Source organism: Acinetobacter modestus, from assembly GCF_014636095.1.
In the GTDB taxonomy this organism is placed as follows: domain Bacteria; phylum Pseudomonadota; class Gammaproteobacteria; order Pseudomonadales; family Moraxellaceae; genus Acinetobacter; species Acinetobacter modestus.
In genome coordinates this window covers 346029-403081 of record NZ_BMDV01000003.1, presented here as the reverse complement: position 1 = coordinate 403081, position 57053 = coordinate 346029, and the positions used below count along the sequence as shown (strand labels likewise).

Here is a 57053-nt window from a genome sequence, read left to right as displayed (position 1 = left end):
TCATTAGAACATGATATTCCGATGTTGTATCGTGTACATGAAGCGCCAGAATTCTCACGTATTCAAAAAGTCCGTGATTTCGTCAAATTACTCGGTTTGCCATTCCCAGAGCAACCAACCCAAGCTGATTACCAAGCCGTGATTGAAGCGACCAAAGATCGTTTAGATGCGCCAAGTATTCATGCAGTGTTATTACGCTCAATGATGCAAGCCTATTATGGTGCGAATAATGCAGGACATTATGGTCTTGCTTATGAAGCTTATACGCATTTCACTTCACCAATTCGTCGTTATCCTGATTTGTTGTTACATCGTGCGATTAAGGCTTATCTCGACAAGAAAGTTTATCCATTGTCTGGTGCAGCTTTAGATGATGCAGGGGAGCATTTTTCACAAACTGAACGTCGAGCCGATGAAGCTTCACGCAGCGTCACCACATGGTTGAAATGCCATTATATGCAACAGCATTTAGGTGATGAGTTTGTTGGTATCATTAGTGCGGTGACTGAGTTTGGTCTATTCGTGACGCTGAAAGACCTCTATGTCGATGGTATGATTCATGTCAGCCAACTCGGTGAAGATTTCTTCCTTTATGATCAAGCCAGCCAAAGTTTGATTGGTCAGAATCGTGGACAGTCATTCAGCCTTGGTGATGAGGTGAAGATCCAAGTGGCAGGCGTGAATCTGGAAGAACGTAAGATCGACTTCCAGTTGGTTCAACAACTGACGCATTTGGGACGTACAATTCGTCAAAAAGCGCCAAGAACCAATACTTCAAATCGTGCTTCAACCACTGAAGAAGTTTTTGGCAAATCACAATCGACAACAGCTAAAGTCAGTGAAGATGGTGAAAAGCCTGTGCGTAAGAAAAAGGATAAGAGCAAATCAAGTTCTAATTCTTATACCAAAAAAACAGGTAAAAAATCTTCTGCGAAGCCTGAAAGCAAAGAAAAGCCAAAGAAGAAAGTGAAAAAGAAAAAGTCGAATGCCAAGACCAAGAGTGAATAACATTTAATTAGAGAGCTTCGGCTCTCTAATTTTTTGGTCTTGAAATATGTGCGTTAGCAATGAATAAAATTTATAGAACAACAAAATACTCATCTAATAAATAATCAATCAGCCTTGATTTATAGAGGCTTAAGCCCTACATCTATAACTATGTTTAAAGATGAATATGGCAAAAATACAATGACACTCCAACAAGCGACACTTCCCGTTCCTCAATTTGATCAAATTCAACTTGCCGATTTAAAACAACAGATTGAACAAACGATACAAAACGGTCAAAACTTCTTAAATCAACTCAATGAAGTTCCGCAAGGCTCTGAAGTCCAACTGGCAACTTTGGCAGAAGTCGATCAACTTGAAAATAACATGAGTGAATCGTGGGGCATTTTGTCACATCTCAATGCAGTCATGAACAATGCCGAAACCCGTGAGGTTTACCAAGCCCTGTTACCAAGTTTAAGTGAATACTATACGCAGCTTGGACAACACACGGCGCTGTATCAAACTTATCAGCAGATTCACGATAGCGCTGCATTTAAGACACTTAGTGAAGCACAACAAAGCGCCATTAAACTGGCTTTACGTGACTTTAAACTGTCTGGCGTTGCACTCGAAGGTGAAGCCAAAAAACGTTATGCGGAAATTTCAGCACGATTATCCCAATTGTCTTCAGATTTCTCGAACCATGTGCTAGATGCAACCCAAGCGTATTTCAAACCGTTGGCAGAAGCCCAACTCAAAGGTTTACCACAAAGCAGTGTTGAACTGTTAAAACAATACGGACAACAACGTGAGCTTGAGCAAGCCGTTGCCACACTCGACTTCCCTGCTTATTTTGCGATTATGACCTATGCCGATGATCGCGAATTAAGAGAAGAACTCTACAAAGCTTATGTGACCCGTGCATCTGAGCAGTCCGACCAAACTGAATTTGATAATACCCCTGTAATGGAAGAAATCATGAGCTTACGTCAAGAAATGGCGCAACTGCTTGGCTTCAATAATTTCGCTGAACATTCACTTGCTAGCAAAATGGCGCCTGATGTTGAAACTGTTCATGAATTCTTAGTGGATTTGGCAGAGCATGCGCGTACGCCTGCACTTGCTGAAATTGCTGAACTCAAAACCATTGCACAACAAGATGGAATTGAAGAACTTAAACCTTGGGATGCGACTTACTATTCTGAAAAATTGAAACAACAACAGTTCAACCTTTCTCAAGAAGCGCTTAAACCGTATTTCCCTGCGCCAAAAGTGGTGGATGGTTTATTCCAGATCGTACAACGTCTTTATGGTATTCAAATCATCGAACGCCAAGCCCCTGTTTGGCAAAATGATGTACGCTATTTTGAAATTGAAGATCAAGGTCAAGTGGTCGGCGGTTTCTACTTTGATTTATATGCTCGTAACGGCAAACGCGGTGGCGCGTGGATGAGTGGTTTCCGTTCTCGTGTGCAAACGGACAATGGTCTACAGAAACCAATTTGCTATATGGTATGTAACTTTACCCCACCGATTGGCGATCAACCTGCACTATTGACTCACGATGAAGTCATTACCTTGTTCCATGAATTTGGACATGGCTTACATCATATGCTCACCGAAGTGGATAACATCTCGGTTGCAGGGACTCACGGCGTAGCATGGGATGCTGTAGAGTTACCAAGCCAGTTTATGGAATTCTGGGCATGGGACAATGAAAGTTTAGATGTACTCAGTGAACACACCGAAACTAAGCAAACTTTGCCACAAGAATTGCTGTCTGCGTTACTCAATGCGCGTTTCTTCCAATCAGGAATGCAAACATTACGTCAGATTGAATTTGCATTGTTTGACCTAAGCATTCACCGTCAGGCACCTGCCTTAAACAGTCAGCAAATCCAAGCGACATTGGACGATATTCGCGATAAATTTGCCGTGGTTCCTGCGGTACCTTATAACCGTTTTCAACATAGTTTCAGCCATATTTTTGCAGGCGGTTATGCTGCAGGTTATTACTCTTATAAATGGGCAGAAGTTTTAGCCAGTGATGCCTTCGATCGCTTCGAAAGTGAAGGTATTTTTAACACTGAGACAGGCAAAGAGTTTAGAAAGTTTATTCTAGCAGTTGGCGGAAAAGATACTGCACTTGATGCATTTCGCAATTTCCGAAAAAGAGAACCAAAAATAGATGCATTATTACGCCATCAAGGTTGGACGAACACCAATAAAACCGCTTAAACTACGTCATTATTGTTCACAGGGTGTAATTAACTGACATGAAAAGACAGTTCATCGCGGGTGCAAAATGCCCTAAATGTGGCGCGTTAGATCGTGTGGTTAAGATCATCACTGTGGATGACGAGTGGATTGAATGTATCGAATGTGCTTATAGCGAAAAACGCCCGACCCACGTGGAAGAGCAACAACCCGCTGAGCCAGATGAAATTGGGGTGATACAATTCAAACCTCGTCATTTTGACTAGAAGGTTAAAAATGATGTCCACATACCAAACTCAAAATTCCAAATTATTATGGATGATAATTGGTGGAATTAGCGTTGTTGTGGTTTTGTTTCTTGCAATTCAATGGTTTTTATCACAAAAAGATCAGCAATCGACAACCACAGCTACACAACCAATTGCCGAAAAAACAATTATATCCAAGGCAGAAACAACTGTTAGTCCAGATATAAATACGGCGAGCAGTGAAGTCGCTGCACCAATACAATTAGTTGAAGAGTCAATTGTCAAATCACCACTTCCGAGCAATGACAGTTTAGCCAAAGAAGAGATTGCAAAACTAGATGATATTCATCAGCAACTGCAAGACCAACAGCGTGACTTGAAACAACAAAATAACGATGTTGATACTTTACTTAAGCTCAAAGAAGATCAAATTAAACTTTTGGAGGCTCAAATCTCCGCACAACATAAATCTTAAAACAACAAAAGCTTTAATCCGATTTAAAGCTTTTTACTCATTTAAATATCAATCTCATATTTCTAATTGCGATTTTTTATACAGATCCTCATAAGTTTGTATTCACACTGATTGCGGTATGATGGATATAAGTCACTCAACAAATCTTAAATCCAGTTTAAAAGCACATTTCTTTCATCGTTTGACAAGCATAGAATAACTTTAGTCTCAAAGTTTCGTGTCTAATATGAATTCACTTCAAACTAATCGCAATCTTTTACTTGCGATTGGTTGCTTGACAACCTCTGCCCTTCTTTTTTCGATCATGGGTATCTGTATTCGTTATGCATCACATACGGTTGATAACTATACAATTGTTTTTTTCCGCAACGTGGTTGGGCTCATTCTATTTCTGCCATTTATTTTTAAACAAGGCATTGGCTTTGTAAAAACAGAAAAACTATGGATGCATACATGGCGCAGTATTGTTGGACTTGCAGCCATGTATGGTTTCTTTTACGCAATTGCGCATTTAAAGTTATCAAATGCAATGGTATTTACCTACTCTTCCCCAATTTTTATTCCAGTTATTGCATGGTTATTTCTAAAAGAAAAAATCACCATTGCTATGCTTTGTGCAGCAGTTTTAGGATTTATTGGCGTATTTTGCGTTGCTAAACCCGATCAAGGTCTACTGAACTGGATTTCGGTGATTGGTATCGCCTCTAGCTTACTTGCATCAATGGCTTTTGTAACCGTTCGAGCATTAACTCAAACTGAACCACCTGAACGCATCGTATTTTATTTCTGCTTGATAGGATCAGCACTTTCTGTGATTCCAATGTTTTGGATGTGGCGAACCTACCATGTAAAAGAATTATTATTTTTGATTGGCGCAGGGATACTTGCTAATGTCAGCCAAATTTTTATGTCTCATGCTTATCGACTTGCGCCAGCAGGACAAATTGCACCTGTGAATTATATGGCAATTATTTTTGCAGGTGTATGGGGCTTCTTACTTTGGGATGAAGTACCTGATTTATACAGCGTGATTGGATTTTGTATTATTTTGCTGGCAATTTTATTATGTAGTCCATTGACTCAACGTCAAAAGAAAATGATTCAACGCTAAAATATTTGATCTTTAAAAATAACTTATCAACATTGATGATGTCCAAAGTATTTTAAATCTTAAAAAATAAAAAAAGCACCCGAAGGCGCTTTTTTTATTTCAACACTTAGTGTTTATACCAACCAAACATTTGGAAGATATATGGTGCATAGGTCACCAATACTAAAGATGAGAACAATACGATAATCGGTAACAACCAACGCTCATAACGATAATAGAAACTTGTGTATTTCTCTTTCGCTTCCTTATCAGCAGCCGATACTTCTTCATCGCCGACAGAGAGTCGCGTCAACAAATGGTTTAATGCAACAGGTGGTGTTACATAACCAAATTCGAATGCAACCAATACGATCATCCAGAAGTGAATCGGATGAATACCGTTCTCATAAGCGACTGGCGCTACTGTCGCAGCAACTAAGATTACAGCACCGAATGGATCGGTAGTCATACCAATAATTGCAAGTAACATTGCAATAAAGGCAAGAGAAATGTAGATATTACCCAAGTGAGTTGGTAATAACTCAACCACTTCAGCACGCTCGATTAAACCACCAACGCTCGCAGATAATGCCATCAGTAGAATCAACGCACCGATATGACCAACTGTTTCTGAAGTTGCAAAACGTAATGCACCACCAAAACCAAAACTCTTACCACCATGAGGATCATGGCTTTTTAAGAAGTCTGATTTCTGTTCATGTTCACGAACTAATGCCTCATGCTTTGCATCAACAACTGGAGCTGGTGCAAGTTTTGCTGCAAACAATTTGTCAAACAAAATCATTGCAATCAACACCAATGGTAAAATCATTGGCGCTGTAAACTCATTGATTGATGTATCTAACGCAAGTTTATAGAACATCACAACTGCAAAACCAATGATTACATAAGGAATCACAGGTACACATGCACGTAACATTCCAGGTACAGCAACTTTTGGTGAATTTACACGGAATTTTTCTTCAGCAAGAATCAATGAAACGCCAAGGAAAATAAATGCAGTTAACCAGAAAACATAGATACCATGATCAAATAACTCTGTAGACGTTACATGACGGCTATCCAGCATTGAAATCAAGATAACCAATAAGCATGGACGAATAACCACACCTAACGAACCTGACATTGCTGATACAGCTAAGGCATATTGACGGCGCGCACCAGAATTCCAAACTTCTTTATAAATGATCGCGCCCGCTGCAATAACGAAGATACCAGAAGCACCTGTGTATGCTGTTGGAATCGCTGCTGCAATCAAAATTAACCAAGTTAAAGTTTCAGGTGCAAGATTCCACGGACGTAAAATATTTAAGAATAAATCCATAACACGTGTTTGAGTGAGCAACATACCCGCCCAAATAAACAATGCAAGATTTAAGAAAATACCAGAGAATTCAATCAAAATTCCTAAATAGATCCCTTGCCCCATTGGATAATCCATGAAGAAGGTAAACACAATACCTGTTACCAAGGACATAAAGGCATAAAGCGGAACGCTTAATAATGCTAGGCCAAAGTTACCTTTAGGTTGTGCAGTTTTAGGAATAAAGATAAATTGGAAAACACTGATAATCGTAAGTGATACGAATAAGGCTATCCACAACCAATATAAAACGGCTGTCTTTCCAGCGACTTCAACACCTGAGTTCAATACAGAATGGTACTGACTAACAACTGAATAGCTGAGTAATGCATTACCAGCAACCATTAGCGCTGAATAAACGCGATAGTCGATTTTACTCTTTGGCGCACGTAGACCAATATGGTGATAACGAAGCGAAGCAGTAATAGAAGCAAACAAAACCATTACAAGTAATAGAACAGTTTGGTTCTCAGAACCTAGCTTAAAGATACCAAAGAAGGTTGTTTCAACTTTACGATAAGTACGAATACTTGGATGAGCTTCCAAGTGCTTCATTGCTTTATCATAGAACTGATATTTTTCATCACATTGCTGTTGAGCAGCTAGTAATGAAGCACGTACATCTGATTCAGAAGCTGCACCAAACATGCTTGCAAATTCATCAGCAGCATTCGCTTTCATCTGCTCTTGAACTTGCGCTTCAATATTAGGATGTCGATCACAAGATGGTTTTTCAGGTTCAGCTCGTAAAAACGAATACTGCATCCCAGTTGTTTGATCACCGTAAAGACGCTCCCCCATACGGAGCATTTGACCGTGAATCATCTCGCCAGTACCAATAAGCAAAGTCATTAGCAACAAAGCAAGAATGATGAATGTTGATATCCAATCATTCCAGATATAGCCTAATCGGGCTAACCCAGACATTTTCTCTTGATCATTTTGCATGTCTATTCCAGTTTATTGTTATCAACACCCATCCAAAGATGTTGAATCATGCGATGTCCATGGTTGATAGATAAGTGAATTTACCCTCTTCGTAACCAATCCCTTTTAAACCGCCTAAATTTGCAGCAATCTTTTCCAAAAAAGAATGACTACAATCACTTTTTTGTTGGTTTTTTTTATCAACTTATATGTTCTCTCTCTATCCTTCTTAACAATAAATAACCTAACCCACAGAACAAACCACCAATCGCACCAATCAAATGAGCTTCTGTCAGAACAGGACTACCAATTAACTGTGCAGTACCTGTCTGACCAAAAGTATTTTCCCATATTAATTTTGCTGCGATCAGCAACAAGACCAACAAGGCAAATTTTCTTTCTTTAGGATATTTCAGATACACGAGACCAACAGCAACATATAATCCATGCAGCACGCCAGAAAGACCAGCATATGCATCGATATAAGGTAAGTAGAAATAAAAGATAAGACTAATAAACGGGGGAAGGATTAACAGCAGAACACATAAGTGCCAATTACGAGCATGAGGAAAAATAAAAGGTAAACATGCGAATGCCAACATATTTAAGAAAAAATGCATCCATCCAACATGAACCCAATGTGCCGTCCATAAACGCCAAAATTCAGCGAGTAAACTAGGTTTCCAATAAATGAAGTGATCTGCAAATACTTGCAAGCACGCTGATATAGAAACACATACAGCGATTAAAATAACTTTCGGTATCCATACGTGATCTTTCATCCATTACCACCCCATGAAAAAACTGACCTTTCACCAGTTTAAATGTTTCACGTGTAAAAGGTCGTTTAATTCAAGTTTACTCTGCAGGTGTTCCTTCTGCTGGTGCTGATGCGCCATCTCCACCATCAAATAACGCATCCAATTCAGATGAACTTTCTTTCTTATCATCCCAGAAAGAAGTCAAACCTTCATCACCAGAGCGTACGCCTGTATTCTCCGTCCAGTAACGATCAGCTATACCGCGGACCATCAAACCAGCCATCTTATCGATCAATCTAAATTGAGGATTTGCTGGTTTGTCTTCACCTGTTGCAGCAGCATAAGAGCGGAAAGCATCACGCAATTTGGCATCATCGCCACTTGCTTGTGCAGCAACTGCATATAATGCATGTGATAAACGAACACCTTTTTTCTCACCAATTTGCATTGATTCTTTCATGGTTGCATAAGGTTCAGGTTTACCGTCACCTGCACCTGGTAATAAAGTCCAAATCACTGCTCGCGTCGCCATCGGCGCGCCCCAGAATTTTTCATTATCCAAACAGGTCATGCCACGCTCAACAATACCCGCAATATCTTTCGGGACATTAATCGCGCCACCAGAGTTAATATCATTCGTCATTGCTTGCAGACCACTTACCATCCCTAAAAGGTAAACTGTCTGATCTAAATCATTGCGCATTGTTGGGCATGAATCACCCAATTTATATTTATATTTTGATTCCCAACGATTAGCAAAAAGTTGATAACCTGCATATTGACGTTCAGCAGCAATCCCCGCCCAACGTTTTTGTTCAATACGAGCGTCTTGAGCTTCAGAAACTTGACCTGCTTTCGAAGCACGCAAATAGCGGAGTTCTGCCTCTAAGGCTTTATTTTCAGCACAAATACCTGCTGAGGTATACAATAACACCGCCATACGTGTTGGATCAGCACCCATATCTTTGGTTGACATCACCGCAGGGGTTAAGGCATTACCTGAATTACACACCATTTCGGCGTCATCCATCGCCAAAATTGGTGGAACAATATGATTTTCACTAAAACTTAATGCGACATTAGCCCCTGTTTTAATGATTTGTGAACACCCTGATAATATTGATGTTGTGAGTAACGCAACCGCCACACCCTGTCCCATTTTCTGGAATTTAGACATTCTTCCTGTCCTCTAATTAATTTGTTTTTCCTTTTAGATGTACCTTATCAGATGCAATACTTGAATTAAAGAGTAATTGCTCTAATTTAACATGTGCATTTTGACACAATTCACAGATAGGTGAATTGACAGAGAGTTGAAAATACAAAAATTTTAGGCAAAAAAAAGTAGCATTGCGACGGTTCAGCACATGCTACTTATTAACTGGTAAAAACGTGAAACTCTTTATCTTTTAGTTTTGTTGAAAGTAATCCTTTAGTAATGTTCCAGCTCTTCCTACAACAATCGCCATAACGATTGCAATTACTAGAAACATCCACATTGAAATCTCCATAGAGACCTCCTACAACATTGCGTATCTATTTTTGATAGATACTAGATTGGCGTTCGTCATCAGTATTCACGGGAGTATGATATATTGATGACACTTTCAATCTCTTTCTCTTGGTCACAACAACTTTTGATTGATGCGATTCAAGAAGTTCCCTGAGTAAAGTTCCTGCTCTTCCTATAACAATTGCAAAAACAATTGCAATCACCAGAAACGACCATGTTGGAATTTCCATCACTTTGGACCTCCACCACACTTTACGTTGGTGTTTGTACTTTAACGAAAATGAATACAAGTTGATGGTCAGATTGTCTGACAATTTAGATTTTCACGAAATTTTAGAGTATTTAATCTAACAATTTAAATGAACGCAAAGTAAAACCAACACAAACAATTGAAAATAAACATATAATTAATTATATACAGTTGTAGAATTGTCCAACAATTAAAGCATTTTTATTAATAATTTTAAGTTTTTCCACTGCGAAATTGACAATTGATCCCACCAAATCGTTAAAGGTTGGTACTGGGTATCAGAAAAATAGATCGTAATATAAGCTTGGTGATCAATAATTTTAGTGATTGTTCGGCCTTGGATTGCGATAGAGGTATCCACAAACTCAAATGACCAATGCTGATGATCCAAATACTCAAAACGCTTTATTAAAGGACGCCGTAACAACAAAAACCAAAATAAAACCATGACAACAAGGCTAAGCAGCCAAAATGAAAGAGCTAGCAATTGGTAGGCTAAAATTAGAACAGTGACAAAAATTAAAAGTTGCAATACAAAGGAAAATCGACTGTATTGCAACTCAAAAACACGATTAGCCGTGTACATAATGTTTTAATTTTCGAATAAAATCTTTTAACTCAGCGCGAGGCGGCTCACCAACTTCCATAAACCAATCCAGCAAGTCTGGATCTTCTTGATCAACCAACTCTGCAAATAGCGCCTTTTCATCAGCATCGGCGGTTAAATAATAGTTTTTAACATAAGGATCGAAATACACATCAATTTCTTTTAAACCACGACGTGCGCGATAAACGACCTTACGTTCTTCCAAACTTATTTCATCAGACATTATTTGTTCCACTATGCAACAATTTTATAGTGATAGTGTACCCGATCCCCCATTAACTTCGCAGCGTTTTTTCTCAAGTGACCAAATACATCAATCAAATTGAGCATTGATCACATTGTTCACTATTTTCAATTTCTTGTATCGTGATGATGATCGTTTACATCCAATGACTAGGGAAAAAATAACAAATGCAATCAGGTGCAATTCGTCCAATTCCAAATATGCTCCCACGTAAGCTATTTACTTCTGATCATGAAGCATTTCGTGAAACTGTACGTAAATTTTATGAAAAAGAAGTTGTGCCAAATATTGAAAAATATGAGAAACAACAACATGTTGACCGTGACTTATGGAACAAAGCAGGTGAACTAGGTTTACTCTGTACCACAATGCCAGAACAATATGGTGGCTCTGGGGTTGATCGTTTGTACAGTATGATTCTCATTGAAGAACAAGCTTATGCAATGGACTCAAGTACAGGTTTCTCATTACACTCAGACATCGTTGCCAATTATGTCAATAACTTTGGTAATGAAGAACAGAAACAACATTGGTTGCCAAAAATGGCAACAGGTGAAACAGTTACAGCGATTGCCATGACTGAACCGGGTACAGGTTCAGATCTTCAAGCAGTTCGCACTACTGCTGTACTTGATGGTGATGAATATGTCATTAATGGTTCAAAAATCTTCATTACCAATGGCTACCTTTGTGACATGGCAATTGTCGTCTGTAAAACAGGCAACAATGAAAAAGGCTCAGCAAATTTATCATTAATCATCGTTGAAGCTGATCGTGCTGGTTTTAGTAAAGGTAAACCTTTGAATAAAATCGGAATGAAAGGGCAAGATACTTGCGAATTGTTCTTTGACAACGTACGAGTACCTAAGGAAAACCTACTTGGTATGGAAGGTATGGGCTTCATTATGTTGATGAAAGAATTGGCATGGGAACGTATGTTAGTTGCGATTATTTGCCAAGCAGGTGCAGAAGCAGCATTTGCGCATACTGTTCAATACACCAAAGATCGTAAAGCATTTGGCAAAGCGATTAGTACCTTCCAAAATACGCGGTTTAAATTAGCTGAATTACGTACTGAAATTGATTTCTGCCGTACTTATTTAGATCGTTGTATGGAATTACAACTCGAAGAAAGCTTAGGTGTGGATGCCGCCGCAGCAGCCAAATACAAAATTTCAGATATGTTCTCAAAAGTTGTGGATGATTGCTTACAGTTACATGGTGGCTATGGCTATATGTTGGAATATCCAATTGCGCGTGCCTACATCGATAACCGTGCTAACCGTATTTATGCGGGAACAAATGAAATTATGAAAGAATTAATTTCTCGTACACTTTAAACATAAATTGGAAAGCTAAAGGGATCGCGTTTAATTACACGATCCCTTTTTATTTATTTAGTTTCAGGTTTTTCAGTTGTTTGAGCTGGCGTAGGCGTTGGATTAATTCGTGCCATTAGTTGCTTTACCGTTGGGTTATCAATATGTTGCTGCATAGTGACATTTAAAGCAGTGCGTGCATTTTGCGTAGTGAAATGTGCAACTTCACTTCCTATCTCACTGGCTTTTTTAGCCCATGCTTTCCCTTCTGTAGATTGATAAAAGGTTAATGCAGCTTGTAGTTCCTTTTGACTGAATGTTTCAACATAGCGTTGAATAATGAATTGCTTACGCTGTTCACTGTTTAAATTTTTAATCAAATCTACGTAAAAATTTTCAGGTATATCTTTAGGCAAACGCATTCGGATTTGCTCTAAAATCATTTTATCGGTGTTTTGTAAACCTTGTTCGGTTCCATCTACAGATACCAATTTTTGAGCAATAACTTCTTTCTGTTTTACATCATCAGCAAAAACAAATGTACTGAATAATAATGTCCCCAAGATTAATAGCTTTTTCACTCAGTCATCCCTGTTTTATTTAAATGTTATTGCGCTCAATATACGCGATATTTTTTATATTTAAATAGCCACTCAAATAAAAAACCCTATGCAACTGCATAGGGTTCCAAAACATTCAAGCAAAAACTTATGATACTAATTTTGGCTTACGATTTGTTTGATCGCCACGCTTATGAAATTCTAAAACCCCATCATTAAACTTAGCATCTTTCAGTTCTTTACGATCAGCTAGGTAATTATTGGTGATCTTCCACGGTGCTTGTTTACCTTGTTTAGGCATTACATCAGCCGCACGTGCGATATAACCAGAAGACATTTTACCCATGATCGTATCATTTTCACGCTGTAAAGGATCAGCATGTGCAATCACTTCATCAAAACCATTTTTATCCATATGATTGATTAAGCGACAGATATAATCAGCTGCAATATCAACCTTTAATGTCCATGAAGCATTGATATAACCAATGATCATCGCCATGTTAGGGACATCACTCACCATCACGCCTTGATACAGCATATGTTGAGATGTGTTCATTGGCTTACCGTCAATTGAACCTTGCACCCCACCTAGAATCTGAATCTCCAAACCAGTTGCTGAGATTACAATATCCGCTTCTAAATGTTTTCCAGATTTTAATTGGATACCATTTGCAGTGAATTTTTCAATTTGATCTGTCTCAACACTTGCTTTGCCTTCACGTAAAGATTTGAATAAATCACCGTCTGGCACAACACACAAACGTTGATCCCATGGATTATAGCTTGGTGTAAAGTGTTTCATATCCACTTTACCTTTAAGCTGCAATTCAATGCCTTTCAACAATAAACGACGTACAGTTTTCGGATATTTTTGCGCTAATGCATAAATACCACGTTGCATACCAATATTACGTGCGCGAGTAAATTTATACGCCGTTTCCTCAGACATAAATTTACGTGTTTTCTCATAAATAAAGTCAATTGAAGGAATCGTTGCAATATAAGTTGGTGAACGCTGCAACATTGTGACATGCCCTGCTCCACCTTTCACCATTGAAGGTACCAGCGTAATTGCAGTTGCACCACTACCAATGATCACAACTTTCTTACCAGTGTAATCTAAATTTTCTGGCCAATGTTGTGGATGAATAAACTGACCTTTGAAATCTTCTTGTTTAGGGAATTTAGGTGCATAACCCTGATCATAGTTATAGTAACCAGTACAACCCATTACAAAATTTGCAGACCAAGTTTGTTTTTTCTTATTGTTATCTTCGATCTCAACTAACCATTTTTTCTTTGTAGAATCATAGTTTGCTGAAAGAACACGATGACCAAAGTGAATTTTATCTTTTAACTGATTTTCACTGATCACATCGCTTAAATAGCCCTTGATCTCAGCGCCGCTAGCCAACACTTTGTCTTTTGCCCATGGCTTGAAGTTAAAACCAAAAGTTGACATATCCGAATCAGAACGAATACCAGGGTAACGGAATAAATCCCAAGTTCCACCGAAACTGTCACGACGTTCTAAGATTTCGAATTTACGTTGTGGACAGTTCTTAGAGAGATGCACAGCTAACCCAATTCCAGAGATACCTGCACCAATAATTAATACATCAACTTGCTTTTCCATTTTTTTTATACCCTGTGTAAATCATGTCTTTATTAAAGCACAAATTTGACAATACACAATGTCAAGTTTAGTCATTCATCGGTTTTTTTATATCAGTTCGGGACATTTTGAGAAAAAAAGTGGTTAAAAAATCCTGAGATTTTTACTTGGGTTTACATTTAAACTATGTTGTATTGAATACAAAAAAATTAGGAATAAATCTTTATATAATTTTTAATTGAAGATTTTTAAGAAAAATAAACGTTATAAAACACATTAAAAAAAGTTCATCAATTCCGTAGAAAATCCATTAATTTGTTTATTCGCTTGAAGTATCAATACTTTTAAAAAAGACAACTCTACTTTTTAGTTGTTCAACTTCATTTTTGATTTCACTTAGATCATTGTCACTGAGGTTATATGAAGTTGTTATTTCTCCGTTTAATGCTAGCCCCACACCATTAGAAAATGCAGACAGAATAGCACCAGATAAATGATAGAAATTATCAGCATCTGGTAAATAATTCGGCTTAAGAAGATAGCTTTCATCATCAGATAAATTATTTATCCAATCATATTCTGATACAACATACCAAATATTGGATAATTTTTTTACACTTATTGAATTTGGACTTAGAGCTGCTGCTTCGGCTGTAATGAATCCTAATAGCTGTCTATCATACAAATTTCCATTGTAGCCAAATATTAAATTAGTATGCCGCCTTTTCAATCCATTAATAAAACAATATTTTTCAGAATCCATGATCTTCTCACTTATAATAGTAATACTCGTATTGACTGATCTAATTGTATCTTGATGATTTTATTTTAAACATTATTAAACAATAAAAAAGGTCGGTTATTACACCGACCTTTTTTGGAACAACTGACTGTTCTACACGTAGAAGTATTATTTTACTTCACGGTCAACGAGTTCAACGTAAGCCATCGGTGCAGCATCACCTGCACGGAAGCCCGCTTTAAGAACACGAAGATAACCGCCGTTACGTTCTTTGTAACGAGGGCCAAGAACGGTAAATAATTTACCAACAGTTGCTGCTGAACGAGTACGAGCAAACGCTAAACGACGGTTTGCAACAGTATCGTTTTTAGCCAAAGTGATTAAAGGCTCAGCAACACGACGAAGTTCTTTCGCCTTAGGCAAAGTTGTCTTAATTAACTCGTGCTCTACTAAAGCATTTGTTAAGTTTTGAAACAACGCCTTACGGTGGCTGCTTGTACGGCCTAATTTCACACCACTATTACGATGACGCATGGTGATAGTCCTACTTAATTAACGGCTACGATAGGCAAATCGGTCATCCATACGGAGACTAGCTGGTGGCCAGTTCTCTAAACGCATGCCGAGTTGTAAACCTTTCGATGCCAAAACATCTTTGATCTCTGTTAACGATTTTTTACCCAAGTTAGGAGTTTTTAACAACTCAACTTCAGTACGTTGAACAAGATCACCAATGTAGTAAATATTTTCTGCCTTCAAACAGTTAGCAGAACGAACAGTAAGCTCGAGATCATCTACTGGACGAAGCAAAATTGGGTCAACTTCTTCGCGAGGTTCTTGAGCGACTGGAGTTTGATCTTTCTGAAGATCAACAAAAATTGCAATTTGTTGTTGCAAGATTGTTGCCGCTTTGCGGATAGCTTCTTCTGGATCAACAGTTCCGTTAGTCTCAAGATCGATCACTAACTTATCAAGATCGGTACGTTGTTCTACACGAGCATTTTCTACTGTGTAAGAAACACGCTTGATTGGGCTATAAGAAGCATCTAACTGTAAGCGACCTACTGGACGTGTTTCACCTTCTGGGAAACGAGAGTCAGATGTCTCATAACCACGACCTTGAGCTACTTTAAGGCGCATTTTCAATGAACCAGAAGAACTCAAAGTACCGATTAAATGATCAGGGTTAACCACTTCAACATTATGAGGTAAACGAAGGTCAGCTGCTGTTACGTCACCTGCACCTTGCTTCTCTAATGTTAAATATGCTTCATTTTGATCGAACAGCTTAATAGACAATCCTTTTAGGTTCAGCAAGAGCTCGACGATGTCCTGCTGCAAGCCTTCTAAAGTACTGTACTCGTGCTCGACGCCTTCTATCTCAACTTCAACCACAGCAGCGCCAGGTAAAGAAGACAATAGAATGCGACGTAAAGCATTACCTAGAGTATGACCAAAACCACGCTCTAAAGGCTCAAGAATCACTTTTGCCGAGGTCCCGCTCACCGCTTCGACCTTGATCGCTTGCGGAGTTAGAAACTCGTTTGCAGTACGCGTCATTTATTGCTACCTCAAGGATTATTTAGAATACAATTCTACAATCAAGCTTTCGTTGATTTCAGCAGGTAAATCAGAGCGATCTGGTGCAGCTTTAAACGTACCTTCCAACTTAGAATGATCAACTTCCATCCAAGCAGGGATACCACGTTGAGCAGCTAATTCAATAGCGTTTTTGATACGCAATTGTTGTTTAGCACCTTCATGCACTGCAATTACATCACCCGCTTTTACTTGAATAGACGCAATGTTTACACGACGACCATTTAAAGTAATAGAACGGTGAGATACTAACTGACGAGCTTCTGAACGTGTAGAACCAAAACCCATGCGATAAACTACGTTATCAAGACGGCTTTCAAGCAATTTCAACAAGTTTTCACCAGTTGCGCCTTTAACACGAGCTGCTTCTTTATAGTAGTTACTAAATTGACGCTCTAACACACCGTACATACGACGTACTTTTTGTTTTTCACGTAATTGTAGTGAATACTCAGATTGCTTACCACCACGAGCCTGACCATGTTGACCAGGTGCTTTATTGTGTTTTTTGGTTTTTACATCAAACGGTTTAACGCCTGATTTAAGTTGCAGGTCTGTCCCTTCGCGGCGAGAGAGTTTGCATTTTGGACCAATATAACGAGCCATGAATGTTTCTCCTTACACGCGACGTTTTTTAGGTGGACGGCAACCGTTGTGAGGAATTGGAGTCACATCGGTAATGCTGTTAATCTTATAACCCACTGCGCCTAATGCACGAACCGCAGACTCACGACCTGGACCAGGACCTTTTACAAGGACGTCTAGGTTTTTCAAACCGTAATCCAAAGCTGCTTTACCAGCAACTTCAGCAGCTACCTGAGCAGCGAACGGAGTTGATTTACGTGAACCACGGAAGCCTTGTCCACCTGAGGTAGCCCAAGCCAATGCATTACCTTGACGATCGGTAATCGTTACAATGGTGTTATTAAAAGACGCGTGAATGTGTGCAACACCTTCAGAGACGGTACGAGTGACCTTCTTGCGTGTGCGAGTATCTTTAGCCATCTTTTAGCTTCCAGAAATCTTACTTTTTAATCGGTTTGCGCGGACCTTTACGGGTACGTGCGTTAGTTTTGGTGCGTTGTCCACGAACAGGCAAGCTGCGACGATGACGAAGACCGCGGTAGCAGCCTAAATCCATTAAACGTTTAATGTTCATGGAAATTTCGCGACGTAAATCACCTTCGGTCGGAACCTTAGCAACTTCTGCACGAATCGCATCAAGCTGAGCATCATCTAATTCACGGATTTTTGTAGTTTCAGTGATACCTACAGTCGCTAAGATGTTCTTAGCAGTGTGGCGACCGATACCAAAAATATACGTGAGAGAGATAACAGCATGCTTGTTATCCGGAATGTTTACACCGGCAATACGAGCCATTCAATTTTCTCCAAAAAGGCAGTCAAGATAATCAACCGCCCCACAAAAATCTTGAGGGGCGGATAATAACCTAATTAGCCTACTGAAATCAACAGGTCTTAATTAAATTAACCTTGACGCTGCTTATGACGAGGTTCTGCGCTACAAATCACGCGAATAACCCCATTACGACGGATAACTTTGCAGCTACCACAAATTTTCTTTACAGAAGCTTGTACTTTCATGATGAAACCTCTAAGTGCGCTTATCCCTTAGGATGAGCAGTCGTTTTTCTCATTAACGTTTGATTATCATATTGATGCGAAGTAAGGTGCGCTTGAAGTTGCGCCATAAAGTCCATTACTACTACAACTACAATCAGTAAAGATGTTCCACCCAAATGGAATGGAATACTAAACGAACTTTGTAGCACCATAGGCATTAAACACACTACAGTAATGTAAATTGCACCAATAAAAGTCAAACGGTTAAGAATATGATCTAAATAACGAGCCGTTTGCTCACCTGGGCGGATACCAGGCACATATGCTCCGCTGCGTTTTAAGTTCTCTGCAACTTCTTTCGGGCTAAATACTAGCGCTGTATAGAAATAACAGAAGAAAATAATTAACGCACCAAACAGCATTAAATACAACGGCTGTCCAGGCGATAACACCAATGCCAGATCTTGTAGGCTACGCTTCACAATCCCTGCATTTGGATCAGCACTACCTAACCATTGTCCCAAACTCGCTGGAAATAATAACAGTGAGCTTGCAAAAATCGCTGGAATCACACCGGCCATATTAATTTTTAATGGCAAATGCGTTTGCTGTGCAGTAAAAACACGACGACCTTGTTGCTTTTGTGCATAGTTCACTGGAATACGACGTTGTGCTTTTTCAATAAACACAATCGCAGCTAAAACCGCTAATGAGAGTAAGCCAAATACAGCTAAACCAATTAAACTACCTTGACCATTATCTACAGACGTAAACGACTGTATTACAAGATTTGGCAAACCTGCCACAATACCTGCAAAAATGATCATCGAGATACCATTACCAACACCACGTTCGGTAATTTGCTCCCCTAACCACATCAGAAACATTGTTCCCGCAACTAACGAAGTAACTGCAGGAACATAGAATGCTAAGCCTGATGTCAAAGTAATACCTTGACTGATCAAACCAGCACACATCCCTACACCTTGCACGAGTGCAAGGAATAAGGTGCCATAACGTGTATATTGATTGATCTTTCGTTTGCCTTGCTCGCCTTCTTTTTTCAAAGCTTCTAACGAAGGAACAACCGTAGACATTAACTGCACGATAATCGATGCAGAAATGTACGGCATAATCCCTAACGCTAAAATCGACATGCGTTCTAATGCACCGCCAGAGAACATGTTAAATAAGCCTAAGAAGGTACCTTCATTCGCCTTAAAAAACCGTGCTAGCGCTATATTATCAATACCTGGCAACGGAATATGCGCTCCTAGTCGAAAGACCAATAACGCGCCAATCAAAAACATTAATCGACGAATAATTTCACGATATTTCACATGAAACGGTTGGCCTTTCATCATGTTTACATGACCTGAAGAACTAGGAGTCATAGACACTCGAGATTACTCCTCGACTTTACCGCCAGCAGCTTCAACAGCAGCTTTAGCGCCTTTAGTCAACACAACACCTTGAACAGTGAATGCGCGAGTGATTTCACCAGAAAGAACGATGCGAGCACGAATTTGATCACGACGAACAACGTTCGCAGCTTTTAAAGTTTCAAGGCTAATTACATCACCTTCAACTTTATTCAATTCAGACAAACGTACTTCAGCAGTTTTCAAAGCGATTTGGCTAGTGAAACCAAATTTTGGTAAACGACGATATAATGCTGTTTGACCGCCTTCAAAGCCTGGACGAGTACCACCACTTTTACGTGAGTTTTGACCCTTGATACCACGACCACCAGTCTTACCAACGCCAGAGCCGATACCACGACCTAGACGACGATTTTCACGCTTAGCACCTTCAGCAGGTGCAAGTTCATTTAAACGCAGAGTCATGGCTTATTCCTCTACACTAACCATATAGTAAACTTTGTTGACCATACCACGGTTAGAAGGCGTATCTTGCACTTCTACAGTATGACCAATACGACGCAGACCTAGACCTTGTAAGCAAAGTTTATGATTTTTTAAACGATGCGAAGAAGATTTAGTCTGGGTAACTTTAATCGTTTTCATGATTGATTACCCTTGAATTTGTTCTACTGAAAGACCACGTTTCGCAGCGACTTTCTCAGGAGAAGTCATATCACGCAAACCTTTGAAAGTTGCGTTTACTACGTTAGCAGCATTTGTAGAACCATAACATTTAGCAAGTACGTTATGTACACCTGCAGCTTCGAGAACAGCACGCATCGCGCCACCAGCAATTACGCCAGTACCTTCTGAAGCAGGTTGCATGTATACACGGCTTGCACCATGACGAGCATTCACAGGGTGTTGTAAAGTAGTCCCCGCAAGGTCTACAGTAATCATGTTACGACGTGCAGCTTCAAGTGCTTTAGAAATAGCAGCTGGAACTTCACGTGCTTTACCACGACCAAAACCTACACGACCATTACCATCACCCACAACAGTTAATGCTGTGAAAGAGAAGATACGACCACCCTTAACAACTTTGGCTACACGATCAACGGCAACCAGCTTTTCAACGAGACCTTCGTTTTGTTCAACTTTCGCCATGATTAGAACTCCAAGCCGCCTTCACGAGCAGCATCAGCCAAGGCTTTGATACGACCATGATATTTAAAACCAGAACGGTCAAATGCAACTTTAGTAACGCCAGCTGCTTTAGCACGTTCTGCGATTAAAGCACCAACCTTAGTTGCTGCATCGATATTACCAGTCGCACCACTACGCAAAGATGCATCTAAAGTTGAAGCTTGCGCTAAAACTTTGCCACCATCTGCTGAAATAACTTGAGCATAGATGTGACGCGGAGTGCGGTTTACACACAAACGAGTCGCACCCAATGCACGAATGTGCAAGCGTGTGCTTTTTGCACGACGCAAACGGGTTTGTTTCTTTTCGTTCATAAGAACCTCGCGCCTTATTTCTTCTTAGCTTCTTTACGAAGAATAACTTCATCCGAATAACGAACACCTTTACCTTTATATGGTTCAGGAGAACGGTATGCACGGATTTCCGCTGCTACTTGACCTAACAACTGCTTGTTTGCTGATTTCAAAATGATTTCAGTTGCAGTTGGAGTTTCCGCTGTTACACCTTCTGGTAAAGCGTAGTCAATTGGGTGTGAATAACCTAAAGCAAGGTTAACGACAGTGCCTTTAACTGCTGCTTTGTAACCAACACCAACTAGCTGTAACTTACGTTCGAAGCCTTCGCTAACACCTTTTACAAGGTTGTTCAATACAGCGCGAGCAGTACCAGCTTGCATCCAAGCATCTTTCGACTCTTTAACTGGAGCAAGTTGAAGTTTACCTTCTTCCTGTTTTAGCTCGACCAGCGCATGCAGGTTGAAAGACAATGTACCTTTAGTGCCTTTCACTTCGACCTGCCGGCCGTTCTGAGTAACTGTTACACCATTAGGTACAGTTACTGGGGCTTTAGCCACACGAGACATGAGGAATCACCTATTAAGAAACAAAAGCAATAACTTCACCACCAACGCCCGCAGCACGTGCAGCGCGATCAGTCATGATGCCTTTGCTTGTAGAAACAATTGCAATACCTAAACCTTGCTTAACGCTTGGAAGTGCATCTTTACCGCGATACTGACGTAGACCAGGACGGCTTACGCGCTTCACAGTTTCGATAACTGGTTTGCCTTCGAAATATTTTAACGTAATAGTCAAAGTAGCTTTTGCATCTTCTTGAGCAACTTCTACATTTGAAATATAACCTTCTTGTTGAAGAACGTTTGCAATAGCAACCTTCAACTTAGAAGAAGGCATAGAAACAACTTGTTTCTTTGCCATTTGAGCGTTACGAACACGCGTTAACATGTCGGCAACGGTATCTTGCATACTCATTATAGTCGCTCCTTACCAGCTTGCTTTAACAACGCCTGGTACATCACCCTGCATTACTGTATCGCGTAATTTGTTACGGCTTAAACCGAACTTACGGAAGTAACCATGAGGACGACCAGTTAAACCACAGCGGTTACGAAGACGTACTGGAGATGCATTACGTGGTAATGCTTGTAACTTCATCATCGCTTCGAAACGTTCTTCATCAGATGCATTTACGTTTGCAATCGTTGCTTTTAATTCAGCACGTTTTGCAGCGTATTTAGCAACTGTCTTTTCGCGTTTCAATTCGCGATTAATCATACCTTTCTTAGCCATATCGACCTCTTATTTGAACGGGAAGCCGAATGCACGCATAAGCGCACGGCCTTCGTCATCGCTACGAGCAGTGGTCGTAATAGTGATATCTAGACCACGGATACGATCAATTTTGTCAAAATCGATTTCAGGGAAAACGATCTGCTCTTTTAAACCCATAGAGTAGTTACCACGACCATCAAATGATTTCGAAGAGAAACCACGGAAGTCACGGATACGAGGGATAGCGATCGAGATCAAACGATCCAAGAATTCGTACATTTGGTCGCCACGTAAAGTAACTTTACAACCAATTGGCCAACCATCACGGATTTTAAAACCAGCGATTGATTTACGTGCAAGTGTCACAACTGGTTTTTGACCAGCAATGAGTTGCATATCAGCAACAGCACCATCTAATAATTTCTTATCAGTTGCAGCTGCGCCTACACCCATGTTAAGAGTGATTTTCGTGATGCGAGGAATATCCATCACATTCTTAACGCCAAGTTCTTCTTGTAACTTCGCTTTAAGTTCGTCGTTATAACGTGCTTTAAGTCTGGCCATCGCCTATTCAACCTATTACTTCGCTACCGCCACTGATTCACCATTTGATTTATAAACACGAGTTTTCGCGCCATCAATCACTTGGTAACCAATACGGTCAGCCTTTTGGGTTGTAGCATTAAAAATTGCCACGTTTGAAATATGAAGCGTTGCCTCTTGAGTAACGATACCGCCTTCAGCGCCAGTTACACGGTTTGGCTTTTGATGCTTCTTCACTAAGTTAAGACCTTCGACCTTAACTCGATCTTCAGAAACAGACAAAACAACACCTTGTTTGCCTTTTTCTTTACCTGCGATCACAATTACTTGATCGCCTTTTTTAATCTTAGCCATGATTGCCTCTTATAAAACTTCAGGAGCCAATGAAATGATTTTCATGAACTGTTCAGTACGAAGTTCACGAGTCACTGGTCCGAAGATACGAGTAGCAATCGGAGCTTTGTTGTTGTTCAAAATAACAGCTGCGTTATCGTCGAAACGAATAACAGAACCATCTGGACGACGGATGCCGAATTTTGTACGTACAACTACAGCATTCATCACGTCACCTTTTTTAACACGTGCGCGCGGAATTGCTTCTTTTACAGTAACTTTAATAATATCGCCAACTGAAGCATAACGACGGTGTGAACCACCAAGTACTTTAATACATTGTACGCGGCGTGCACCACTGTTGTCTGCTACGTCGAGCATACTTTCGGTTTGAATCATTGCCCTACTCCAAAACCGAGCATCACCGGTCGCAATTTCGAAAGGCTCAAAGAGTACTCGAAATTGTCCGATGATGCAACAAGAACGTCTAATTACTCAGCAGCTGCTTCAACGACTTCCACTAAAGTCCAAGCTTTAGTTTTAGAAATTGGGCGGCTTTCTTTGATGGTCACTAAGTCGCCAGTTTTAGCAACATTGTTCTCATCATGAGCGTGTAATTTAGTTGAACGGCGGATTGATTTGCCGTACAACGGGTGTTGAACGCGGCGTTCAATAAGCACAACAATAGACTTGTCCATTTTGTCACTTACAACTTTGCCGGTTAACGTGCGGACTGTTTTTTCACTCATTGTCCGTTCCCCTGTTTTTCGGTAAGGAGTGTCTTGATACGAGCAATTGTCTTACGAGCAATTTGCACTTCATGCGATTTGCCTAATTGACCAGTTGCTTTCGCCATACGAAGACGGAATTGGTTAAGCTGTTGCTCATCAAGCAAAGCTTTCAACTCTTCTACCGACTTTTCACGTAGATCTTTAATTTTCATTACATCACCGTCCGAGTCACGATAGTGGTTTTAAACGGGAGTTTAGCTGCAGCTAAAGCAAAAGCTTCACGCGCTAACTCATCGCTAACACCTTCAATTTCGTACAGGATCTTACCTGGCTGGATCTGACAAACCCAGTATTCCACGCTACCCTTACCTTTACCCATACGAACTTCTAATGGTTTTTCGGTAATTGGTTTGTCTGGGAATACGCGGATGAAGATTTTACCACCACGTTTAATACGACGGCTAATGGTACGACGTGCAGCTTCAATCTGACGCGCAGTCATACGACCACGTTCAGTTGCTTTAATTGCAATCGAACCAAATGATACTGTACTACCACGATGCGCTAGACCTGTGTTACGGCCTTTGTGCACTTTACGGAATTTGGTACGTTTAGGTTGCAACATGGATTATTCTCCCTTGTCAGCAGCACGGTCACCGCGACGACCACGACGCTCTTGACCTTCACCACGACCACGACCACGTTTAGCTGGACGTTCTTCAGCAGGAGCAGGGTTCATGACTTGTTTCATGCCACCTAAAATCTCGCCACGGAAAATCCAAACTTTAACACCGATCGTACCGTATGTTGTTTCTGCACGCATAGTAGCATAGTCGATGTCAGCACGAAGTGTATGCAAAGGTACACGACCTTCACGATACCACTCAGTACGAGCGATCTCTGCACCACCTAAACGGCCAGAAACTTCAACTTTGATACCTTTAGCGCCAGCACGCATTGTGTTTTGAACCGCACGCTTCATAGCACGACGGAACATAACACGCTTTTCTAATTGAGAAGCAATTGCTTCAGCAACTAAACGTGCGTCCAAGTCAGGGCGATCAATTTCATTGATGCTAACTTGAGCTGGAACACCCATAATATTGGTGAGTTCGCGCTGTAATTTCTCAATATCTTCGCCTTTCTTACCGATAACGATACCAGGACGAGCAGTGCTAATTGTTACTTTAGCAGCGCCTGTAGGACGCTCGATAAGAATATTGCTTACCATCGCATTCTTAAGTTTTTTAAGCAAAAACTCACGAACTTGAAGATCTTTAAGCAAGTATTCAGCGTATTGTTTCGGACTCGCGTACCAGTTAGCGTTATGACGTTTCACAACACCTAGGCGGATACCGATTGGATGAACCTTCTGACCCATATCAAACCCCTACCTTAACGGTGATGTGACAAGTACGCTTAGTAATACGATCTGCACGGCCTTTAGCACGTGGCATGATACGTTTAAGGCTCATGCCTTCATCAACGTAAATCGTAGTTACTTTAAGGTCATCAACATCTAAGCTGTTGTTGTGTTCAGCATTCGCGATTGCAGATTCAAGTGCTTTTTTAACGAGCACAGCCGCTTTCTTGTTACTGAAGTTCAAAATGTCTATCGCACGTGCAACCGACTTACCACGGATCAAATCAGCAACTAAACGTGCTTTTTGTGCCGAGATAGCGGCACCGCGTAATTTAGCAGTTACTTCCATCATAGCACCTATTAACGTTTAGACTTCTTATCAACACCGTGACCACGATAGGTACGAGTTGGCGCGAATTCACCCAATTTATGACCAACCATGTGTTCAGTAACAATTACTGGAACGTGGTTACGGCCATTGTGAACAGAAATTGTTAAACCAACAAAGTCTGGAAGGATCATTGAACGACGTGACCATGTTTTGATCGGCTTACGGTTGTTAGCAGCAATCGCAGCTTCAACCTTAGCGAACAAATGCGCGTCGACGAATGGACCTTTTTTTAATGAACGAGGCATTATTCAGATTCCCTTACTTGACGCGACGGTCGCGAATAATCATCTTAGTCGTACGCTTATTGGTACGTGTCTTGTACCCTTTAGCTTTTTGACCCCATGGACTTACAGGTTGAATACCTTTACTACGTCCTTCACCACCACCGTGCGGGTGATCTACCGGGTTCATCGCCATACCACGAACAGTAGGACGAATACCACGCCAGCGCGCAGCACCAGCTTTACCCAATGAACGAAGGTTGCTTTCTTGGTTAGAAACTTCACCAATTACAGCACGACATTCAACGTGTACTTTACGCATTTCACCAGAACGTAAACGAACGATAGCGTAAGAACCATCACGACCCAACAACTGAACTGAAGTACCAGCAGAACGTGCTAATTGAGCACCTTTACCGATTTTAAGTTCAAGGTTGTGAAGTGTAGAACCGATTGGCATGTTGCGAAGTGGTAAGCAGTTACCTGGACGAATTGGAGCATCGTTACCAGATTGTACTTTATCACCAGCACGTAAGCCTTTAGGTGCAATGATGTAACGACGCTCACCATCAGCATATTTCAATAAAGCAATATGAGCTGTACGGTTAGGATCGTATTCGATGCGCTCTACAGTCGCTGGAATACCATCTTTGTTACGTTTAAAGTCAACAATACGGTAGTTTTGCTTATGACCACCACCCACGTGACGTGTAGTGATGTGACCATTGTTATTACGACCACCAGTACGTTTTTTAGCTTCTACCAACGGTGCATAAGGAGCGCCTTTGTGAAGATGGTCATGAACCACTTTCTCTACAAAGCGACGTCCTGGAGACGTTGGCTTACATTTTTGAATTGGCATAATTCTCGTCCTTATTCCGCTGCGTTTTCAGCGGTATCGCCCAAGTCAGCCATTTCTACATCTTGGCCAGCTTTCAGGGTGACGTATGCTTTTTTCACATCAGAACGACGTCCTAATGTTTTACCAAAGCGTTTTGTTTTACCTTTAGTGATCGTTGTATTGATTTTTACAACTTCAACACCAAAGAGCTGCTCAACTGCTTTTTTGATTTCAAGTTTGTTTGCATTTAATGCAACTTTGAACACTTGAACACCAGCAGTATCACCTAAAACTTGTGCTTTTTCTGAGAATACTGGTCCTAATAGGACTTGATAGATACGTTCGTTGTTCATCCGAGTTCTACCTCAATTTTCTTAGCAGCAGCTACAGACATTACAACTTTATCAAATGCAATCAAGCTAACAGGATCAATAGCAGTAGCATCAACCACATCAACGTGTGGAAGGTTGCGAGCTGCAAGATACAAGTTCTCATCTACAGCATCTGTAATGATCAATGCACGAGTTGCATTCAAGTCTGTAAGTTTTGCAAGCAAGTCTTTAGTTTTTGGAGCTGCAACAGCAAACTCTTCAACTAATACAAGACGATCTTGGCGAACAAGTTCAGCTAAGATACATTGCATTGCACCGCGATACATCTTACGGTTTACTTTTTGAGACCAATCTTGTGGGCGAGCAGCAAAAGTTTTACCACCACCAACCCAGATAGGGCTACGAATAGAACCCGCACGAGCGCGACCAGTACCTTTTTGACGGAATGGTTTTTTACCACCGCCAGAAACGTCTGCACGTGATTTCTGAGCTTTCGAACCTTGACGACCACCAGCTAAGTAAGCTGTAACAACTTGGTGTACAAGCGCTTCGTTAAACTCACGTCCGAAAGCAACTTCAGACAATTCAACAGCAGAGCCGGAAACAGTTTTTAAATTCACAGTATTTCCCCTCAGGCCTTGATGGTAGGACGTACAATAACGTCACCATTCGTTGCACCAGGAACAGCACCTTTAACAACTAAAACAGAACGTTCAGCGTCAATAGATACAATTTCAAGACCTTGAACTGTTACGCGTTCATCACCTAAGTGACCAGCCATTTTCTTGCCTTTGAACACGCGACCAGGAGTCTGGTTTTGACCTGTAGAACCTAATACACGGTGAGATACAGAGTTACCATGAGTAGCATCTTGCGTACGGAAATTCCAACGCTTAACACCACCTTGGAAGCCTTTACCTTTTGATTGACCAGTTACGTCAACAATTTGACCAACTGTGAACAAATCAACACCGATAGAAGCACCAACTTCACGGCCTTCAAGCTCAGCTTCAGTAACACGGAACTCTTTAACTAAACGACCAGCAGCAACACCCGCTTTCGCGAAATGACCTTTCTGAGCGTTAGTTACGCGCGATTCGCGACGTTCACCAGTAGTTACTTGGATTGCTTGATAACCATCAGTTTCAAGTGTTTTGATTTGCGTAATGCGGTTTGGATCGACTTCGATAACTGTAACAGGTACAGATACACCAGCATCTGTAAAGACGCGAGTCATACCACATTTGCGACCGACTAAACCAATAGCCATGTGCATAAACCTCTAAAAAAGCGGCCTAATTAACTTAACGTTAATTAACCGAAAGCCTTAACCCAAAGCGATCTGAACATCAACACCAGCAGCAAGATCTAACTTCATCAATGCATCAACAGTTTTATCTGTAGGTTGAACGATGTCGATCAAACGTTTATAAGTGCGGATTTCGTACTGATCACGAGCGTCTTTGTTGACGTGTGGTGAAGTAAGAACGTTGAAGCGTTCGATGCGAGTAGGCATCGGGATTGGACCACACACTTGTGCGCCAGTACGCTTAGCGGTTTCTACGATCTCTTGAGCAGATTGATCAATCAGGCGATGATCAAAAGACTTCAAACGGATACGAATTCTCTGGTTAGACATACCAGTAAACTCCAAGCCAAAAATATAAAGAATCACCCATGACGCACCTCACCTTATTGGTAAGTGTCAAGGGCAGTGAAAATCACTAAGGTCATGATCGATGCCACGACTGTAATGCGTTGACTACTTTCTTCGTAGTGAACGCCCTCTATTTGAGGGTCGCCCATTATAACGATTGTTTAAGTCTTATGCAATTCTTCTTTTATTTTTTTAGTTTTATACTTGGTTAAGCATTCACCACATACTCTATCGCTCGATTTAGTAATTGATTGCCTTGTTCAAACTTACTTTTAATCGTTTTTTTTAATTCTGCGATTGGCTGAACATATTGACCATTAAACACCGCGCTATCTTCTTCATTCTCAATCAACAATTGTAAAGCATGTGGTGTCATTTCAGGATGAAATTGAAATCCCAGTACATTGCGCCCAATTTGATACATTTGATTTTGACAAACATTATTCTGCGCTAAACGGACTCCTCCACGGGGTATTTCGAAGGTTTCGCTATGCCACTGCATAATGTTAATTTTTTCTGGTATTTGAAAGTAATTTTCAGGTACGTGTGAAACACGACCTACGTCCATCCAACCCAGTTCTTGATGTTGATTTCGACTCACAGATGCACCAAGTGCATTAGCAATCAGTTGCCCCCCTAAACATAAACCAATCGCAGGTTTACCCGCAGAGAGATAACGTCTTAACCATCTTTTTTCCAATTTTAACCAAGGATAATTTGCCTCATCATTCACACTCATGGTTCCTCCCATAATGATCAGTAAATCAACTTCATCAATATTAGGTAGAGCCTCCAATTCAAGAGGTAAATCAACGGGTAAAGCAAAGAACTCTGTGGCGGTAATTTTTGCTTGATGTGCCTTTAAATAGTCATAGCAACTGCCAAAACCTTCACCAGCAATGTGCTGAAAATAATGCACTCTTAAATGCGACTTCATGCGCGTAAACCTATTGTAGTTAGAATGATAATTAGTCTTAGCAAAAATAAAGCCAGTTTTGACTAAAAGCTTTGATTCGTAACGATTCTGTACAAAATATGCAAATGACTAGCAGGATTCGATATTTTCTCTTAACCTAAATCATTCTATTGATTTAATTTTGCCCCATGACTAAACAAAATAGCTTACAAACCACACTCATTCATGCACCACGCCAAGCTCCCCAATACATAGAAACGATTCAACCTCCCCTATTTCGTGCATCAACGATTATTTTTAAAACAACAGCGCACCTTTTTGATCGCCACTGGACTGACCCTTATGATTATAGTTATGGCACACACGGTACACCAACGACTTTCACATTAGGAGATAATATTGCTCGAATTGAAGGTGGAAATTATTGTTTACTTGCACCCAGTGGCTTATCTGCAATCAATTTAGTAAATAGTACTTTTTTAAGCTCAGGGGATGAAGTTTGGGTTGCAGACAATATTTATGGCCCGAATCTGGAACACTTAAAGAATCTGCAAGACCGCTACGGCATTCACGTCAAAATCTACAACCCAATTGATGCGAATAGCTTTCAACCGACTGAAAAAACTAAATTGATCTGGATAGAGGCGGCAGGTTCTGTCACTTTAGAGTTTCCCGACCTCAAAAATCTGGTTAAAAAAGCGCAGCAAGCAAATGTTCTGACTGCACTGGATAATACATGGGGTGCTGGACTGGCTTTTAATGCATTTGATTTTTCAGATGAGCATCTGTCTGTCGACATCACTATACATGCGCTAACTAAATATCCAAGTGGCGGTGGCGATATTTTAATGGGTTCAGTAGTTACACGAGATCCGCAATTACATCATAAACTCTACCGTATGCATGCAACCCAAGGGATCTGTGTTTCAGGCGACGATACTGCACAAATCCAACGCAGCTTGGCTCATATGCCACTTCGTTATGAACAACAATCTAACAGTGCAATAGCAGTGCTTGATTGGCTAAAGCAAAAAGCTCAATTTTGCCAAGTTTTACATCCAAGTGATGCCAATTCAGCAGGTCATTTATTTTGGCAACAAGTCTGTGAAACAGGAAAAAGTGCAGGCTTAGTCAGTGTCATTTTCAAACCTGAATATGATTTCGCAGCAATTCGAAAATTCTGCGATAGCTTAAACTTATTTAAGTTGGGATTCAGTTGGGGCGGCCCTGTCAGCCTTGTTATGCTTTATGATTTGAAACAGATGAGAGAACTAGAAAATACACATTTACAACAAGGTTTATTGGTTCGCTTCTGCATAGGACTAGAAGATCCAAACGATTTAATCCAAGATATTCAAAACGCACTAAAACAACTCGAATGAAATAAAGCATAGGTGAAGAATGAATACACCCATTGTTATTGCAAAAAAAACCACAGATACAACACAAGATATTGTTTTACATTCTCAATTTGCAAACCGCCACGGTTTAATTGCAGGTGCGACAGGCACAGGTAAAACAGTGACTCTCAAGGTACTAGCCGAAAGTTTCTCACGGTTGGGCGTACCTGTCTTTTTGGCAGATGCTAAAGGTGATGTCTCTAGTCTGGCTAAAGCAGGTAGCACTAGTCCTAAGTTTGACGAACGTTTAAAAAACTTACAACTTACCCCCATTCCATTTGCTGCTTCGCCTGTTATTTTTTGGGATTTATTTGGGCAACAAGGTCATCCTATTCGTACCACAATTTCAGAAATTGGTCCGTTACTTTTGGCACAAATGCTCAATCTGAATGACACACAAGAAGGCGTTCTTTCGGCCGTTTTCCGCGTTGCAGATGATCAAGGGCTTTTATTAATTGATTTCAAAGACCTTAAAGCAATGCTGACCTATGTCAGCGAAAATGCAGCCGAATTAAAAGCCGAATATGGCAACCTTTCTCCAGCTAGTCTTGGGGCGATTCAACGTAATTTATTGGCTTTAGGTGATCAAGGTGGAGAGCAATTTTTTGGTGAGCCTAGCCTGAATATCCTCGATTTTATTCAGACCGATACGCAAGGTCAGGGTTACATTAATATCTTAGCTGCCGACAAGTTGATGAATACGCCAAAGCTTTATGCCACATTCTTACTATGGATGATGTCAGAACTGTTTGAACAGTTGCCTGAAGTGGGTGATATGGACAAACCAAAGTTGGTATTCTTTTTCGATGAAGCGCATCTATTGTTTGATAATGCCAGTCCAGCCTTACAACAAAAGATTGAGCAAGTAGTACGTCTCATTCGCTCGAAAGGCGTGGGGATTTATTTTATTACCCAGAACCCACTTGATCTGCCAGAAAGCGTTTTAGGACAATTGGGGAATCGCGTACAACATGCCTTACGCGCCTTCACCCCCAAAGATCAAAAAGCAGTCAAAACTGCGGCGGATACTTTCCGCGCCAATCCTGAGTTTAAAGTTGATCAAGCGATTACCGAACTCGCAGTCGGTGAAGCATTGATTAGCTGCCTTGATGAACAAGGAACACCACAAATCGTGGAACGGGGCTGGGTCATGCCCCCTTACTCTTCATTTACGCCAATTACTCCAGAAGAACGCCAAGTCATTATTGGGCAAAGTATTGTCGCAGGGGTCTATGATCAAGCAGTAGATCGGGACAGTGCCTATGAAATGCTGCAAAAGAAAGTGCTACAACAGTCTCAACAAAAACAGGCAGATGAATTAGAAAAGCAGCAAAGTAAAGAACAAGATGCTTTAGCCAAACAACAAGCGAAAGAGCAAGAACGCTTTGCGAAAGAGCAACAAAAAGCCGCAGAGAAAGCACAACGAGATCGCGAAAAACTCACCCAAGATATTGTGGGAACTTTTGCAAAAAGTGCGGCTCGTAGCTTAGGCGGCTCTACAGGTCAAAAGATCGTTCGCGGTTTACTTGGTTCATTATTTGGCAAATAAAAATCTTTATTATTTTAAAAATCAGGGGATAATCATTTATCCCCTATTTTTTTTATGGCTTTAATCAAAACAGATCTTGCAAATAAATTTTATAAGGTATATTTTAAATATATCTTATAAATGATAGCCAAGAGAGATCACCCATGACTCCGCAGCAAATTGACCTTGTAAAAGCCACTGTACCTGTACTCCGTGAAAATGGTGTGGCACTCACTGGTTACTTTTACAATCGTATGTTAGGCAACAACCCAGAATTAAAAGAAACCTTTAACATGGGGCATCAACGTAGCGGCGCACAAGCACAAGCACTTGCTGGCGCAGTTTTGGCGTATGCAGAAAATATCGAAGACCCTTCTGTACTTTTACCTGTGGTCGAATTGATTGCGCACAAACATGTTAGTTTGAATATTCAATCACCTGATTACAGTATTGTGGGTGAGAACCTACTGCACTCTATCAGTGAAGTACTGAATATCTCGATGGAAGATCCATTGATTGGTGCATGGGCTGCTGCGTATGGTCAATTAGCTGACTTATTTATTAGCACTGAAAAAGCGATCTATGATCAACATCAACAAACCAAAGGCAGTTGGTTAGGTTGGCGTAATTTCAAAATTGCCAAGAAAGTCGTTGAGAGTGATGAAATCACTTCATTCTATCTAGCACCTGTAGATGGCGGTGAGTTACCAAAATATGAAGCAGGTCAATATATTTCAGTTCGCGTGTTTGTACCTGAACTCAATTTAAGACAGCCACGTCAATATACGCTTTCAACGAGCCCTCAAGCAGATTACTTACGTATTTCAGTCAAACGTGAAGATGAAAAAGGTGAGTTAGCAGGTGGTTGGGTATCCAGTACGTTACATAGCTTAGCTGAGGGTTCAGAAATTGAAGTTTCTGCACCAACAGGTAACTTCTATTTAATTAATAGCAGCAAACGTAATGTATTTATTAGTGGTGGTGTAGGTTTAACGCCAATGATTGCAATGCTCAATCAATTGGTGACTTTAGATATGCCGCAACCTGTGAGCTTTATTCATGCTTGCCGCAGCAGCCAAGTACATGCCATGAAAAAGCATATCCATGAACTAAAAGCAAAGTATCCACGTCTGAGCACATTCACTGCTTATGAGTTTCCTCATCAAGGTGACGTGTTAGGCGAAGATTATGATGCAGCGGGTCGCTTAGATTTAGTGTCAATGGATGCTGGATTATTACCAGCCAATGCAGACTATTATTTGTGTGGTCCAATGCCATTTATGGCAGAGCAACATAAAGCTTTAGTTGCTCGTGGCATCCCTGCTGAAAATATCCATAGCGAAGCATTCGGTACGGGTGGCGTAAAACTCAGCTAATCGGTGCTGCGTTTTGCATAGGGCTAGTCTATGTTAGACTAGCCCTTTCTGTTTAAAGCAATAGATTGAGTGAAAAGCCATGCAACTCAATAAGTTTACTGATTATGCACTCAGAATCTTAATGTATGTCGCTCGTCCGAGTGATGTACCGTATACGATTGCAGATATTGCACGGGACTTGCATGTATCCCAAAACCATTTAGTGAAAATCGTTCACTTCATGGGAAAACAGCATTGGATCGTAACGATTCGCGGCAAAGGCGGTGGACTTCGTTTAAATCCAGAGGCTAAAAGTCTAAAATTAGGTGAGATTGTTCGTATCTTACAAGGCAATCATCAAATCGTAGAATGTAATACGCCACCTTGTGTTTTACGCTCTCATTGCGGACTTAAAAGTATTTTGGATCAAGCTTTAGAATGTTTTTATCAAAGCCTAGATCAATATACACTTGGAGAAGTGGTGCAATATGGCATTCTTCCCTCTTCTACAAATTCAAATATTGATTTTTTACAACTCGTTCAAAAAGCCTAAACATCAAGATTCGCACGAATCTCTCACATCCTTTATAATAGTCGTTGCTATTTCAATTCAAAAAGTAAGCTTCTATGCGTCGTAGTGAAAAATCGAAAGACACCAAAGCCAAACTCGCACCTAAACAAAAAATCAGTTATGAAAAAAAGACTGATCCTGCTGTAACCGCGTATGCAGTGCAGTCTTTGACTTGGTTACGCCAAGCTGAATTTTTGATGAGTGCGCCTAAACTGGATTTGTGCGTAGAAGATACAGGTTATGAAATCGCATTTGCAGGTCGTTCTAATGCAGGAAAATCGAGTGCAATTAATGCCTTAACTAATCAAAAGCAACTCGCACGCGCTTCAAAAAGACCTGGGCGCACGCAAATGATCAACTTTTTTAGCTTAGGTAATCCAGATCAACGTTTGGTTGATTTACCAGGTTATGGTTATGCAGCCGTCCCTGAAGCCATGAAAATCGTATGGCAGAAAGAACTTGAGAACTATCTAATCCATCGTAAAAGCTTACAAGGCTTGGTACTTTTGATGGACATCCGCCATCCATTACAACACTTTGACTTAATGATGCTGGAATGGGCACATTCACGTCATTTGTTTGTACACATCCTGCTCACCAAAGCAGATAAATTAAACCGTGGCCCTGCCAATAAAGTACTATTAGAAATTAAGCAGCAGTTGAAGAAAATGAAACTTGATTTCTCGATTCAATTATTCTCTTCACTCAATCGAATTGGTTTAGAAGAATTGGCAAGCGTCATGGGTGGCCGTTTAAATTTCACACTTGATCAACCAGCAGAATTTGACCTTGATCAGATCCCAGAAGCTTCAGAAATAGATGTTGAAGAATAAATAATGCATTTTATGCAACTTGATGCATTAAATAATTTCTAATTGTCCCGAATTGCTAAACACAAACACTAGGTAGTTTTCATATACTGCTTAGTGTTGGTTCATTGCACTATCGATTAGGACTAAACGATGAAATTACTATCATTTATGAAGAACAAAGTTCTTGGTTCTTCGATTGACTATAAAATTCTCCCACGCAAAGTGAAGTTTGACTGGGAAAAAACACCAGTGGATTGGATTCCAAACCAGCCTTATGCCAGTTATTTTATTAATGAAATTAACAATATTTTGCCTGCTGGTGAGTTTTGGTTCTGCCGCTTATACAACAAAGTTCTTCCAGAAATTACTGATGAAAAATTAAAACAAGACGTTCAAGCATTTATTCGCCAAGAAGCGATGCATGCGGTTGCACATACGTCTGCGAACAAAGAATATCTTAGCCAACGTAATATTGATATTCAGCGTAATCTCGATATTATGGATTTCTTATTTAACAAAGCTTTAGCTGATAAGCCTTTTGGTAAAGAAGTTCCTAAAATACTTGACCATCAATGGGATTTGTTCCGTCTAGGCGTCATTGCAACAGTTGAACACATGACTTGTGTATTGGGTAAATACGCACTGTACAACAAACGTTGGGAAGAGCTCGGTGCCGATCCTGAAATGATTGATCTGATTAAATGGCATGGTTCTGAAGAAATCGAACATCGTACCGTTGCCTTTGATCTATATCGTCATTTAGGTGGTGGTTATATTGCACGTTATTACATGAGCGTAGCTGTAATCGTGGGTGTACTTGGTTTATGGGTTGATGGCGCGGCACATATCATGGGTCAAGATCCTCGTTTTGCTGACAAAAAACCGAGCTTATTTAGACCATGGGTTTGGATGGAATGGTACAAAATTGGTCGTCAAGATAATCAGGTTTTACCAAATCCAATTTGGTTAGTCGCTCAACAAATCGACTATCTCATGCCTTGGTATGATCCTGTGAAAGAAGGTAATACTCAAGATGCTGTGAATTATTTAAATAATTCACCGGCAGCAAAACGCGCTTTACAACAAGCTGCATAAGCATTTCAATAAAAAAGCAGGAGTCTTCTCCTGCTTTTTTATTTCTTAAATCGCATCAACTTGATTCAACTTCTGCTTGCTTAGCATAACGATCAACAACAACACTGATCATCATATCACCCTGTACATTCACTACTGTTCGTACAGTATCTAATACTCGATCAATCGGTAATAAAATCGCAATCGCTTCCGCAGGCAAACCAACTGATTGTAAAACCATAATCATGGTCACCATACCTGCGCTAGGAATACCTGGTGCTCCCAATGAAGCAATCATGGCAGTTAAACATACAATAATTTGCTGTGTTAAACTCAAGTCCAAGCCCATCAAATTTGCAATAAATAAAGCGGCGGCTGCCTCATAAAGTGCAGTACCATCCATATTTAATTGTGTTCCTAAAGGAATCACAAATCCTGCCGTCTGTGGTCGCACACCTAAATTTTCTTGTGCACATTTCATACTGAGTGGCATCGTCGCGGAACTTGAACTGGTCGCAAATGCAGTGACCAAAGCTGTGCGTGCACCTTTAAAGAAAGTGATTGGATTCATTTTTCCAAAAATCCAAAGTAATGCCGGCAAAACAACAGCACCGTGAAAAATCGTTGTTCCTGTGACAACAACTGCGAATTCTACTAAACGACTTAACACGGAAAGATCTTCGGTCGCGATCAATTTAGCAAGCAATGCAAAGATACCGATTGGCGCTAGCTTCATCACCCAGCCCACAAGCATCATCATCATGACAAAGAATTGTTGGCAAGTATTGCGAACCAAGCTAAAGCTTTCACCCCCTTTGACTAATGCGACTCCAAGGAATAACGCAAAGACCACAACTGCAAGTACATTACCCTCACTAAATGCTTTAAAAGGATTGATCAAGGTATTTTGGATAAAACTGGTCAGAAAACTTGAAGGCGTCAGCGTATCTGGCGTCTGATGGTTTTGCATGGCTTCTTGGAAGATTTGAATATCTACGCCTTTGCCTACTTCAAATAGATGTGCACAACTAATCCCTAAAATCAAAGCTAAGGTTGTCGTCGTGAGACAGCTTAATGCTGTAATTTTCCAAACTCTTCCAAATTGTCCACCAGCCTGTAAATTTGAAACACCCACAACGATCGAACTAAAAATAAGTGGGATGAGCAACATTTTTAGTAAACCAATAAAAATACTGCTTAAAATCCCTAGCCCATACAAACTATGTTCAACAAAACTAGTCTGCGGATACAAAGTTAAGAAGAACCCATATATAACACCCAGTACGGCTGCGATTAGAATTTGTGTATTTAAATTCATTCTGATTAATAAAATATTTTAGCTTGTGGGTACTATGGCACGCTCATATTGAAGAATCGAGCAATTTTTTGTCACAACCTTATGACAAAAAAAGCCATCTAAACGATGGCTTTAATTTGAGTTTTTCAGATCTAATTTACTGAGTTTCAATTTCTCTCAATCGAATTAGACCTTCTTGCACAGTGCTACATACCAGCTGACCATTCTGCCACATGCGTCCAAAATTCAGACCACGTGAACTAGCACTAATTGTTGCTTCCATATCGTAAAGCATCCAATCATCAGCACGTAACGGGCGATGGAAGTAAATGGTGTGATCAATGCTTGCACATTGTAAATTTGGCGAAATCCAAGATAACCCGTGTGGACGCAGTGCAGTAGTCATCAAAGTAAAGTCTGAATAAAACGCAACGATGGCTTGATGTAATGAAACGTCATCAACATTTTCTGCAATACGATCATGGGTACGAATGTAGTGCGCATAATATGGTGCTTCAGGCTGCGGCTGAAAAGGATTAACTGGTCGAGTTGGTCTAATTTCCACATGACGTTCGCGCATAAAACTCGTACGTGCATTTTCTGGAACGAAGTTGAGCATACTTTCTTTTAATTCTTTCTCAGACTTCAGCTCTTCAGGACTCGGATACTCTGGTTCTTTATGTTGATAATTTAAGCCTTCTTCTGGATTAGCAAAAGATACCATCGCCGAGAAAATTGTACGTCCATGTTGGATCGCACGCACTTGTCGACTTGCAAAACTTTTACCATCTCGCAATGGATCAACTTCATAAATGATCGGTGCATCGACATCACCACCATATAAAAAATAAGCATGCAACGAATGTGCTGGACGGTTTGTAGTATATGACGCCGCTCTTAATGCTTGTCCAAGAACTTGCCCACCGAATACTCGTTTCCCAACCAAATTGCGACTGTTGCCTCGGAAAATATGTTCTTCCAACTTTTCCAAAGTCAAAAGTTCAACCAGTTCTTGAGTTAACGCATTCATGTAATAGCCTTCCAACATCAATGAGGAGAGATCAACTAATCCATTCAGGATTGATCATTTCGATTGTGCCACAAATTCCAATAAATATGCTCAGGATAAAATGATTCATCCGTCACATTAATCTTTATTTATAACCGCTAAAAATACGATTTTTAACGATAAAATCTACCAAATACGCTATATTTTGTCAGAAAATAACATATCGTTTCATGGCAGAATATCGCAGAATGTCGTGTTGACGTTTGTGTTCATCGAGCTATGCCGTACGCTGTGGTTTACGGCACTATAACAACGCCTCATGCTCAAGGTTATCATTTAGGAGTTTGTAATGTCCAAGACTGGATTTGGTCAAATGTATCGCCAACTTTCGAGTAAGTTACTTGACCTTGTGGTCACTCCACATGTTCTTGGTGAAGTTCCTACAGAATCAACAACAACTGAGCAAAGCACACCAGATTCAAATAAAGTGATTTGCTATGTACTACAAAATTATTCACGTAGTAATGCTTTGGTAGTTGATGGTGAAACGCGTCGCCTTCATCTAAAGCCAGCTTTGGATGCCATGAGTTTTGGAACTTATCACGAAAAAAACTCGGTTCTATTTTTACATCAAAATGAAAATAACTTTTTTAATACTCAAACATATCCCCCACGCCTTCTACAGTTGATCGAAGCATTAGAACAAAATCAAGAAGTAGATGTTCAATTAGTTCCCGTTACAGTACTTTGGGGACGCTCACCTGATAAAGAAGATTCATGGTTTAAATTATTATTTTCTGATACTTGGGCAACACCAGGTACAGTTAAACAACTCATGAATATTGGCTTACATGGGCGTGATTCATATTTAGAATTCCATGAGCCTCAATCTCTACGTGAATTGGTAGATTATGCCAAGAAACATCATCCAAATATTTCCCCTGCAACTTATATTTCAAGCTCTTTAGATACTTATCTAGATCAGCAACGTGAAGTCGTACTGGGTCCTGACTTATCTGATCGCCGTAATGTGATGCAGTCAGTAGTAAAAGCACGTGATGTACAAGATGCCATCCGTCGTGAAAGCATTCAGCATAAAATCAGCATGCTTGAGGCAGAACGCCGCGCAATTGGCTATGTCAATGAAATCGTTTCTGATTATTCAGCGTCAGCAGTACGCTTCGCAGATATGGCTTTAACGCGATTATGGACACAACTGTATGACGGCGTTGAAGTTCATAATTTCAGTACAGTTCGCGAACTTGCGAAAGACTATGAAATTATTTACACACCATGCCACCGTAGCCATATCGACTATTTATTATTGTCCTATGTGATTTATAAACGTGGCTTGATGATTCCATATATTGCTGCGGGTGATAACCTGAACTTACCTTTTGTAGGTCAGTTATTGCGTGGAGGCGGTGCATTTTTCATACGCCGCTCATTCCGCGGAAATGCACTGTATACTTCTGTATTCAAAGAATATTTATACAGCATTCTATCGCGCAATACGCCTATCGAGTACTTCATTGAAGGTGGTCGTTCACGTACTGGTCGCTTGCTACCACCGAAGACAGGTATGCTTGCAATGACCGTACATGGTCATTTACGCGGTCGTGCTAAGCCAATCGTATTCTTACCGACGTATATTGGTTATGAGCGCTTGATGGAAGGCTCAACTTATGTAGGTGAAATGCAAGGTAAGCCAAAAGAAGCAGAATCAATTTTCGGTATCGTCAAAACTTTACGTAAAATTGAAAGAATTTTTGGCAAGGTACACGTTAACTTTGGTGAACCTGTTTTCCTCGATGATATTTTAAAGCAGCATAATGCAGATAAAATTCAGATCGAAAAAAATGATGCGCCAATTCCAGCCGAAGTATCGAATGTTGTTTCAAGCTCAGCTAATGTTATTTTAGAAAATATTAATCGTGCAGTGGTCATCAACCCTGTTTCCTTATTATCTTTGATCTTATTAGCAACACCAAAGCATACATTAGATGAAGAGATCTGTGCGAAACAGCTTGATATTTATCGTGATTTAGCGACTCAACAACCGTATGATGAACGCACGCAAGTCACTTCTTTATCAGGTAAAGAGATCATTGCTTATGGTCTAAAGCTCAAACTGATCAAACGTGTGCAGCATGTTCTAGGTGATATTATTGCCATAGAAGACAACCAAGCCGTTTTATTAACCTATTTCCGTAACAACATCTTACATGCTTTTGTCTTACCATCACTGGTTGCATCATTGGTTGAACATAACGGTAAGATTAATAAAACAGATTTAAGCAATGTGATTCGTACATTGTATCCATTCTTAAAAGCTGAATTATTCATGAAGTGGAAAGCTTCTGAATTGCAACAGCACATTGATAACTATATCAACGCACTCGTTCAAATTGGTCTAATTTTCCAAGATCATGATGGTAACTTATTTAGCCCAACACCAAACAGTGAAGAGCATCAAAAACTTTTGACTTTAGGCATGCCAGTTAAACAAAGCTTAGAGCGTTATTACATGACGCTTGCACTGATTACCCAACGTGGTTCTGGCAACATTTCAACCAAACAAGTCGAAGAGTTAAGTCACTTATTAGGTCAGCGCTTATCTGTACTATATGAATTTAACTCACCTGAGTTCTTTGATAAGTCTTTATTCCAGAGCTTTATTAAGGTTCTAACACAACAAAATTATATTCGTAATAATGAACATGGTTTCATTGAATATGATGATAATTTCAGTGAAATGGCAGCAGGTGCGCAGTTAGTACTTGATGAAACGACCTTGCAGATGTTGCAGCACATCACAACATTTACAGATGAAGAACTTGCAACCGCTTTAGAAGCAATGGCTTCTCAACAGGCAAAACGTCGTTTAAAACGCAAGAAAGCTTAATTGTTCAGTATTCACTTTTGATGGGTTAGTCAAAAATTTGGCTAACCCAATTTATTTGCGGCATTCTAAATATTTCGGATCATCTAGACATCTTAGTCGTTTGATTAATTCCACGAAATACGCATCATAATAGCCTGAATCCACATAACGATTACGAATCTTAGCAACCAGCGCCTCATAGCCCTGCTTTTCATAACCCGAAATATCAGCCCAATAATATGCTGGTAAATGATTTTCCCATTGCATCGCCTGAGCGGCCAAAACATTACTATTTTTTACAAACCAACTTCGGATTTGGTGACCAAAACCAGTGGGATAAGCTTGAGGTCGGATCACAATATTAATTGCGAAATACGCGACTGGAAAATTGACAACTTGGGTCGATTCGCCAAATTCCTTTTTCAAGTTATAAGGTAATACACCATACGCAGGCGCAGCCAAAATATCGATCTTCTTTTGCTTGAAAGAATCAACAGCCGTCGCAAAATCTACATAAACAGGTTTTGCCGACACACTTTGCACCAATGCCAATTGAGGTGGATTATTTTCAAGAATACCAATGGTCTTATTCTTTAATTGCGAAACTTTATTAATCTGCTGCGTATTCATGATCATGTATGCCGTACCAATTGGAATCATTCCCAGCACTTCATAATTTTGATCTAACATACGTTTTTCAACATTTGTATTGGTGAGTAGCTGTAATAACATACGCGCAACACGATTATTGGAAATCAGACCAATCCCGCCCGTACTTCCCATAAAATGATTGTAACGATAAGTATTAAAGTTCGATGCAACTAAACCTGAACATTTATTTTGATCAAATGCCTGAATCGCATCTTTTTCATTTTTAAAAGTATCAAATTTCAACTGAGTATTGTGTTGAAGCGCGTAAAGCCGAATATCCTGTAAACGGCGACTAATGTCTCCTTGAGTGCCCAATGGATCAAATACACACCATGTTTGCGCACCCGCCCAACTTGTTGTTGCCACCAATCCCAGCATCATCGTAAAAATTATTTTTCTCATATCCACCCCTTAATGCCTCATCACAAACCATGTGCACAACTCAGGCAGTTCCTTTACGGAATCTGTTGGTATTTTATCATCAAAATCTATACCAACTATTCAAATTGTCTTGCAGTTTAATCTAATTATTTTTCATTACCATGTACCGACAACAGCGTCTGATAGTCATTAAAGCAAATCTGATGTTCAAATTTAAATCCCGTTTGTGGCAATCGAGTTGCATAAATTCGCTTCCCAGTCACTTGCTCAGACAAAAGTTGCAACTGAGGCAACTTTAAATATTGTTGAAACCAACTTAATATTTCATGCATGGGTAAAGGATTGTTATTACTGATGATATAACTTGATTCAACAATATCTATAACAGCTAATAAGGCTAAAAAATCGGCTAAATCATCGATATGAATTCGATTACTAAAATGTATGGCTGGATAAGTCAGTGTTTGTTCAGCAAGCTTTTTTAAACGAGCAATTGAGGTCCCATAAATTCCTGCTGGTCGGACAATAATACTCTGATGCGGATAATGTGATTGCCACAACAACTCCATCTTCCGAAGCAGATGCCCCTGCTCCTCAATGGGTTGAATCATTGATTCATCATCGATTCGCTCCCCTGCATTTTCACCATAAACTCGTGTCGAAGAAACGATGATGATACGTCGAACAGGATGATTTTTGAGAGCATTAGCAATCGGTTCAACGCTATCAACATAGGTTTGTTGATATGCTTCTATGCCGCTCTGCGAAGGTGCAAGAATGACATAAACCAAATCAATTGGATCAAGCTGAGTCAAATCTAAATAGTGTATATCTTGAATATAGTGACTTGCATAACAATCCATTTTTGGACTACGGCTAATTGTGCTAATGTGGTGACCTTGCTCAAATAAGTGTTTAGCAACGCGCTGAGATGTTTTACCATAACCAATAAATAAAATATGCATATACACCCTTGAATAGAGATGACTTCAGTCCAGCAATTACAAGGTGTTGGTGCCGCCGCAGCAACCCTATTAGAAAAGCTTCATATTTTTAGCACGGATGATTTGTTATTTCATCTTCCTCGTGACTATGAAGATCGTAGCACCATTATTCCAATGAATCAGCTGGTTGTTGGACGAAGTTATTTGCTCGAAGGTGAAGTTCGATCCGTAGATTTTCCTCCAGGCAAAAAGAAATCACTTGCGGCCTTATTACAAGATGATTTTGGAAAGGTCACTTTACGGTTTTATCATATTTATAAGGGATTAACTGATCGCATTAAAATGGGACAACAGCTCCGAATATTCGGTGAAGTTCGTGTTGGAGCACGTGGTCTTGAAATGTATCACCCTGAAATACAGGTGATCCAACAGCATACGCCGTTACCCAGAACCCAACTTACAGCAATTTATCCTAGCACTGAAGGTTTGACGCAGCCTAAATTACGTGAATATGTTCGTCAGGCGTTACAACATCATAGTGATGCTTTAGCTGAGTTATTACCTAAAAAATACAGCAACGGCTATGAACTTAAACAAGCATTAGAATATATTCATGAGCCACCTGTTGATGCCAACATGCAACAACTCAATCAAGGTTCGCATCCTGCCCAACAACGATTAATTTTTGAAGAGCTGGTCGCCCATCAAATTAGCCTGTTAACACGCCGTGCCTATATCCGCCAAATTGCTGCACCTCGTTTTGATAGCAGTAAAATCTTGGCCAAGGCATTATTAGATAGTCTTCCTTTTCAAATGACCAATGCACAAAAACGAGTTTCTAAGGAAATCTTGCAAGATCTCAAACAAGATCAACCGATGCTCCGTTTAGTCCAAGGTGATGTGGGAGCAGGTAAAACACTCGTCGCAGCAGTTGCAGCCTGCCATGCACTAGAAGCAGACTGGCAAGTTGCACTGATGGCACCGACTGAGATCTTAGCAGAACAACATTATTTAAATTTTAAACGTTGGTTTGAGCCACTAGGCATCCAAGTGGCATGGCTTTCAGGCAAACAAAAAGGCAAAGCACGTACACAAGCTGAACAACAAATTAAACAAGGTCATGCACAACTTATTGTCGGTACGCATGCTTTATTCCAAGATGCCGTGGAATTTTCTAAACTAGGCTTGGTTATTATTGATGAACAACATCGTTTCGGGGTCGATCAACGCCTTGCTTTAAGAAATAAAGGCGCTAATCAATTTACCCCACATCAATTGGTGATGACAGCAACCCCGATTCCCCGCACACTCGCGATGAGTGCTTATGGTGATTTAGATACTTCAATTATTGATGAACTCCCCCCGGGACGCACCCCGATTCAAACCGTAACAATTCCTTTAGATCGTCGTGAACAGGTTCTACAACGAATTGCCAGCAACTGTCGTGAAGGTAAACAAGCGTATTGGGTCTGCACCTTAGTGGAACAATCTGAGACCCTAGATGCTCAAGCCGCCGAAGCTACCTATCAAGAAATTAAGGAACGCTTTCCAGACATCAATATTGGTCTGGTCCACGGCAAAATGAAAGCAGATGAAAAACAAACGGTCATGCAAGCCTTTAAAGACAATCAATCACAACTGTTAATTGCCACAACAGTGATTGAGGTTGGGGTCGATGTACCGAATGCCTCAATCATGGTCATTGAGAATGCTGAACGTTTGGGTCTCTCGCAATTGCATCAACTTCGGGGACGTGTTGGACGTGGTGCTACCGCTAGTTTTTGTGCCCTGCTCTATAAAACACCCTTGTCTCAAAATGGTCAGGAGCGACTGTCTATTTTACGAGAAAGTAATGATGGTTTCGTGATTGCTGAAAAAGATTTGGAAATACGCGGTCCGGGTGAGCTCTTAGGAACAAAACAAACTGGGGATATGGGCTTTCGTGTGGCACGCTTAGAACGTGATGATCATTTACTCACGCAAGCACATTATGTGGCTGAACAAATTCTAAAAGATTATCCACAACATGCTGATGGGCTATTAAAACGCTGGCTACCTGAAGCCCCAAGATACGCCTATGTTTAAATTAATTAAAACATCAGCAAAACAAATCTTTGATTATCTAACGCCATGTAGCCTGTGTGATATTGGGATTAGGAAACAATACGGGGTATGTCAAAGTTGTTGGAATCAGTTACCTTGGTTAAAACAATCCATTCAACGTAATCAACAAAAAATATTCGTTGTATGCCATTATCAATATCCGATTGATCGCATCATTCAGCAATTTAAATATGAACAAAAACTGTACCATCAACGACTACTTGAAGGACTACTACAACAACTAAAGCTTCCTAAAGTGCATGCCATCGTTCCAATGCCAATTTCAACAGATCGATTAGTTGAACGAGGTTTCAACCAAACGCTGTTACTGGCCCAAGCACTTAGTAAAAGCTTAAATATCCCTATCTGGCAACCTGTACAACGCTTGGACCAACACTCGCAAAAAGGCTTATCGCGCATCGAAAGACTAGAAAATATTGAACAGCAATTTGTGGCTGCGCCGCCCAATCATCTTCGTTATCGCAAAGTCTTGATCGTCGATGATGTCGTCACAACAGGTAGTTCAATTACCGCCTTATCTCAAGTCTTGCAACAGCTTGGCTGCCAACAGGTTTATAGTATTTGTTTAGCAGCCCCTATCCGTAATAATGCTAGTTCTCTAAATTTTGATGACACCATGGAATCACCACTTGTTGAGTAAGAGGTGCAAGTAAAGTGACTTGATCTTCCAAATCAATCCATTTCATCTCCGCAATTTCCGCAGCGATACGTGGTGTTTGTTTCAGTTTCACCTCATAAACATAACTCACTAACAGATGATCAGGCTCATTTGCAGCAGCCGTTTCAAAGCGCCCGACAAATTGTTTGATCTCAGATTCACACGCGATTTCCTCTAAAATTTCACGCTGTATCGCAATTTCAGGCGCTTCATTACTTTCTAGCTTGCCACCTACTTGCATAAAAGCTCGTGTGTTCTGCTTACGAACCAAAAGCAATTGATTTTGTTCATTCAATATAATCGCCGCAGCAACGGTTATGATTTTCACATTATCCCCTTAAACTTGAATATCTGCAGCTGACATCCATTTTGGTGTTGCAGGCTGATACACTGAAAATGCAGTTAAAATTTCACCAATATTATCGGCAACAATTAAGTTCTCTACAAACCTTGCCTGACTAAATCCGCGATCTACAGAATCTTGGATCGTTTGAATTAAGCCATCATAGAAGCCCTCAACATTTAGAAATGCACAAGGCTTTTGATGAATCCCTAATTGATTCCACGTCCATTGCTCAAAGATCTCTTCCATGGTGCCTGCTCCTCCAGGCAATGCAACAAACGCATCTGCTAATTCTGCCATTTTCGTTTTTCGCTCATGCATATCCTTGACTACATACAATTCAGTCAAACCCGTATGCGCTAATTCTCGATCAACCAAAGCTTGTGGAATGATGCCAATGACCTGCCCACCTGCGGCTATTGCACTGTCTGCAACTACACCCATCAAACCAGAGCGACCGCCACCATACACAAGCATTTGACCTTGCTGTGCAATTGCTTGTCCTGTCGCCTGTGCAATTTGTTGATAAATGGGATCATTACCGAGAGAAGAACCACAAAAAACACATATAGAATTCATACAATTAAAACCGTTTTATATAACTGTCATGCTGATAAAGTAGGCTGTGTAACAAGATTTTTTAGAAATTAACGTTTAGGCAAGTGTTTTTCGTTTCATCCTTGTCTAAAATACACGCTGGTTTTCGGTACAATGCTGAAAATCTCACATTGGCTGCGCGAGGAAAAAAGACATGCTTGAAGCCTTTTATGCCACAGAGCGCGGTAGTCTAGAAGATGCAACAATCAATGGGAGTTTTGATCTCCACCCTGAGTTGGTTTGGATTGATCTAATTGCTCCATCTCAAGAAGAACAACAGTGGGTATTTGATGCTTACGAGCGAAACCTACCAACATTAAAATCACTTGAAGACATTTCCTCATCCGCACGATTTTACCGTGATGATGATGGGATTTTGCATATCAGTACATATTTTTTAACAAAGAATAAAAATTATCAGGTTGATGGCGATACAGATGAGTCATCTCATATGCTTGCAACAGTACAAACTGTTGCCTTCATTCTGCATAAAGATCGTTTGTTTACCATGCGTGGCGAAAAATTAGTTGCATTTCGTGCCTTCCGTGCGCGTGCACGCCGTAATGATTACGATATGGACTATAAAGATCCCACTTGGATCTTGCTCGGTTTACTTGAAGCAAAACTAGATGAGCTTGCGGATATCTTGGAAGATATCCACAAAGACTTGGAAAGATACTCCACAGAGGTACTCAATAATCATCATCGTGAAAAGGTATTGGATCTCGATGACATGATTACCCGCCTTGCACAACAAGAAGATATGCTTGGAAAGGCACAACTGTGTTTGATCGATTTACGTCGCGTACTTACCTTCCTCTCTCGCCCTCGAGCTTTAGGTAGTCATATTTATGATGCAGATATTCGAGAATTAAGTGAGGATGTCCGTTCACTGGTCGAACATGATGCATTCTTATTCCAGAAAGTCCGCTTCTTACTGGATACCACATCAGGCTTCATTAACACCGAACAAAATGACACGATTCGTCGATTCTCAATTTTACCAAGTATGCTTGCACCACCAATGCTGATTGCTAGTATTTACGGGATGAATACCGATGTATTGCCATTTGCTCATGGCAGTCTGAGTTTTTGGATTGTCACCGCTATTTTGATGGCGTTTTTGGTCCTCCCAATGGTGTACTTCCGCTGGAAAAAATGGATTTAATAAAAAAGCACCTTACGGTGCTTTTTTATTACAAGACTTTTTTCATATCAATTTCAAATCATCTTGTAGATGGCAAGCTTGGATGACTTTCAGCATTTTCTCAGACACATTTTTAAAATGTAGACCTTTATTATTTGGTGTTTGACGCAACCATTGCACCAACACTGCCAAAGAAAGGGTGTTTCCTTGTTCAAGCTGACCCAGATCAACAATAAGAGGAAAACTCTTATGTTGCTGGATATGTTTTAAGCCTGCGCGATAAACTTGTTCTGCATTCGAGAAATCAATTGTTTTTGAAACAATTAATTGCTGATCAATATACTGAATCACCCGTCACCTACTTATTTCTTGTTAACAGCAGCATCTGCATCTGGCTTAAAGGTTGCAATCGCTTTGTTCATATCACCACCATTGCGCTGAACAGTAGCAGCAAACTGGTTACGGAATTGCAAGCCTAAATCAATACCAGACACATTAATATTACGGACTTTCCATTGGTCGCCTTTATCTGTCAACTGGAACGATACAGGGATTTTCTCACCATTATGTAAGAAGTCTAATGTAACAACTGGATTTTTACTATTGGTCGACTTAAAAGGACGCATCGTATAGCTTTCATTGGTATATTTAGCGAAAGCACCGCCGTAGTTTTCAATAATCACAGCACGGAAATTTTGCTCAAACTGAGCACGTTGCGCAGCAGTTGTATATTGATTGTTTGCATACGTACCTAATACGATACGTGTAAATGCTTGTGAATCAACATACGGATCAAGATTTTGACGAATAATCGATTTAACTAAAGCAGGATTACTTTGTAATTTCGCATGATCTGCTTTTAAACGTGTAATTAAACCATCAGCCACACGTTTAACAAAATCAGGTGGGGTTTCTGTTGGTGCTGCAAATGCAGCACTCGCAAGCATGGTTGATAATACACTTGCTGTTAACGTCTGTTTCAATAATGTATTCACTTCAATCTCCTAACCTGAATTACTCAACAAATGATGGTTCTGCTTCAGTAGAAGCTGGCTGCGATGCCGAACTCTCTGAAGTTGTTGAGCTTGATGTGGCTTTACCAGCACCACCAGTAATAAACTTACTGATCAAATCTTCTAAATCCATTGTACCTTGGGTATTTGAAACAACATCACCACGTTTTAGGTAATTCACCCCACCACCTGGTACAACTTTCAAATACTTCTCACCCAGTAAGCCATTGGTTGCAACCATAATATAAGCATCCTCATCCAAACTGGTGATGGAGGTCATGTTACTAATAAGTTGCTGTTCCATTGCTTTTTGTTTCGCAGCATCAGCCTGTTGATAATCTGAGCTATAACGCAATTCTTCTAAGGCATTTTTCTGCACTTCTTTTAATTGCTCAGTATTAAAGCTGGTTAATTTACCATCCAAATCAAACTTAACTGTTGCTAAACGTGTTACTGGATCAAGTGTAATAGATTCTACACGACCAATGGTCACACCACTCATGGTCACCTTTGCTCGTGGTTTTAAACCATTTACGTTATCAAACTGCGCTGTCATGCTATAGCTATCACGTAGATTTGTACCCACTAAACCACTAACTTTCATCGCAAGAAAAAATAGAGCGATACCGAAGATAATCACAAAAATACCTACGGCCAGCTCACTAGTACGTGATTTCATTAAATCCCTCCGAACATGACCGCAGTCAACACGAAATCAAAACCTAATACACAAAGTGAAGAATATACGACCGTTCTGGTCATCGAAGTCGCGATACCCTCTGGTGTTGGATCACAAGCATAACCTTGATAGACCGCAACCCATGTACAAATCAGCGCAAAAACAATACTTTTAATAATAGTGCCATTAAAAATATCATGTCCAAACTGAACTGTACTTTGCATACCACCCCAGAAAGAACCTTCATCAGCACCTAAAAAATCTACGCCAACCAACTTGCCGCCAATAATACCGATCGTTGCAAAAATCACAGTCAACATCGGCAAACTAACAATACCTGCCCACAAACGCGGAGCTACAATTTGACGGAGTGGATCAACGCCAATCATTTCCATACTGGCCAATTGTTCACTCTGCTTCATTGAACCAATTTCGGCAGTGAGAGCTGAGCCTGCACGCCCTGCAAATAGTAATGCAGCAACAACTGCAGCAAGTTCACGTAACAAAGTTAACGAAATCGCAGTCCCCAACATGGCTTCACTACCAAAAGTGACCAAAATACTATACATCTGCAAGCCAAGGACAGCGCCAATAAACAAGCCTGAGACAGCAATAATCAGCAGAGACATGACCCCAACACGATGCATCTGATAAACAAAGCGTTGAAAGCCACCCTTTGAAGGCGCTGAAAATAAAATCTGGATGAGCATAAGTGACGCTGCACCTATCCCCTTTATTCGCTCAATAACGAGTCTACCTAACCAGGCAATCGTATTCATGCACGAACCTCGTTATCTAAATATGCTTGATGAGTAAATTGATATTCAACAGGTCCCTCAGCTGAGCCTGTTAAAAATTGACGTACAAATGGGGAAGCATGTGCCTGTAGCTGCTCAGGTGAACCTTCACCCTGAATTTTGCCTTCAGCAACCACATAAATATAATCAGCAATCGATAATGTCTCTGCGACATCATGCGAGACAATAATTGTTGTTAAGTCTAAAGCTTCACGCAAAGAACGAATCAATCGTGTTAGAACACCTTTAACAATTGGATCTTGGCCAGCGAATGGCTCATCATACATAATCAATTCTGGATCAAGTGCAATCGCACGCGCTAAAGCAACACGACGATTCATACCTCCCGAAAGTTCAGATGGCATTAATGGTTCAGCACCGCGTAACCCAACCGACTCCAACTTTAAAGCGACTAACTCAGCAATCAAATGTTCTGGTAATTGTGTATGCGCACGAATAGGAAATGCAACATTTTCATAAACTGACATATCAGTAAATAACGCACCACTCTGGAATAACATCCCCATACGTGCGCGTGCAGCAAACAAGTCTGGACGAGACATGGCTGCAATATTCTTACCATCAAGCAATACTTCACCACGATCAGGGATTAACTGCCCACCAATCAAACGGAGCAAAGTGGTTTTACCTGTTCCCGAAGGTCCCATAATTGCAGTAATTTGACCACGTCGAATTTTAAGACTGACATCATCATAAATGACGCGTTCCCCTCGGTTAAAGCTCAAGTTTTTAACTTCAATTAGGGCTTCAGCATGGAGAGGAGATTTGTTATTCATACTGGCATTCATTCCTGCACTTTTTATGCACGCATACTATACACTGAAAGATTAAGCGCTTGTTTTTATTTTGATATGCTACGTATGAAGATTATTAATTTATGTAATTGTTCTTTTTATCAACTTCTGTGCTCAGCTCATGTTGTGAGCTTGCATTCAAAGAGTCGGTATGATTGCGTGCAATAAGTGCATATGCAAAAAATAACCCATTACAAAGCATTAAAATAACAAATAGACATGGCAGCCCTTCACCACAAATGAATGACCATATTTGACTTAAAAGACTTTTATTTTGCTTAACCCTATTCATTTCTTCTGTAAAATTTGAATTAGTAGACATTTTTCGAATTTTACATGACTAATCCTAAATAAAAAAGCCAGTTTTACAACTGGCTTCTTCTTTTCATCGGTTTTTAACGATTAAAAATCGTTTTTGCGACGACGGTCACCACCGAAGCCACCTTCACGTGCTGGGCGATCACCAAAATCACGCTTTGGACGGTCTTCACCACCGAAACTACGCTTTGGACGGTCTTCACCACCGAAACTACGTTTTGGGCGATCTTCACCACCGAAACCACGCTGTGGACGATCACCAAAATCGCGCTTTGGACGGTCGCCGAAGCTACCTTCACGACGTGGTTTGTAATCTACACGGTTACCACGGTTGTCATCATTCGAGTCAAAACGCGGTTTATCATTAAAACCACCTTCACGACGCGGGCGATCTGAATTGAACTCGCGACGTGGACGGTCTTCACCACCAAAACTACGCTTTGGACGATCTTCAAAACCACCTTCACGACGTGGGCGATCTGAATTGAACTCGCGACGTGGACGATCTTCACCACCGAATGATGGACGTTCACCACGTGGTTTATCATCAAAGTTACGACGTGGACGGTCTTCAAAACCACCTTCACGACGTGGACGGTCAGAATTAAACTCGCGACGTGGACGATCTTCACCACCGAATGATGGACGCTCACCACGTGATTTATCATCGAAGCTACGACGTGGACGATCATCACCGCCTTCACGACGTTTGAAATTGCTCTCGCCTTCAAAACGACGACCACCACCAAAACCACCACGACCGCCATCACGGCCGCCACGACCACGACCACCGCCATCACGACCGCGACCACCACCATCACGACCTGAACGAGCAGGAGGTGGAGATGGCTCTAAACCTTCAATTTCAGATACATTTAAACGTGCATCTAAATAATCTTCTAACGCACGGATTTTGCCACGCTCACGATAAGTCGCAAGTGTAATCGCTTGACCAGTACGACCCGCACGACCTGTACGACCAATACGGTGTACATAGTCTTCGTTTTTCATCGGTAAACCGAAGTTAATCACGTGAGAAATAGTTGGTACGTCTAAACCACGTGCTGCTACGTCAGTTGCAACTAAGATTTTTGCACGACCTTCACGGATGCTGCGTAAACGACGGTTACGAACGGTTTGTGGCATAGCACCATGCAATGCAACAACTGAGTGACCTGCTTCAGCCAATTCTTCAGCAAGCATATCTGTATCTTCTTGCGTGCTTGCAAAGACAACAGCTTGATCTACTGACTCGTCAGACAACCAGTGAGTAAGTAATTTTTTCTTATGCTCAAAGCCATCTGTCCAATGTAATGTTTGTGTTACATCAGTGTTAGTGCTGTGACCAGTCTCAATTGCGATACGTTGTGGATCATTCATCATACGTTCAGCAAGACGAATAATACGATCAGCAAAAGTCGCAGAGAACATTAATGTTTGATTACGGTTTGCAGCTAATTCACCAATTGCTTCTAAATCTTCAGAGAAGCCTAGATCAAGCATACGGTCAGCTTCGTCGACGATTAACGATTCAACTTTATCAAGTTTCAATTGGCGACGATTTACTAAGTCAAGCAAACGACCTGGCGTTGCAACAATCACTTGTGCGCCTTTAAGCTGTTGAATTTGCTTACCAAAAGGCATACCACCCATAATTGCAGCAATACGAACACCTTTCATATGACGTACAAATGCAATCGCATCTTGGCTTACTTGTTGAGCCAATTCACGCGTAGGACATAAAACCAAGATGCTTGGTTGAGTCACAGCTTTCATGCGCTCTTTAAATGGCACAAAAGTTTCCTGACCTGCCAAAGCATTTAATGTAGGGAGTAAAAATGCTGCAGTTTTACCAGAACCTGTCTGGCTTGAAACTAATAAATCTTTTCCATCTAACGCAGCTGGAATCGCTTGTTCTTGCACAGGAGTTGGGCTTGTAAAACCTAAACCTTCTAGGGCTTGTTGTAAGGTTTCGTGCAAAGAAAATTCGGCAAAAGTTTTGCTCATAGAGAGTTTCACCCTAATGGGTGCTCCATTTTAATAAATACAAAAAATAGACATCGGCAAAAAGCGGCAAAGCGACTCAAGCTGAAAATAGATGAAGTTCAGCGGCAATCCGAATAACGACGATGTGGACTAAACGCACGCTTGATTACTGCCTCAACCTGAAGAATCGCTAAGCGATTTGGGCGCAAGATATGGTCCTCTCTATGGACAGCGTGCGCTAATATGAATAGAACTGAATGTTCAGGTAATGAACTGGAATTTAAGTGCGTGGGCGGATTATAGCAGAATAATTTTAAAAGTCACCTTTTTTAATAGGTTTTTTCTATTCGATCACTTTTATTCTTTGTATATTAATTACAACTAAAGAAAAAATTAAGGATTATTGACTACTTGAGTAAATATCTTCTCTATATCTAAAGATTGATCACTTAATATATCTTTAATCGCCTTTCCCAAACATTCCACAGTCATTTCTTTAAGGATAAGCATATCTGCACACCAAAAATAGGAACCAAAAGCAGACTCACCCATTCTATTATCTTTAGTCATTAAATATTGAATATTTGCTAATGTAAAAGCACTTCCAGAAAATGTCTTACTATTAACAGTTAACCAAAAATCAATATTTTGCTCTTCAACTTTATCCACCTGTATCTCATGATGGGTTTCTATATAAAACTGCTCATCCTCATAAATGATCTTCACAACTTATCCTGATCCGAAAATAAAAAACCCTCAAATATTGAGGGCTTTTTTAGAGTTCAGCAAATTATTTTGCAGCATCGCCCCAAGCAGGAACAACTGTTTGCATCAATGGTTTTAACATTTTAAGTGAACAAGCAAGTACTTGACCATTATCAAATGATTCATTACCACCACGAGCATCAACGACTACACCGCCCGCTTCTTTTACAATCAGCTCACCCGCAGCAATATCCCACGGTTTTAAACCAAGCTCAAAGAAACCATCAAAACGACCTGCAGCGACATAAGCTAAATCCAAAGCAGCAGAACCACCACGACGGATTTGCGCGCCTGATTTAGTTACAGCCAACAAAGAAGCGAAATGTTGTTCCGCATAAGAAACGATTTCACCATTACGTTTCGCACGATAAGGATGACCTACCGCAAGGAATGTGTTTTCTAAAGAGTCTTTAACATTTACACGGATACGGCGTTGGTTCATGACTGCGCCACGACCACGGCTTGCAGAGAATAATTCATCACGCACTGGATCATAGATCACACCGTGCTGAGTTACACCTTTATGTTGTACAGCGATAGAAATACAGAAATGAGGGAAACCGTTGATAAAGTTTTGAGTACCATCTAAAGGATCAATCACCCAGCACCAATCTGCATCGTGACCTTTACCTTCTTGCATGCCAAACTCTTCACCAAGGAAGCTATGGTTTTTATAACTTTTACGAAGCGTATCAATTGTAAGCTGTTCGATATAACGGTCAACACGCGTTACTGGACCATCGATGCCTTTTTCTTCAACTTGTAAATCGAGTTTATGACGATTTTGATGTGCCTTTAAAAGCTCTTGACCAACTGTTTGAGCCGCACGCGCAGCCATAACCACCATAGGTTCCATTGAACACCCACTACAAATTTGAAGATTTTGACAAAGAATAATGCATAAAAGCCCTCATATTCTATCAAATATAAGGGCTTTTAGGTAAAAAATGTTTGCGAAAGATTATTTTCTAATTTACAAAGCGTTAGCGACTTATAACCAAGCTTGTTCTATTGAAAGCAAAATACCTTTGCCATCTAAGCCACAGTCAATGAGCATTTGCTGATGAGTTGCTTGATGTAAAAATGCATCTGGCAAACCTAGATTTAAAATTGGCTTAATGATTTTAGCTCGTGCTAAAAATTCATTTACTGCACTTCCCGCACCAGCCATAACCGCATGTTCTTCTACAGTCACAAAAAGTTTTGTGTCAGCAGCTAAGTCACGAAGTATCTGCTCATCTAATGGTTTTACAAACCGCATGTTGACCACACGTACAGCAACCGAATGTTTACTTGCAAATAATTCTGCTGCTTCAACTGATGCTGCAACACGGCTACCAAAAGCAAGGATACTGATCTGCTGATCTGCGTCCTGATTAAATTGCGCAACAATTTCAGCTTTACCAATTTCTAAAGCAGTCATTTGCTGTTGGATTTCAGCACCTGTACCAACACCTCGCGGATAACGTACGGCAGTTGGTCCATTATAGTGATATGCCGTATGCAACATCTGACGACATTCATTTTCATCTTTTGGTGCCATGATCACCATGTTAGGTACAGTACGCATATAAGCATAATCATATGCACCTGCATGGGTCGGGCCATCTTCACCGACTAAACCAGCACGATCAATCCCAAAAGTGACATCTAGATTTTGCAAGGCAACATCATGGATCAATTGATCATAGCCGCGTTGTAAAAAGGTCGAATAGATTGCTACAACAGGTTTTAAACCTTCACACGCCATACCCGCTGCTAAAGTCACTGCATGTTGTTCAGCAATCGCCACGTCAAAGAAACGTTCAGGGTATTGCTTTGCAAACTGAACCATCCCTGAACCTTCACACATCGCTGGGGTGATTGCGAGTAAACGATCATCTTGCGCTGCTTCATCACATAACCATTGTCCAAACACGTCTGAGTATTTAGGCGGTGATTTTTTTGCAGGAGCAGATGCTGTAGGTGCAATTTTAGTAATAGCATGGTAGGTAATCGGGTCTGCTTCAGCTGGCGCAAATCCTTTACCCTTTTTGGTATAAATATGAACTAAACGAGGGCCTTTACGTTTTTTTAGCGCATGGAAAACTTGTGTGAGTTGTTCAACATCATGCCCATCAAATGGCCCAAAATAATCAAAACCGATCGCTTTAAATAAGTTATCCGCTGCATCTGTTGCAGATTGATGTAACCGTGAGTTATAAGTCCACTTCGGATGTGGCTGAACATAGGCTTGGCCATGTTCGTCGACATTCACCAGTTGACCTGTTTCCCAAATTGCAGCCAAATGTCTTGCAAAGCCACCCGT

68 protein-coding genes and 1 pseudogene (2 of these 69 cut by a window edge) are annotated in these 57053 nt (G+C 40.5%); 16 read left to right on the top strand and 53 right to left on the bottom strand.

The window, feature by feature from the left end:
* The 5 genes from rnr to IEV17_RS10140 all read left to right on the top strand — a co-directional run.
* On the top strand, nt 1–1008 hold the end of the coding sequence (gene rnr, locus IEV17_RS10160) for a ribonuclease R (RefSeq protein WP_004660394.1). Its footprint begins 1425 nt before the window's first position; the window shows 1008 of its 2433 coding nt (coding positions 1426–2433); its start codon lies off the left edge, out of view; its stop codon occupies nt 1006–1008.
* A gap of 180 nt (nt 1009–1188) precedes the next feature.
* On the top strand, nt 1189–3228 hold the full coding sequence (locus IEV17_RS10155) for a M3 family metallopeptidase (protein ID WP_034601043.1): 2040 nt from the start codon (nt 1189–1191) through the stop codon (nt 3226–3228).
* A gap of 38 nt (nt 3229–3266) precedes the next feature.
* On the top strand, nt 3267–3473 hold the full coding sequence (locus IEV17_RS10150; RefSeq protein ID WP_004660391.1) for a YheV family putative metal-binding protein: 207 nt from the start codon (nt 3267–3269) through the stop codon (nt 3471–3473).
* Between the two features lie 10 nt (nt 3474–3483).
* Entirely contained in the window at nt 3484–3930 is a 447-nt protein-coding gene (locus IEV17_RS10145; protein WP_004660390.1) for a hypothetical protein, read from the top strand.
* Between the two features lie 226 nt (nt 3931–4156).
* Nucleotides 4157–5041, top strand: coding sequence for a DMT family transporter (locus IEV17_RS10140; protein WP_004660389.1), 885 nt, complete (start codon nt 4157–4159; stop codon nt 5039–5041).
* 106 nt (nt 5042–5147) lie between these two features.
* Here IEV17_RS10140 and IEV17_RS10135 read toward each other — a convergent pair whose 3' ends face one another.
* From IEV17_RS10135 to IEV17_RS10110, 6 genes are all read right to left on the bottom strand, one after another.
* Complete coding sequence (locus tag IEV17_RS10135; protein WP_004660388.1) at nt 5148–7352, bottom strand: TRAP transporter large permease subunit; 2205 nt, start codon at nt 7350–7352, stop codon at nt 5148–5150.
* A 179-nt stretch (nt 7353–7531) separates the two neighbouring features.
* Nucleotides 7532–8113, bottom strand: a complete 582-nt coding sequence (gene rrtA, locus IEV17_RS10130; protein ID WP_004660387.1) for a rhombosortase — start codon at nt 8111–8113, stop codon at nt 7532–7534.
* Between the two features lie 76 nt (nt 8114–8189).
* Nucleotides 8190–9269 (bottom strand): hypothetical protein, encoded by a 1080-nt coding sequence (locus tag IEV17_RS10125; protein ID WP_004660386.1) that lies wholly within the window; start codon nt 9267–9269, stop codon nt 8190–8192.
* A gap of 359 nt (nt 9270–9628) precedes the next feature.
* Nucleotides 9629–9835, bottom strand: coding sequence for a hypothetical protein (locus IEV17_RS10120; RefSeq protein ID WP_004660385.1), 207 nt, complete (start codon nt 9833–9835; stop codon nt 9629–9631).
* 210 nt (nt 9836–10045) lie between these two features.
* Nucleotides 10046–10441, bottom strand: coding sequence for a hypothetical protein (locus tag IEV17_RS10115; protein WP_004660384.1), 396 nt, complete (start codon nt 10439–10441; stop codon nt 10046–10048).
* Entirely contained in the window at nt 10428–10685 is a 258-nt protein-coding gene (locus IEV17_RS10110) for an FAD assembly factor SdhE (RefSeq protein WP_004660383.1), read from the bottom strand. Before IEV17_RS10110 ends, IEV17_RS10115 begins: the two co-directional genes overlap by 14 nt.
* Before the next feature lie 188 nt (nt 10686–10873).
* On the opposite strand from IEV17_RS10110, the gene IEV17_RS10105 reads away from it, so the two are divergent.
* The gene (locus IEV17_RS10105) at nt 10874–12046 is read left to right on the top strand and encodes an acyl-CoA dehydrogenase family protein (RefSeq protein ID WP_004660381.1); all 1173 of its coding nucleotides are present in this window, start codon (nt 10874–10876) and stop codon (nt 12044–12046) included.
* Nucleotides 12047–12099: 53 nt separating this feature from the next.
* Here the strand turns inward: IEV17_RS10105 and IEV17_RS10100 are convergent, their stop codons facing one another.
* From IEV17_RS10100 to IEV17_RS09945, 32 genes and pseudogenes are all read right to left on the bottom strand, one after another.
* Nucleotides 12100–12606 (bottom strand): DUF2059 domain-containing protein, encoded by a 507-nt coding sequence (locus IEV17_RS10100; protein ID WP_004660378.1) that lies wholly within the window; start codon nt 12604–12606, stop codon nt 12100–12102.
* A gap of 127 nt (nt 12607–12733) precedes the next feature.
* On the bottom strand, nt 12734–14224 hold the full coding sequence (locus IEV17_RS10095; RefSeq protein WP_004660376.1) for a flavin-containing monooxygenase: 1491 nt from the start codon (nt 14222–14224) through the stop codon (nt 12734–12736).
* 298 nt (nt 14225–14522) lie between these two features.
* Nucleotides 14523–14966 carry a hypothetical protein gene (locus tag IEV17_RS10090; RefSeq protein WP_004660374.1) on the bottom strand — a complete coding sequence of 148 codons (444 nt, stop codon included), beginning with the start codon at nt 14964–14966 and terminating at the stop codon, nt 14523–14525.
* A 147-nt stretch (nt 14967–15113) separates the two neighbouring features.
* The gene (gene rplQ / locus IEV17_RS10085) at nt 15114–15479 is read right to left on the bottom strand and encodes a 50S ribosomal protein L17 (RefSeq protein WP_004641032.1); all 366 of its coding nucleotides are present in this window, start codon (nt 15477–15479) and stop codon (nt 15114–15116) included.
* Nucleotides 15480–15497: 18 nt separating this feature from the next.
* The gene (locus IEV17_RS10080) at nt 15498–16505 is read right to left on the bottom strand and encodes a DNA-directed RNA polymerase subunit alpha (RefSeq protein ID WP_004660372.1); all 1008 of its coding nucleotides are present in this window, start codon (nt 16503–16505) and stop codon (nt 15498–15500) included.
* Nucleotides 16506–16523: 18 nt separating this feature from the next.
* Nucleotides 16524–17150, bottom strand: a complete 627-nt coding sequence (gene rpsD, locus IEV17_RS10075) for a 30S ribosomal protein S4 (protein ID WP_004641035.1) — start codon at nt 17148–17150, stop codon at nt 16524–16526.
* 12 nt (nt 17151–17162) lie between these two features.
* The gene (rpsK, locus tag IEV17_RS10070) at nt 17163–17549 is read right to left on the bottom strand and encodes a 30S ribosomal protein S11 (RefSeq protein ID WP_001040166.1); all 387 of its coding nucleotides are present in this window, start codon (nt 17547–17549) and stop codon (nt 17163–17165) included.
* Nucleotides 17550–17568: 19 nt separating this feature from the next.
* A complete protein-coding gene (gene rpsM / locus IEV17_RS10065; protein WP_000090816.1) occupies nt 17569–17925 on the bottom strand; it encodes a 30S ribosomal protein S13 in 357 nt (118 codons plus the stop codon).
* Nucleotides 17926–18032: 107 nt separating this feature from the next.
* Nucleotides 18033–18149: a 50S ribosomal protein L36 gene (gene rpmJ / locus IEV17_RS10060; protein WP_000867907.1), complete on the bottom strand. Its 117-nt coding sequence runs from the start codon at nt 18147–18149 to the stop codon at nt 18033–18035.
* A 20-nt stretch (nt 18150–18169) separates the two neighbouring features.
* On the bottom strand, nt 18170–19489 hold the full coding sequence (gene secY, locus IEV17_RS10055; RefSeq protein WP_171062401.1) for a preprotein translocase subunit SecY: 1320 nt from the start codon (nt 19487–19489) through the stop codon (nt 18170–18172).
* Nucleotides 19490–19534: 45 nt separating this feature from the next.
* Nucleotides 19535–19975, bottom strand: a complete 441-nt coding sequence (rplO, locus tag IEV17_RS10050) for a 50S ribosomal protein L15 (RefSeq protein WP_004660366.1) — start codon at nt 19973–19975, stop codon at nt 19535–19537.
* A gap of 3 nt (nt 19976–19978) precedes the next feature.
* Nucleotides 19979–20155 carry a 50S ribosomal protein L30 gene (rpmD, locus tag IEV17_RS10045; RefSeq protein WP_003653652.1) on the bottom strand — a complete coding sequence of 59 codons (177 nt, stop codon included), beginning with the start codon at nt 20153–20155 and terminating at the stop codon, nt 19979–19981.
* A 6-nt stretch (nt 20156–20161) separates the two neighbouring features.
* Nucleotides 20162–20659, bottom strand: coding sequence for a 30S ribosomal protein S5 (rpsE, locus tag IEV17_RS10040; protein ID WP_004657688.1), 498 nt, complete (start codon nt 20657–20659; stop codon nt 20162–20164).
* A gap of 2 nt (nt 20660–20661) precedes the next feature.
* On the bottom strand, nt 20662–21012 hold the full coding sequence (gene rplR / locus IEV17_RS10035; RefSeq protein WP_004660364.1) for a 50S ribosomal protein L18: 351 nt from the start codon (nt 21010–21012) through the stop codon (nt 20662–20664).
* Between the two features lie 14 nt (nt 21013–21026).
* On the bottom strand, nt 21027–21560 hold the full coding sequence (rplF, locus tag IEV17_RS10030; protein WP_004660363.1) for a 50S ribosomal protein L6: 534 nt from the start codon (nt 21558–21560) through the stop codon (nt 21027–21029).
* A 13-nt stretch (nt 21561–21573) separates the two neighbouring features.
* On the bottom strand, nt 21574–21969 hold the full coding sequence (gene rpsH, locus IEV17_RS10025) for a 30S ribosomal protein S8 (protein ID WP_004660361.1): 396 nt from the start codon (nt 21967–21969) through the stop codon (nt 21574–21576).
* A 12-nt stretch (nt 21970–21981) separates the two neighbouring features.
* The gene (gene rpsN, locus IEV17_RS10020) at nt 21982–22287 is read right to left on the bottom strand and encodes a 30S ribosomal protein S14 (RefSeq protein WP_004660360.1); all 306 of its coding nucleotides are present in this window, start codon (nt 22285–22287) and stop codon (nt 21982–21984) included.
* Nucleotides 22288–22296: 9 nt separating this feature from the next.
* A complete protein-coding gene (gene rplE, locus IEV17_RS10015) occupies nt 22297–22833 on the bottom strand; it encodes a 50S ribosomal protein L5 (RefSeq protein WP_004660357.1) in 537 nt (178 codons plus the stop codon).
* Nucleotides 22834–22848: 15 nt separating this feature from the next.
* Nucleotides 22849–23166, bottom strand: coding sequence for a 50S ribosomal protein L24 (rplX, locus tag IEV17_RS10010; protein ID WP_004641054.1), 318 nt, complete (start codon nt 23164–23166; stop codon nt 22849–22851).
* A gap of 9 nt (nt 23167–23175) precedes the next feature.
* Entirely contained in the window at nt 23176–23544 is a 369-nt protein-coding gene (gene rplN, locus IEV17_RS10005; protein WP_004657680.1) for a 50S ribosomal protein L14, read from the bottom strand.
* Nucleotides 23545–23636: 92 nt separating this feature from the next.
* Nucleotides 23637–23894, bottom strand: coding sequence for a 30S ribosomal protein S17 (rpsQ, locus tag IEV17_RS10000; protein ID WP_004641057.1), 258 nt, complete (start codon nt 23892–23894; stop codon nt 23637–23639).
* Entirely contained in the window at nt 23891–24088 is a 198-nt protein-coding gene (gene rpmC / locus IEV17_RS09995) for a 50S ribosomal protein L29 (protein ID WP_004660354.1), read from the bottom strand. The genes rpsQ and rpmC overlap by 4 nt, the downstream gene beginning before the upstream one ends.
* Nucleotides 24088–24501 carry a 50S ribosomal protein L16 gene (gene rplP, locus IEV17_RS09990; protein WP_004657678.1) on the bottom strand — a complete coding sequence of 138 codons (414 nt, stop codon included), beginning with the start codon at nt 24499–24501 and terminating at the stop codon, nt 24088–24090. The genes rpmC and rplP overlap by 1 nt, the downstream gene beginning before the upstream one ends.
* Nucleotides 24441–25257: pseudogene (gene rpsC / locus IEV17_RS09985) on the bottom strand (30S ribosomal protein S3). Before rpsC ends, rplP begins: the two are co-directional and overlap by 61 nt.
* 1 nt (nt 25258) lies before the next feature.
* The gene (gene rplV / locus IEV17_RS09980; RefSeq protein WP_004657676.1) at nt 25259–25588 is read right to left on the bottom strand and encodes a 50S ribosomal protein L22; all 330 of its coding nucleotides are present in this window, start codon (nt 25586–25588) and stop codon (nt 25259–25261) included.
* A gap of 11 nt (nt 25589–25599) precedes the next feature.
* On the bottom strand, nt 25600–25875 hold the full coding sequence (gene rpsS / locus IEV17_RS09975) for a 30S ribosomal protein S19 (RefSeq protein WP_004641066.1): 276 nt from the start codon (nt 25873–25875) through the stop codon (nt 25600–25602).
* Nucleotides 25876–25888: 13 nt separating this feature from the next.
* Complete coding sequence (gene rplB / locus IEV17_RS09970; protein ID WP_004660349.1) at nt 25889–26713, bottom strand: 50S ribosomal protein L2; 825 nt, start codon at nt 26711–26713, stop codon at nt 25889–25891.
* A gap of 11 nt (nt 26714–26724) precedes the next feature.
* Entirely contained in the window at nt 26725–27045 is a 321-nt protein-coding gene (gene rplW, locus IEV17_RS09965; protein WP_004641070.1) for a 50S ribosomal protein L23, read from the bottom strand.
* Entirely contained in the window at nt 27042–27644 is a 603-nt protein-coding gene (gene rplD, locus IEV17_RS09960) for a 50S ribosomal protein L4 (RefSeq protein ID WP_004660347.1), read from the bottom strand. The genes rplW and rplD overlap by 4 nt, the downstream gene beginning before the upstream one ends.
* Before the next feature lie 11 nt (nt 27645–27655).
* Nucleotides 27656–28294, bottom strand: coding sequence for a 50S ribosomal protein L3 (gene rplC / locus IEV17_RS09955; protein WP_004660344.1), 639 nt, complete (start codon nt 28292–28294; stop codon nt 27656–27658).
* A gap of 57 nt (nt 28295–28351) precedes the next feature.
* Nucleotides 28352–28663, bottom strand: coding sequence for a 30S ribosomal protein S10 (gene rpsJ, locus IEV17_RS09950; protein WP_000070912.1), 312 nt, complete (start codon nt 28661–28663; stop codon nt 28352–28354).
* Between the two features lie 226 nt (nt 28664–28889).
* On the bottom strand, nt 28890–29618 hold the full coding sequence (locus IEV17_RS09945) for a type 1 glutamine amidotransferase (RefSeq protein WP_004660342.1): 729 nt from the start codon (nt 29616–29618) through the stop codon (nt 28890–28892).
* Nucleotides 29619–29785: 167 nt separating this feature from the next.
* Between IEV17_RS09945 and IEV17_RS09940 the strand changes: the two genes are divergently transcribed.
* The 6 genes from IEV17_RS09940 to IEV17_RS09915 all read left to right on the top strand — a co-directional run bounded on the left by IEV17_RS09940 (nt 29786) and on the right by IEV17_RS09915 (nt 36358).
* Complete coding sequence (locus IEV17_RS09940) at nt 29786–30979, top strand: PLP-dependent transferase (protein WP_004660340.1); 1194 nt, start codon at nt 29786–29788, stop codon at nt 30977–30979.
* Nucleotides 30980–30998: 19 nt separating this feature from the next.
* Nucleotides 30999–32546, top strand: coding sequence for a helicase HerA-like domain-containing protein (locus IEV17_RS09935; protein WP_004660338.1), 1548 nt, complete (start codon nt 30999–31001; stop codon nt 32544–32546).
* 143 nt (nt 32547–32689) lie between these two features.
* A complete protein-coding gene (gene hmpA / locus IEV17_RS09930; RefSeq protein ID WP_004660336.1) occupies nt 32690–33901 on the top strand; it encodes an NO-inducible flavohemoprotein in 1212 nt (403 codons plus the stop codon).
* A 79-nt stretch (nt 33902–33980) separates the two neighbouring features.
* A complete protein-coding gene (locus IEV17_RS09925; protein ID WP_004660334.1) occupies nt 33981–34433 on the top strand; it encodes an RrF2 family transcriptional regulator in 453 nt (150 codons plus the stop codon).
* Nucleotides 34434–34507: 74 nt separating this feature from the next.
* The gene (yihA, locus tag IEV17_RS09920) at nt 34508–35284 is read left to right on the top strand and encodes a ribosome biogenesis GTP-binding protein YihA/YsxC (protein WP_004660333.1); all 777 of its coding nucleotides are present in this window, start codon (nt 34508–34510) and stop codon (nt 35282–35284) included.
* 129 nt (nt 35285–35413) lie between these two features.
* The gene (locus IEV17_RS09915; RefSeq protein WP_004660332.1) at nt 35414–36358 is read left to right on the top strand and encodes a metal-dependent hydrolase; all 945 of its coding nucleotides are present in this window, start codon (nt 35414–35416) and stop codon (nt 36356–36358) included.
* Between the two features lie 55 nt (nt 36359–36413).
* Here IEV17_RS09915 and IEV17_RS09910 read toward each other — a convergent pair whose 3' ends face one another.
* A complete protein-coding gene (locus IEV17_RS09910) occupies nt 36414–37655 on the bottom strand; it encodes a dicarboxylate/amino acid:cation symporter (protein ID WP_004660330.1) in 1242 nt (413 codons plus the stop codon).
* 136 nt (nt 37656–37791) lie between these two features.
* On the bottom strand, nt 37792–38664 hold the full coding sequence (locus IEV17_RS09905; RefSeq protein ID WP_004660328.1) for an acyl-CoA thioesterase: 873 nt from the start codon (nt 38662–38664) through the stop codon (nt 37792–37794).
* 328 nt (nt 38665–38992) lie between these two features.
* Here IEV17_RS09905 and plsB point away from each other — a divergent pair, with 328 nt between their 5' ends.
* A complete protein-coding gene (gene plsB / locus IEV17_RS09900; RefSeq protein ID WP_004660325.1) occupies nt 38993–41548 on the top strand; it encodes a glycerol-3-phosphate 1-O-acyltransferase PlsB in 2556 nt (851 codons plus the stop codon).
* 51 nt (nt 41549–41599) lie between these two features.
* Here plsB and IEV17_RS09895 read toward each other — a convergent pair whose 3' ends face one another.
* The gene (locus IEV17_RS09895; RefSeq protein ID WP_004660323.1) at nt 41600–42580 is read right to left on the bottom strand and encodes a putative solute-binding protein; all 981 of its coding nucleotides are present in this window, start codon (nt 42578–42580) and stop codon (nt 41600–41602) included.
* Between the two features lie 125 nt (nt 42581–42705).
* Entirely contained in the window at nt 42706–43524 is an 819-nt protein-coding gene (locus IEV17_RS09890; RefSeq protein ID WP_004660321.1) for an NAD-dependent epimerase/dehydratase family protein, read from the bottom strand.
* Nucleotides 43525–43542: 18 nt separating this feature from the next.
* Between IEV17_RS09890 and recG the strand changes: the two genes are divergently transcribed.
* Both recG and IEV17_RS09880 read left to right on the top strand, forming a co-directional pair.
* Entirely contained in the window at nt 43543–45588 is a 2046-nt protein-coding gene (gene recG / locus IEV17_RS09885) for an ATP-dependent DNA helicase RecG (RefSeq protein WP_004660319.1), read from the top strand.
* Nucleotides 45581–46267: a ComF family protein gene (locus IEV17_RS09880; protein WP_004660317.1), complete on the top strand. Its 687-nt coding sequence runs from the start codon at nt 45581–45583 to the stop codon at nt 46265–46267. Before recG ends, IEV17_RS09880 begins: the two co-directional genes overlap by 8 nt.
* Here IEV17_RS09880 and IEV17_RS09875 read toward each other — a convergent pair.
* Both IEV17_RS09875 and IEV17_RS09870 read right to left on the bottom strand, forming a co-directional pair.
* Nucleotides 46218–46613: an NUDIX hydrolase gene (locus IEV17_RS09875; protein WP_004660315.1), complete on the bottom strand. Its 396-nt coding sequence runs from the start codon at nt 46611–46613 to the stop codon at nt 46218–46220. The genes IEV17_RS09880 and IEV17_RS09875 overlap by 50 nt on opposite strands.
* Nucleotides 46614–46622: 9 nt before the next feature.
* Entirely contained in the window at nt 46623–47207 is a 585-nt protein-coding gene (locus IEV17_RS09870; protein ID WP_004660313.1) for an LOG family protein, read from the bottom strand.
* Between the two features lie 172 nt (nt 47208–47379).
* Between IEV17_RS09870 and IEV17_RS09865 the strand changes: the two genes are divergently transcribed.
* Nucleotides 47380–48393 (top strand): CorA family divalent cation transporter, encoded by a 1014-nt coding sequence (locus IEV17_RS09865; RefSeq protein ID WP_004660312.1) that lies wholly within the window; start codon nt 47380–47382, stop codon nt 48391–48393.
* Between the two features lie 42 nt (nt 48394–48435).
* Here IEV17_RS09865 and IEV17_RS09860 read toward each other — a convergent pair whose 3' ends face one another.
* The 9 genes from IEV17_RS09860 to dxs all read right to left on the bottom strand — a co-directional run.
* Nucleotides 48436–48723 carry an STAS domain-containing protein gene (locus IEV17_RS09860; protein WP_004660311.1) on the bottom strand — a complete coding sequence of 96 codons (288 nt, stop codon included), beginning with the start codon at nt 48721–48723 and terminating at the stop codon, nt 48436–48438.
* 11 nt (nt 48724–48734) lie between these two features.
* Nucleotides 48735–49367 (bottom strand): MlaC/ttg2D family ABC transporter substrate-binding protein, encoded by a 633-nt coding sequence (locus IEV17_RS09855; protein ID WP_004660309.1) that lies wholly within the window; start codon nt 49365–49367, stop codon nt 48735–48737.
* 19 nt (nt 49368–49386) lie between these two features.
* Complete coding sequence (gene mlaD / locus IEV17_RS09850; protein ID WP_004660308.1) at nt 49387–50064, bottom strand: outer membrane lipid asymmetry maintenance protein MlaD; 678 nt, start codon at nt 50062–50064, stop codon at nt 49387–49389.
* The gene (mlaE, locus tag IEV17_RS09845) at nt 50064–50843 is read right to left on the bottom strand and encodes a lipid asymmetry maintenance ABC transporter permease subunit MlaE (RefSeq protein ID WP_004660307.1); all 780 of its coding nucleotides are present in this window, start codon (nt 50841–50843) and stop codon (nt 50064–50066) included. The genes mlaD and mlaE overlap by 1 nt, the downstream gene beginning before the upstream one ends.
* On the bottom strand, nt 50840–51658 hold the full coding sequence (locus IEV17_RS09840) for an ABC transporter ATP-binding protein (RefSeq protein WP_004660305.1): 819 nt from the start codon (nt 51656–51658) through the stop codon (nt 50840–50842). Before IEV17_RS09840 ends, mlaE begins: the two co-directional genes overlap by 4 nt.
* Nucleotides 51659–52078: 420 nt before the next feature.
* On the bottom strand, nt 52079–54001 hold the full coding sequence (locus tag IEV17_RS09835) for a DEAD/DEAH box helicase (RefSeq protein ID WP_188363581.1): 1923 nt from the start codon (nt 53999–54001) through the stop codon (nt 52079–52081).
* A 372-nt stretch (nt 54002–54373) separates the two neighbouring features.
* Nucleotides 54374–54706, bottom strand: coding sequence for a hypothetical protein (locus IEV17_RS09830; protein WP_004660300.1), 333 nt, complete (start codon nt 54704–54706; stop codon nt 54374–54376).
* A gap of 64 nt (nt 54707–54770) precedes the next feature.
* Nucleotides 54771–55601, bottom strand: a complete 831-nt coding sequence (locus IEV17_RS09825) for an inositol monophosphatase family protein (protein ID WP_004660297.1) — start codon at nt 55599–55601, stop codon at nt 54771–54773.
* Nucleotides 55602–55736: 135 nt separating this feature from the next.
* Nucleotides 55737–57053 carry the 3' portion of a 1-deoxy-D-xylulose-5-phosphate synthase gene (gene dxs, locus IEV17_RS09820; protein WP_004660294.1) on the bottom strand. It continues 579 nt past the right edge of the window, so 1317 of the gene's 1896 nt are visible here — the last part of the coding sequence; its start codon lies off the right edge, out of view; its stop codon occupies nt 55737–55739.

Excerpts from the sequence above, each read along its gene's own strand:
- IEV17_RS10155 (WP_034601043.1), top strand. The coding sequence starts at position 1,189 with ATGACACTCCAACAAGCGACACTTCCCGTTCCTCAATTTGATCAAATT.
- IEV17_RS10150 (WP_004660391.1), top strand. The coding sequence starts at position 3,267 with ATGAAAAGACAGTTCATCGCGGGTGCAAAATGCCCTAAATGTGGCGCG.
- IEV17_RS10145 (WP_004660390.1), top strand. The coding sequence starts at position 3,484 with ATGATGTCCACATACCAAACTCAAAATTCCAAATTATTATGGATGATA.
- IEV17_RS10140 (WP_004660389.1), top strand. The coding sequence starts at position 4,157 with ATGAATTCACTTCAAACTAATCGCAATCTTTTACTTGCGATTGGTTGC.
- IEV17_RS10135 (WP_004660388.1), bottom strand. The coding sequence starts at position 7,352 with ATGCAAAATGATCAAGAGAAAATGTCTGGGTTAGCCCGATTAGGCTAT.
- rrtA (WP_004660387.1), bottom strand. The coding sequence starts at position 8,113 with ATGAAAGATCACGTATGGATACCGAAAGTTATTTTAATCGCTGTATGT.
- IEV17_RS10125 (WP_004660386.1), bottom strand. The coding sequence starts at position 9,269 with ATGTCTAAATTCCAGAAAATGGGACAGGGTGTGGCGGTTGCGTTACTC.
- IEV17_RS10120 (WP_004660385.1), bottom strand. The coding sequence starts at position 9,835 with ATGGAAATTCCAACATGGTCGTTTCTGGTGATTGCAATTGTTTTTGCA.
- IEV17_RS10115 (WP_004660384.1), bottom strand. The coding sequence starts at position 10,441 with ATGTACACGGCTAATCGTGTTTTTGAGTTGCAATACAGTCGATTTTCC.
- IEV17_RS10110 (WP_004660383.1), bottom strand. The coding sequence starts at position 10,685 with ATGTCTGATGAAATAAGTTTGGAAGAACGTAAGGTCGTTTATCGCGCA.
- IEV17_RS10105 (WP_004660381.1), top strand. The coding sequence starts at position 10,874 with ATGCAATCAGGTGCAATTCGTCCAATTCCAAATATGCTCCCACGTAAG.
- IEV17_RS10095 (WP_004660376.1), bottom strand. The coding sequence starts at position 14,224 with ATGGAAAAGCAAGTTGATGTATTAATTATTGGTGCAGGTATCTCTGGA.
- IEV17_RS10090 (WP_004660374.1), bottom strand. The coding sequence starts at position 14,966 with ATGGATTCTGAAAAATATTGTTTTATTAATGGATTGAAAAGGCGGCAT.
- rplQ (WP_004641032.1), bottom strand. The coding sequence starts at position 15,479 with ATGCGTCATCGTAATAGTGGTGTGAAATTAGGCCGTACAAGCAGCCAC.
- IEV17_RS10080 (WP_004660372.1), bottom strand. The coding sequence starts at position 16,505 with ATGACGCGTACTGCAAACGAGTTTCTAACTCCGCAAGCGATCAAGGTC.
- rpsD (WP_004641035.1), bottom strand. The coding sequence starts at position 17,150 with ATGGCTCGTTATATTGGTCCAAAATGCAAACTCTCTCGCCGCGAAGGG.
- rpsK (WP_001040166.1), bottom strand. The coding sequence starts at position 17,549 with ATGGCTAAAGATACTCGCACACGCAAGAAGGTCACTCGTACCGTCTCT.
- rpsM (WP_000090816.1), bottom strand. The coding sequence starts at position 17,925 with ATGGCTCGTATTGCCGGTGTAAACATTCCGGATAACAAGCATGCTGTT.
- rpmJ (WP_000867907.1), bottom strand. The coding sequence starts at position 18,149 with ATGAAAGTACAAGCTTCTGTAAAGAAAATTTGTGGTAGCTGCAAAGTT.
- secY (WP_171062401.1), bottom strand. The coding sequence starts at position 19,489 with ATGAAAGGCCAACCGTTTCATGTGAAATATCGTGAAATTATTCGTCGA.
- rplO (WP_004660366.1), bottom strand. The coding sequence starts at position 19,975 with ATGACTCTGCGTTTAAATGAACTTGCACCTGCTGAAGGTGCTAAGCGT.
- rpmD (WP_003653652.1), bottom strand. The coding sequence starts at position 20,155 with ATGAAAACGATTAAAGTTACCCAGACTAAATCTTCTTCGCATCGTTTA.
- rpsE (WP_004657688.1), bottom strand. The coding sequence starts at position 20,659 with ATGGCGAAAGTTGAACAAAACGAAGGTCTCGTTGAAAAGCTGGTTGCC.
- rplR (WP_004660364.1), bottom strand. The coding sequence starts at position 21,012 with ATGAACGAAAAGAAACAAACCCGTTTGCGTCGTGCAAAAAGCACACGC.
- rplF (WP_004660363.1), bottom strand. The coding sequence starts at position 21,560 with ATGTCTCGTGTGGCTAAAGCCCCAGTAACTGTACCTAATGGTGTAACA.
- rpsH (WP_004660361.1), bottom strand. The coding sequence starts at position 21,969 with ATGAGTATGCAAGATACCGTTGCCGACATGTTAACGCGTGTTCGTAAC.
- rpsN (WP_004660360.1), bottom strand. The coding sequence starts at position 22,287 with ATGGCTAAGAAAGGTATGATTAATCGCGAATTGAAACGCGAAAAGACA.
- rplE (WP_004660357.1), bottom strand. The coding sequence starts at position 22,833 with ATGGCCAGACTTAAAGCACGTTATAACGACGAACTTAAAGCGAAGTTA.
- rplX (WP_004641054.1), bottom strand. The coding sequence starts at position 23,166 with ATGGCTAAGATTAAAAAAGGCGATCAAGTAATTGTGATCGCAGGTAAA.
- rplN (WP_004657680.1), bottom strand. The coding sequence starts at position 23,544 with ATGATTCAAACCGAAAGTATGCTCGACGTAGCAGACAACAGTGGTGCA.
- rpsQ (WP_004641057.1), bottom strand. The coding sequence starts at position 23,894 with ATGAGTGAAAAAACAGTCCGCACGTTAACCGGCAAAGTTGTAAGTGAC.
- rpmC (WP_004660354.1), bottom strand. The coding sequence starts at position 24,088 with ATGAAAATTAAAGATCTACGTGAAAAGTCGGTAGAAGAGTTGAAAGCT.
- rplP (WP_004657678.1), bottom strand. The coding sequence starts at position 24,501 with ATGTTGCAACCTAAACGTACCAAATTCCGTAAAGTGCACAAAGGCCGT.
- rplV (WP_004657676.1), bottom strand. The coding sequence starts at position 25,588 with ATGGAAGTAACTGCTAAATTACGCGGTGCCGCTATCTCGGCACAAAAA.
- rpsS (WP_004641066.1), bottom strand. The coding sequence starts at position 25,875 with ATGCCTCGTTCATTAAAAAAAGGTCCATTCGTCGACGCGCATTTGTTC.
- rplB (WP_004660349.1), bottom strand. The coding sequence starts at position 26,713 with ATGCCAATTCAAAAATGTAAGCCAACGTCTCCAGGACGTCGCTTTGTA.
- rplW (WP_004641070.1), bottom strand. The coding sequence starts at position 27,045 with ATGAACAACGAACGTATCTATCAAGTCCTATTAGGACCAGTATTCTCA.
- rplC (WP_004660344.1), bottom strand. The coding sequence starts at position 28,294 with ATGGCTATTGGTTTAGTCGGTCGCAAATGTGGTATGACTCGCGTCTTT.
- rpsJ (WP_000070912.1), bottom strand. The coding sequence starts at position 28,663 with ATGTCTAACCAGAGAATTCGTATCCGTTTGAAGTCTTTTGATCATCGC.
- IEV17_RS09945 (WP_004660342.1), bottom strand. The coding sequence starts at position 29,618 with ATGAAGTCGCATTTAAGAGTGCATTATTTTCAGCACATTGCTGGTGAA.
- IEV17_RS09940 (WP_004660340.1), top strand. The coding sequence starts at position 29,786 with ATGACTAAACAAAATAGCTTACAAACCACACTCATTCATGCACCACGC.
- IEV17_RS09935 (WP_004660338.1), top strand. The coding sequence starts at position 30,999 with ATGAATACACCCATTGTTATTGCAAAAAAAACCACAGATACAACACAA.
- hmpA (WP_004660336.1), top strand. The coding sequence starts at position 32,690 with ATGACTCCGCAGCAAATTGACCTTGTAAAAGCCACTGTACCTGTACTC.
- IEV17_RS09925 (WP_004660334.1), top strand. The coding sequence starts at position 33,981 with ATGCAACTCAATAAGTTTACTGATTATGCACTCAGAATCTTAATGTAT.
- yihA (WP_004660333.1), top strand. The coding sequence starts at position 34,508 with ATGCGTCGTAGTGAAAAATCGAAAGACACCAAAGCCAAACTCGCACCT.
- IEV17_RS09915 (WP_004660332.1), top strand. The coding sequence starts at position 35,414 with ATGAAATTACTATCATTTATGAAGAACAAAGTTCTTGGTTCTTCGATT.
- IEV17_RS09910 (WP_004660330.1), bottom strand. The coding sequence starts at position 37,655 with ATGAATTTAAATACACAAATTCTAATCGCAGCCGTACTGGGTGTTATA.
- IEV17_RS09905 (WP_004660328.1), bottom strand. The coding sequence starts at position 38,664 with ATGAATGCGTTAACTCAAGAACTGGTTGAACTTTTGACTTTGGAAAAG.
- plsB (WP_004660325.1), top strand. The coding sequence starts at position 38,993 with ATGTCCAAGACTGGATTTGGTCAAATGTATCGCCAACTTTCGAGTAAG.
- IEV17_RS09895 (WP_004660323.1), bottom strand. The coding sequence starts at position 42,580 with ATGAGAAAAATAATTTTTACGATGATGCTGGGATTGGTGGCAACAACA.
- IEV17_RS09890 (WP_004660321.1), bottom strand. The coding sequence starts at position 43,524 with ATGCATATTTTATTTATTGGTTATGGTAAAACATCTCAGCGCGTTGCT.
- recG (WP_004660319.1), top strand. The coding sequence starts at position 43,543 with ATGACTTCAGTCCAGCAATTACAAGGTGTTGGTGCCGCCGCAGCAACC.
- IEV17_RS09880 (WP_004660317.1), top strand. The coding sequence starts at position 45,581 with ATGTTTAAATTAATTAAAACATCAGCAAAACAAATCTTTGATTATCTA.
- IEV17_RS09870 (WP_004660313.1), bottom strand. The coding sequence starts at position 47,207 with ATGAATTCTATATGTGTTTTTTGTGGTTCTTCTCTCGGTAATGATCCC.
- IEV17_RS09865 (WP_004660312.1), top strand. The coding sequence starts at position 47,380 with ATGCTTGAAGCCTTTTATGCCACAGAGCGCGGTAGTCTAGAAGATGCA.
- mlaD (WP_004660308.1), bottom strand. The coding sequence starts at position 50,064 with ATGAAATCACGTACTAGTGAGCTGGCCGTAGGTATTTTTGTGATTATC.
- mlaE (WP_004660307.1), bottom strand. The coding sequence starts at position 50,843 with ATGAATACGATTGCCTGGTTAGGTAGACTCGTTATTGAGCGAATAAAG.
- IEV17_RS09840 (WP_004660305.1), bottom strand. The coding sequence starts at position 51,658 with ATGAATAACAAATCTCCTCTCCATGCTGAAGCCCTAATTGAAGTTAAA.
- IEV17_RS09835 (WP_188363581.1), bottom strand. The coding sequence starts at position 54,001 with ATGAGCAAAACTTTTGCCGAATTTTCTTTGCACGAAACCTTACAACAA.
- IEV17_RS09825 (WP_004660297.1), bottom strand. The coding sequence starts at position 55,601 with ATGGAACCTATGGTGGTTATGGCTGCGCGTGCGGCTCAAACAGTTGGT.